Source organism: Streptococcus sp. HMSC064H09 (assembly GCF_001812625.1).
Classification (GTDB): domain Bacteria; phylum Bacillota; class Bacilli; order Lactobacillales; family Streptococcaceae; genus Streptococcus.
The window spans coordinates 150,357-207,070 of the sequence record NZ_KV809550.1; the positions used below are offsets into that span (position 1 = coordinate 150,357).

The following is a 56,714-nucleotide window of genomic DNA, read 5'->3' on the forward strand; positions in this document are numbered from 1 at the left end:
GGCGATTTTTCAACCTTGCTTCCTGGTATTACTGGACTAGGGGGAGCTGGTTTCCAAGCTAAGCCTGGTTTTATTCTTGAAAATGGAACCTACACGCCAGTGCAATTCATTTCAGACTTGGGACCAACCTTTGATTATAGCAACTACAATGCTTTCCCATTCTCATTAACAAAATAATAGGAAGAGGCTATCTGAAGAGGTAGCTTCTTTTTTGCCTCAACTCTTATCATTCATGGTCTCATTTCTGCTTAAAAAATGGTAGAATAGTTACATGCAAACAAAACCAACGTCAGCCTATGTGCATATTCCATTTTGCACACAAATTTGTTATTATTGTGACTTTTCCAAGGTCTTTATTAAAAATCAGCCCGTTGATGACTACCTACGGGCTTTGATTCGTGAGTGGGAGCTTTTAGATATCAAGGAGCTTCGCACCCTTTATATTGGTGGAGGGACCCCAACAGCTATTTCTGCCGAGCAATTGGACTACCTTTTAAGTCATCTTCAGAAAAACTTGGATTTGTCAAAGCTGGAGGAGTTCACCATTGAGGCCAATCCTGGTGATTTGACGGTTGATAAAATTGAAGTACTCAAAAAATCTGCTGTTAATCGGGTGTCTTTAGGGGTTCAGACTTTTGATGACAAGCACTTGCGTCAAATTGGTCGTAGTCACAATCAAGCACAGATTTACGAAAGTATTGATAGCTTAAAGGCTGCTGGTTACCATAATATTTCCATTGACCTCATTTATGCACTACCTGGTCAAACCATGGATCAGGTCAAGGAAAATGTGAGAAAGGCACTGGAACTGGATATTCCACACCTAAGTCTCTACAGTTTGATCTTGGAACATCACACGGTCTTTATGAATAAGATGCGTCGGGGTAAGCTCAATCTGCCAACTGAGGATTTGGAAGCAGAGATGTTTGACTATATTATCCAAGAGTTGGAAAAAAATGGTTTTGAGCATTATGAGATTTCCAACTTTACCAAACCTGGGATGGAGAGTCGTCACAATCTCATGTACTGGAATAATGATGAGTATTATGGTGTTGGTGCTGGAGCCTCTGGTTATGTCAATGGTGTTCGTTATCGCAATAGAGGACCTATCCAGCATTATCTAAAGGCTATAGCTGAGGATGGTCATGCTAGACTTCACGAGGAGTATCTGACTAAGGCGGAGATGATGGAGGAGGAGTTCTTCCTTGGTTTGCGTAAAAAGTCAGGTGTGTCTATTAAACGGTTTGAAGAGAAGTTTGGTTTGTCATTTTCGGATACTTATGGGGATATCGTGAAAAAACTACAGGAAGATGGGCTCTTGGTTAAGAATCCTGAGGTGGTTCGTATGACAAAACGAGGACTCTTTTTGGGAGATAGTGTCGCTGAGCAATTTATCTTGGAGGATTAGATGGGATTAAAATTTAGTATTCCTTATCAGATTCCGTTTTATGAGACGGATATCACGCATCAGGTGAAGTTACCACATTTATTGGCTTTTTCATTGCAAGTATCAGGTATGCAGTCAGAGTCTCTGGGTAATACGGATAAGGAAGTTTTTGATAAATATGGTCTAGTTTGGATTGTGACAGACTATGCGATTGAGATTGACCGTTTGCCTCGTTACAATGAAAAGGTGACCATTACAACGGAAGCCGTTTCCTATAATAAGATTTTTTGTTACCGTAATTTTTACATCACGGATGAGACTGGTCAACAAATCATGCTCTTTAAGACTACCTTTGCCCTTATGGATTATGAAACGCGTAAGGTAGCCGAAGTGCCAGATGAGGTGGTAGCACCTTATGGGGCTGATAAGATTAAAAAGTTGATTCGAGGGCCTCGCTATAAGGCTTTGGAAAATCCAATTGAGACGCTTTATCGTGTGCGTTATTTTGACCTAGACATGAATGGTCACGTTAATAATAGCAAGTACTTGGAGTGGATGTTGGATGTTTTCGATTTGGACTTTTTGACCAAGTATACACCAGCCCATATTGACCTCAAGTATGTTAAGGAAATTCATCATGGATCAGAAATTTATTCAGGTTACGAGTTTGACCAAGAAAGTTTGAGCAGTCAACACCAGATTTGTGTGGATGGCAATATTCATGCTCAGGCTATTATCCAATGGAAAGAAATAGGAGACGAGTAGGATGACATATAAAGGTTATTTGATTGATTTAGATGGAACTATTTACAAGGGGAAGGACCGCATTCCTGAGGGAGAAGCCTTCGTTAAGGAGTTGCAGAAGCGTCAGATTCCCTATCTTTTTGTGACGAATAACAGTATGCGTACACCAGAAATGGTCCAAGAACTTTTGCGTAATCAGTGCGAGTTGGAAACGCCTCTTGAGACCATTTACACAGCTACTTTGGCGACAGTTGACTACATGAACGATATGAATCGTGGCAAGACGGTTTATGTTATCGGTGAGACTGGGCTTAAATCTGCAATTGCGGAAGCGGGATATACGGTAGATGAGGAAAATCCTGCCTATGTTGTGGTGGGCTTGGATCGTGAAGTCACTTATGAAATGTTGGTAAAAGCAACGCTTGCTATCCACAAAGGGGCTATATTTATTGGAACTAACCCAGATTTGAATATCCCAACAGAACGTGGTCTTCTTCCAGGTGCTGGTTCCCTCTTGGCCCTTATTGAGGCGGCTACCCGTGTGAAACCAATCATTATTGGTAAGCCTAAAGCTATTATCATGAATAAGGCTCTTGAAATCCTTGGGACAGAACGTAGCCAAACTATTGTGGTTGGTGACAATTACTTGACTGATATTACAGCTGGCATTAAAAATGACTTTCCAACACTACTTGTGACAACTGGCTTCACCAAGGCGGAAGAGGTTGCAGGTCTACCTGTCAAACCAGACCACGTACTTGCTAGTCTATCGGAGTGGGATTTTGATGCGAACTAAGATTGAAGCTGTACTGACTCCGATTTGGCTCCTGGCCCTGTCTATCCTAGTGACGATTTATCTGGCATGGGGATTCTATTATTTTGATATTGATTGGATGCATCTTATGGATTATGTCATTATCGGAAAGACGGAGCTTTGGCATAATTTCAATGTCCTCATGCAGTACCTGACCTTTCCTTGGGTTGGTCATCTGGCCATGCCTGATTTTCCATCATCGGAGAGTGGGCTAAAGCATTTTCATGATGTGAAGTGGCTCTTTCATTTGGTACAGGGGCTTGTTATTCTACTGGCTTATCCCGCAGCAACTTCTCTCTGGCGAAATGTGAAGAAGGGCACCTTTGGTCTTTATCGTAGGCTTTATATGAGTCTAGTAATCTTGCCAGTCCTTATTGGGGTTGTGGGAGTTTTTCTCGGATTTGATGAGTTTTTTACGCTCTTTCATGAAGCCCTCTTTCCTGGAGATAGCAGTTGGCTCTTTAATCCAATCTTGGATCCGATTATCAATGTTTTACCAGAAGAGTATTTCCTTCAATGTTTTGTGATTTTCTTTATTATTTATGAGGGGTTGATGGTGAGTTTGACCTGGTTGGCCCATAAGCAGCTTACAATGTATTTGAAAAATAAGGAGTAGTTATGTCTATTCGTGATAACCATTTGCATACCCATCATTCCTATGATTCGGAAGCGAATTTTACTGATTATTTGACACATTTTGATGGTGAGATAGTAACGACTGAGCATTATGATCTCTCTAATCCTTATACCAAACAGGACGATGTGCCCGAGTACGAGGCTTATAGTCACGAAATCGAAAGTCTTAACCTCAAGTATGGCAATCGTATTAAACGTGGCATCGAGATTGGTTATTATCAGCCTAGGGAAAAGGATATTTTGGCCTTTTTGGATGGGAAGGACTATGATCTCAAGCTTCTTTCTGTTCATCATAATGGCGTCAATGATTATCTTGATGATGAGGTGGCTGATATGGACAAGGCTAGCATTATTCAAGAGTATCTGGACAAGTTGGAGTACGCTATTGGTCGTGTGGACGCAGATGTTCTGGCCCATTTTGACTATGGTTTCCGACTTTTTGACGTGACTGTTGATGAGTTAAAAGCCTATGAGGAGCAGCTCAAACGCATTTTCCAGAAAATGCTTGCTAATGATTTGGCTTTTGAACTGAATGCAAAGAGTATGTATCTCTATCATCACGAAGATCTTTATCGTTATGCCTTGGGCCTTGTTAAGGATTTGGGATGTTGCAAGTATTCTATCGGCTCTGATGGGCATAAGTTAGAGCATTTTCGTCTGAACTTTGATAAGATTCAGGTGCTCTTGAGAGAATTTGATATTACTGAAGATATGATTATATAGCGAAGATGGCTTCAACTGAAGCTGTCTTTTCTTAAGCTAACCTTAAAGAAAAGGCTTGGTTGTGGGATTTATAGAAGATTTTAAGCTTTGCTTGTTATGCTAATTTCAAGCAAAAGAAACTTATGGTTTCTATCTTATCTTTCAAAATTGGAGGTTTTCTATGAAATTTCTCAAAAGGCATGCCTATGCCTTACTCTTTACCCTTTTTCTGATGGGGGCAAATGTCTACTCTCTCTTAAAGGTCTTTGTCATTCCCTCAGCAGTCTCAACGGTTTCAGCCAATACGACTAGCTCAAGCACATCTTCGTCGACAGCATCTACCAGCACTGGTAAGGTAACTAAGACAGATACGACCTATAAAGATGACAATATGGATATCAAAATCACAACGGGTAAAACCAGTGATACTACCTACTATGTGGCAGATATCAAGCTATCAAGTGCTGATTACCTTAAAACAGCTTTGGCGCAAAATACCTACGGGACTAACATCACCGACACGACATCTAGTATTGCCCAGCAAAATAATGCTATCTTTGCCATCAATGGTGATTACTATGGGGCTAATCAGTCAGGTTATGTGATTAAGAATGGGCAAGTCTATCGTGATACTGATCGAAACAGTGACTATGAAGACCTTGCCGTTTACTCAGATGGTAGCTTCAAGACCTTTAAGGAAAGCGATACAACGGCTCAAAAATTGGTTGATTCAGGTGTGGTGAATACCTTTGCCTTTGGTCCAACCTTGGTTGAAAATGGCAAGATAGCTGTATCGGAAAATGAAGAGGTTGGTCAAGCCATGGCTGACAATCCACGGACAGCCATCGGAGTCATCGAAGAGAGTGATGGCAGTGTGCACTATATTGTCATTGTCTCTGATGGTCGTACCAGTGAGTCGTCAGGATTGACTCTCTATGAAATGGCAGGGTTGATGAAATCCTATGGTGTGACGACAGCCTACAACCTTGATGGTGGTGGCTCATCAACCATGTATTTCAATGGTCAAGTCATTAACAAGCCAACCACAAACGGAAATAAAATCTCAGAAAGGGCGGTGAGCGATATTGTTTACATCGGTTACTAAAAAATCAGCCAGCAAACACTTTTTCACCTACATCGGTTTAACTATTTTTAGCCTAGTCTTTACCTTTGTCTATGAACGCTTTTCTTATGGCGAATCATCCATGTTTATGCGCATGATGTTCTTCGCACCATTGGCTGGAGCTTTGATTTATCTGCTAACAGGGATGGGAATGTCTTGGGTGAGAAATCGTGCCTCAAAACTTCTCTTTAATTCAGCCATCGCTGTTGTCGCTAGTGCTTGTTTAGTTAAAGGTATTGTTGAAGTCTCAGGACGTACAACTAGCGTGGACATGCCTTATTGGTATGTTGCTGCAGTGCTACTTTGTTTGAGTATTATGACAGGATTTATCAGACCTAGAAAATTGGCTTAACCATGAGAGCTTGGAGCTGTGCTTCAAGCTTTTTGTCTTGCTTTGAAAAATTATTTAGGATAAATATACAAATTATAGTATGAAGAAATGATTTCAATTTGGGAAATAGTAGAAAGAAATTGTCATAAAAAATAACTGAGCAAGATTTTTTGTGATAGGAATTTAGATAGAACGAGATCTTCTGTAGTGATGAAAGTACTTGAAAGAAGTGGTGTTTCCCAGTTAAGCTATCACACTCAGAAGTCTCTTTAGGGATCCACTTGGTTTGTAAAAAGATACCTCATCAACTTTTTATTTATTTGAACTCAATTTCACAGCAGTTTGTTTTGGCTATTAAATATACAATGATTTCAAGTTTTTATAAAAATATACAAAAAAGACTTGCTTTGTTCTAAATTTTCAGGTAAAATAAACTAAAATCAAAATCGTTGATAGAAAAAGTCAGATCGTTTCACAGAGAATGCGGGAAGCTGAGAACGCATGAGATCAAAGACGACACATTCTTGAGAGCGTATGCGAACTCTGGATGACAGTAGTGTACGACGGGTGGTTCCGTTAGAGACTGAGAGTTACAAGTGATACTTTGTGACTTCATGAGGAAGAGGGGGCGACCCCTGTTCGAATTAAGGTGGAACCACGTGCCAACGTCCTTGCAAAAGTTATTTTTGCGAGGACGTTTTTTGTTACACTTTTTTTAGAGTGTGTAGCGAGAAGTACACTTGGTTAGAGTCGAACAGAAAGGATAAACTATGGAAATCAAGGGATTACGAAAGATTGAACCCTATGTAGCGGGTAGTCAGCCTGCTGAGAAAAATATCATTAAGTTGAATACTAATGAAAATGCTTATGGACCAAGTCCAGCAGTTCATCAAGCTTTAGCATCCTTTGATGCCCATCAGTTACGAAAGTATTCGACTTTGGATCAAGCAGCTTTACGTCAGGCTTTGTCTGAACAGTTGGGTGTGCCTGCCGATCAAGTGATTATCGGAAATGGCTCAGACGATATCCTGTCAATGGCTTTCCTAGCTTTCTTTAATAGCGAGGAAGAAGTTTTGTTTCCAGATTTGACCTATGGTTTTTACAAGGTTTGGGCAGATTTGTACCATGTCCCTTTTAGAGAAGTGCCCTTGACTTCTTCATTTGAGGTTAATACTCAAGATTATCTGGTTGAAAATGGTGGGATTGTCATTACCAATCCTAATGCGCCAACAGGTATTTATAAACCGCTTGATCAAATTGAGGAGATTGTAAAAGCCAACCAGTCGGTAGTTGTGATTATTGACGAAGCCTATATTAACTTCGGTGGGGAGACGGCCTTACCGCTCCTAGAAAAGTATGACAATGTGTTTATCACTAGGACCTTTTCTAAGGATGCCTCCCTTGCTGGTTTGCGTGTCGGTTACGGCATAGGAAGTCCTAAACTAATGGCTGTGATCAATGCTGTCAAGAATTCAGTCAACCCCTATAATGTGGATAGCATTGCGGAAGTCTTGGCGACTGAAGCGGTTAAGTCCTGGGACTACTATGAGGACACTTGCGCAAAGATTATGGCAACACGTGACTGGTTTAGCCAAGAATTGCAGGCGATTGGTTTTGATATCCTACCTTCAAAAACAAATTTTGTTTTGGTCAAACCTCACGGAGTGACTGCAGGTCAATTGTTTGACTACCTCCAAAGTAAGAAAATTTATGTCCGTTATTTTCCAAAAGTGGAGCGTATTTCAGACAGACTACGCATTTCTATTGGGACGCAGGATGAGATGGAGCGCGTATTAATGACAATACAGGAGTTACAAGCATGAAAAAAACGACATTAGCCTTAGGAATGCACGATAAACTTTTCAAACGTGCCCGTACCATGTATCAGATTGAACACCGTATCTGTGACTTGTTGATGACAAAGGGCTTTCTTCGGATTGAGACACCAACCTTGGAGCATTTCGAAGTCTTTAGTGATCTTGTGGACAATGGAAACTATAATTTCTTTGACAAAAATGGAGATCTTGTTAGCTTACGTCCTGATATTACCAGCCAAATTGGGCGTGTGATTGCTTCGACACAAGTTCATACACCAATTAAATTTTCTTACTCTGGAAAAGTCTTTAACTACAATGAGGAGATGCGTGGCTTGTCTAATGAGCATACGCAGGCTGGTGTGGAAATCATTGGTTTTCCAGTTCATCAAGCATTGGAAGAAGCAATAGCTTCTGCTAAAGAGGCTCTAGATGTTGCAGGGGTCAAAAATTACAAGTTTGAATTTTCACATGCCCGCCTCCTACAACTCATTTTTGAAGAATTAAACCTTCCAGCTGTAAAAGAAGCAGAGTTGGCGGCCTATATCCGTGATAAATCGATCACCGGTCTTAAGGAGTTTACCAAAGAAAATCCAAGTCAATATGACAAGGTCTTGGAGCAGTTACCCTTCTTGTTTGGTGAGACAAATGCTGTCCTGGCCAAGGCTAGACAGTTAACAGATAGTGAAGCCTTTTTGACGGCCTTGGATAGTTTGGAAGTTTTAACTAATCGTTTATCAGATAGTCTCCCAGAGACGACGCTTGATTTGGCTCAGTTGCCAGCAGTGCCTTACTACACGGGCATGATGTTTAAGGTCTTCGGTGACAAGGTACCAGATGCCTTTGTATCAGGTGGCCGTTACGATAAACTATTTGAACGCTTTGGAGCCACCGAGTTAACAGCGGTTGGCTGGGCCATTGATATCGACTCAGTTTATCAAGCAGTACATGACGATGTAGAATTTGGAGGTGACTTGGATGACTAGCAATCAAATCACAATTGCCTTGACCAAGGGACGTATTGAGAAAGATACGGTTAAATTACTGGAAAAAGCTGGCTTTGATATGTCTTTCATGGCCGATAAAGGACGTAATTTGATTTTCGAGAGTCCTGACAACCGGTTCCGTTTTCTCTTGGTCAAAGCTCCAGATGTGACTACCTATGTTAGACACGGCGTCGCAGATATTGGGATTGTCGGTAAGGATGTTTTGGTCGAACATCCGACAGGCTATTTGGAAATGTTAGACCTTAATTTTGGTCTTTGTAAATTCTCTGTAGCATCAACAGAAGACTATAACCCTGATGACCATAAGCGTAAACGTATTGCGACCAAGTATCCAACCATTGCGACAGATTATTTTAATCAAAAGGGTGAGGATGTCGAGATAATTTCGATTCAAGGGAGCGTTGAGATTGCCCCCGTCATTGGTCTAGCAGATGCCATTGTTGATATTGTAGAAACAGGGAATACCCTTGTTGCAAATGGCCTAAAAGTTTATGAAGATATTTGCCGTATTTCAGCACGAATGATTGTGAACAAGGCTTCTTTGAAAAATAACAAGGAAGTCCTGCCATTCATTCGCAAGATTGAATCACTTGTAGGGAACGAGGAGGTACCGTTCGAATGAAACGATTAACTGGAACAAATAAAGAAATTGCTGAGCTTCTTTATCAGGAGCAATTGGAACTTTCAAAAGAAAATAGAGACGTTGAAAGCACGGTTCAAGCCATTATTGAGGATGTCAAAAAACGAGGAGACGAGGCCCTTCGTGACTATTCAGCTAAATTTGATAAGGTTGACTTGACTGATTTTGAAGTAGGACAGGACTTGATTGATCAAGCCTTTAAAGAAATTGATCCAGAGGTTTACCAAGCCCTAGTTAATGCCAAAGAAAACATTGAATCTTACCACAAGCATCAGTTGGAGGCTGGTTTTGAGGACCAACCAAGTGAGGGTGTTATTCGTGGTCAATTGATTCGTCCCATCAATCGTGTAGGTGTTTATGTGCCTGGAGGAACTGCGGCTTATCCATCATCAGTTCTTATGAATGTCATCCCTGCTAAAATTGCTGGGGTTAAAGAGATTATTATGATTACGCCGCCACAAGAACACTTTGTTCCTGCAATTCTAGTAGCCGCAAAATTGGCTGGTGTGGATAGCATTTATCAAGTTGGTGGGGCTCAAGGGGTTGCGGCCTTGGCTTTTGGTACAGAAACGATTCCAAAGGTTGACAAGATTACAGGTCCCGGAAATATTTTCGTGGCAACTGCTAAGAAGCAAGTTTACGGTATTGTCGGTATTGATATGATTGCAGGACCATCAGAAATCGGTGTTATTGCTGATAGTAGCGCTAATCCAACCTATGTGGCAGCCGATCTCTTGTCTCAAGCAGAGCACGATACACGTGCACGCGCCATTTTGGTAACAGATTCTCAAGCCTTGGCTGATGCAGTTGAAAGTGAAATTGAACGTCAACTCAAGCTTTTGCCACGTGAGGCGATTGCTCGTCCATCTATCGAAAATAACGGCCGAATTATTATTGCCAATGATACAGATGCTATGTTTGAACTCATGAACTTGGTTGCGCCAGAACATTTGGAAATTGCTATGGACAAGGCCTATGATTATCTCGAAAAAGTGGAGAATGCTGGTTCCGTCTTTCTTGGTCACTTTACCAGTGAACCAATTGGTGACTACTATGCTGGTGCCAATCACGTTCTTCCAACGACAGCAACCAGCCGATTTTCATCAGCTTTAGGTGTGCACGATTTTGTCAAACGTATCCAATACACGCAGTATGACAAAGCAGCAGTCAATAAGGCTCAACATGATATCACAACCTTGGCTTACGCGGAAGGTTTGCAGGCCCACGCTAAGGCTATTGAAATCAGAAACGACAATAATTGAGAGAGTAGAGGAAGAAGTTATGAGACAAGCAGAAATTGAACGTAATACCTTTGAAACCAAAATTAAGTTAAGCCTCAATTTGGATGCTCAAGAACCAGTAGATATTCAAACAGGTGTCGGATTTTTTGACCACATGTTGACCTTGTTTGCCCGTCACGGCCGTATGTCTTTGGTGGTAAAGGCTGATGGCGACCTTTGGGTTGATAGTCACCACACCGTTGAAGATGTCGGTATTGTCCTTGGTCAAGCTCTTAAAGAGGCCTTGGGCGATAAAGCAGGTATTAACCGTTATGGAACGGCTTTTGTACCTATGGATGAAACCCTCGGAATGGCAAGTTTAGACTTGTCTGGACGTAGCTACTTGGTCTTTGATGCTAGTTTTGATAATCCAAAATTGGGTAATTTTGACACAGAATTGGTAGAAGAATTTTTCCAAGCCTTGGCTTTCAATGTTCAGATGAATCTCCATCTCAAGATTCTCCACGGAAAAAACAATCACCACAAGTCAGAAAGTCTCTTCAAGGCAACAGGACGTGCCTTGCGTGAGGCAATCACAGTCAATCCTGACATTCACGGCGTAAACTCGACAAAGGGGATGCTATGATTATCGTCATTGATTACGATGCGGGCAATACCGCCAATGTTCTGCGGGCCCTTGAAAAGATCGGTGTGACTGCAGAATTGTCTGCCGATAAAGAAAAAATCTTAGCTGCAGATGGTCTGATTTTACCTGGTGTGGGTGCTTATCCAACAGCCATGGCAGAGCTTGAGCGAAGAGGCTTGGTAGCTGTTATCAAAGAGGCCGTAGCAAAGGGAGTTCCACTTTTAGGAATCTGCTTAGGCATGCAGATTTTAACGGAAAAAGGGCTGGAACATGAGGAAACAAATGGTCTTGGTTTTATTCCAGGTGTTTGCCGTGCTATTCCTGCTAGCAAGGAGCAGCCTGTCCCACATATGGGGTGGAATGATTTGGCTGTTAAGCAAGCCAGCCCTTTGACAGATGGTTTAGACGGCCAAGCTGTCTACTTCGTTCACAGTTATTTCACGGATGTCCCTAGCCAATATATTGATGTTACCGCAGATTATAGTATCGAGGTGCCAGCCATGATCCATAAAGACAATGTTTATGGTGCCCAATTTCATCCTGAAAAATCAGGGGATATTGGCTTAGGTATTCTTGAAAAATTTGCAGGTTTATGTAAAGCCTAGAAGCTAGTGAGAGCAAAGACTTTTTAGTTAGAAAGGATGGTAGGGGAGATGCAAATTCTACCAGCAATTGATATTAAGGATGGACAGGCTGTTCGTCTCTTCAAAGGAGATTTCAACCAACAAACCGTTGTCAATCCAGATGTTATTGAGCAGGCAAAGACCTTTAAGAATGCTGGCATTCAATTTATTCACGTTGTCGACTTGGATGGTGCCCTTGATGGTCGTGCCACTAATCGTGACTTGATTGCAGAGGTCAAGAAGGTTTCTGGACTTGGCATCGAAGTTGGTGGCGGTATCCGTACCTTGGAGCAGATTCGTGATTATTTGGCAGTCGGCATCGACCGTATCATTATCGGTTCAATGGCCGTTAAGAATCCTGATTTCGTTCGAGCAGCTTTAGAGGAATTTGGTGCCGATAAAATTGTCGTAGGTATTGATGCCAAGGCAGGGTTTGTCGCTACTGAAGGCTGGTTGGAAACCAGCAATGTGGACTATATTATCTTGGCCAAGGAAATGGAAAAGATGGGCGTAACCCTCTTTGTCTATACTGATGTTGATCGAGATGGCACACTGACAGGACCCAATCTTGATCACTACAAACGTTTGGTATCTGAACTCACAACCGCCAAAGTCATCGCTTCCGGTGGGATTGCAGAAGTAGCCGACTTAGATCACCTACAAGAGATTGGTGTGGCAGGAACCATTGTCGGTAAAGCCTACTATAACGGCAATATCACTTTAGACCAGCTCAAGTCTTTCGGAGGTTAATATGCTTAAAAAACGTATTATTCCTTGTTTGGATGTCAAGGACGGTCGTGTTGTTAAGGGGGTTAATTTTGTGAATCTGACAGATGTTGGTGATCCTGTTGATTCTGCACATGCTTACTATGAGGCTGGCTGTGACGAACTCGTTTTCCTAGATATCACAGCGACTTCAGACAATCGTGAAACAACGGTTGACATGGTGCGACGCGTTGCCGATCAGGTCTTTATTCCTTTCACGGTTGGTGGTGGTATCCGTTCAGTTGAAGACATGAACAAGATGCTTAAAGCCGGTGCTGACAAGGTTGCGGTCAATTCCTCAGCCCTTGCCAACCCGCAACTAATCGCTGATTGTGCTCAAAAATTTGGCAACCAGTGTGTAGTCGCTGCGATTGATGCCAAAAAGATGGCTGATGGGAGCTGGCATGTTTTTGTGGCGGGTGGCCGTAAGGATACAGGTAGGGACCTCATCCAATGGGCTCAAGAAGTCGTCGCCTTGGGGGCTGGAGAAATTCTCTTAACCAGCATGGACAAGGACGGCACTAAGTCTGGTTTTGATTTGGAAATGCTAAATCGTGTGGCGGAAGTCGTTGATGTTCCTATCATCGCTTCTGGTGGTGCGGGAAATATTGAGGACATTGTAGAGGTCTTTGAAAAGACAACAGCGACGGGTGCACTGGCAGCCTCTATCTTCCACTTTGGTGAGGTAAATATAGGCGAAACCAAACAAGTCTTGGCAAATGCAGGAATTGAGGTGAGACGATGACAGAGGTTAAACTTGATTTTGATAAACAAGGGGGACTTGTACCAGTCATTGTGACCGATTACAAGACGGGGCAGGTGCTCATGTTGGCCTATATGAATGAGGTGTCCTATCAGTTGACCCTAGAGACCAAACAAATGCATTACTGGAGCCGTTCTAGAAATGAGCTTTGGCATAAGGGAGCCACATCTGGTCATTTCCAACATGTTAAAAGCATCAAGACTGACTGTGATCAGGACACCTTGCTTATCGCCGTTGAACAAGAAGGAGCAGCCTGTCATACAGGAGCCTACAGCTGTTTCTTTACGGATATATATGATGACAATCAAGATAGATAGGAGTAGCTATGTTAGAAACACTTTATAAGGAAGCCTTAGATCGTAAAAAGAATCCCAAAGAAGGGTCTTATACCAATTACCTTTTTGACAAGGGGCTAGACAAGATTCTTAAAAAGGTTGGCGAAGAAGCAACAGAAGTTGTGATCGGAGCCAAAAATGCTGATAAAGAAGAAATTGCCAACGAGACAGCAGACGTCCTCTATCACCTAGCAGTCATGCTCGTTGAAACAGGGGTCAGCCCTGAAGACGTTGAAGCCGTACTTAAAGCACGTCAGGGCAAGCAAAGCAATGTCCATGACCGAAAAGAAGTAACGGATTATTGAGGATTATCTCAACTGATTGAGACTAAAAAGAAAAGCCTGAAGTGATGATTCAGACTTTTTTGCTAGAGGAATTCTAATGATTTTGTCCCTCTAACTACCATGAGAAAGCGCTTTAAAATGCTATAATAAAAGTGAAGAAAGCTCGTTTTATTTGAAGGATTTGGTGTGCTTATTTATACAAATCATTGAGGAAAGGAAGGATGTCTTATGAAGAAACTAAGTCCTTATATCATAACTCTTTCTCGTTTAGCTATTCTCCTCCTCTGTTCTAGTCTTTTAGTTGGTTGTACAGGAGCACTGCCAAATTCTTACTCAAAAGCCAGGGAAAAAACGCAAAAAATCTTGGCTCATAATGGTTTTAAGGGGAAGGTCCAAGTTAAGAATATCAAAAAGGTGTTTCTAGATTCAGATGGTATTTATGTCGATTATACCTATTCAGAGGAAACCTACGATAATCAAACTATATCATTAGATTCAAAAATTACTTTTAACCTGGACTGGACAGTTAATGGTGAAGAATATAAGACTCCTGGTCTATACTCGGAAACCTATTTACAACAAAAATCTGTAAAAAAAGAAGAGCAAAAACTCTTCAAGGAACTTAAAAAGCAATCTTTAGACCTTGATATTGAAGAATTCTCCTTCAGTGATAATACTTTGATAGATCAAGAAGCTAATAATCGTAAAGCTCATTTAGCTGAAGAAAACCGTAAAAATGGGAAGAATGATTTTTATGGGTATTATCAAATTCCCTACCAAACAATGATTGATGAACACCTTGTCACTATGAGAATAGAAGTAGGCGATACAGAAAATACTAGTAAGAAAGATTTAGAAGAGGCAGTAACTAAACTGGATGCTAGCAAGCTGCCAGACGGAGAGTACGAATTTTATTTTTTCTCAACTCATGAAGATAGTAGTGATTATAACAAGGACAAGTACATCCACTACACTTTTATCGTACAAGATGGTAAGGTTATCCCATATGAATATGATTAGCAGATATTTTACTTTCTGCCGATAATCTCGCACTCCATACTGGCGGCATAGAAGTATAGGCTATAGCTAAGTGAAAATGTTAACCTCAAAACATACAAAAACATCTCCGAAAATCAGTTGGAGATGTTTTTTTGTATTACAAATTCTTTTTCTTTTTAGCTTTTTTGGTTAGAGCCAGGTCACAATTTTCAATATTTGAGATAAGGTGATTAGTCAATTGGAAGTCATCCACTTGGGGATTCAAGTCCACTTCATAGACCAGTTGCATGCTTTCGCCTCCACCTGTGGTGTTAAGGGAAATCAAGTCACACTCGCTAGTGAAATTGAGCAAGGCTTTAGTGATTTTTTGATCAATCAAGTCTTGGTAGGAGACGTTAATGGTCAGGAGTCTACGACGTTGGTTGTCGGTACGACTTTGACGATTTTCCAAAAGGAGCCAAACAGCCAATAGAAAGGCGGTGAAGAGGACGGCCAGTAGCAAATAGCCTGTTCCAGATGCCAGACCGATAATCATGGCCATGAAGACGGCGATTAGCTCCCTGGAACCACTAGTCGCTGATCGAAAACGAATCAGACTAAAGGTCCCCGCCACGGCGATAGAGGTCCCCAAACTACCATTGACAAGGAAGATAACTAGGGTCATCAAGCATGGCAGTAGGGTCAAACTAATGACAAATTCTCTGGTGTAGAGGGTTCGATATTTGTAAGTCCAGGTCAAGGCCAAGCCTAAAACAAGGCTGACCAGTAAGGCCAGCATGAGTTGAAGGGGACTTGCAGTTGCGGTTGCATCATTAAAGATAGAATTGAAGAGATTAGACATAGGCAGCAGCTCCTTTTTCTTGAACTGGATGTGGCCTGTAATCTAGACCTTGAGACTTATGATAGGCACAGCTGTATTTTGAGAATTTCTGCTCTTCCAAACCATGTTTGTCTAAGATAGCTTGAAGCCAGTCTGGCTTTTGACCAGGTGCCTTGATTTCCATGATAATCGTATCTTCATCAAGAAGGGGAAACCCATGATTTCCCTTGAAGAGACTGACGTCTTCATCACGGTAAGTCAGATTTTGGTCTAGGGTCACACGAACTTTATTGTAGGCATAGCCTTGGATAGTCTCTTTTTCTTTCATTGAAAAACGGTCGTAGTAGATATACATACGAGGTTTGAGACCTTCATCATAACGCTGACGTAAGTGGTGAATATCCTGTAACAGCTGACGATCGGTGATTTGACCATCATTTTTACCCTCTGTCATCAAGTTAGTGATGGAAAGGGGTGTTGAAACGAGACGAAACTTATGACCGATTCCCTCCTCATCTTTAGCTTTGACCTCTAGAAAGACCTTGCTATCACTTTTGGGATTGGCTAGGTAGGTACGCATGCGGATTTTCTCTTGACGATGATTACCATCAAGGGCATCTTGGATGACATCAAAATTATCCGTATCAAAGTAAATATTTGAAATGGTAGATGTCGGATAATCATCCTCTACCAAATACTCCTTAAGATCAGCGAGCAGGTCTTCAAGATTTTCCTTTGAGACCACATATTTTGTTTCAATACGTTTAAAACGTGTTTCCAATTGTTTAACCATGAAAAAACTCCTTTTATAGATAAGATACAAAGCCGTAAAACAACTCTCAGGAAAATAGGGAGACCAGCCGCAGGAGTTTATCTCCAAGCAGGGCCCATCTTTTCCCCCGAGTTGTAGGCGAGTTCAATTAGATAAGATTCAAAGCCTTCACTTTAAGATTTGGCTTTTATTTTTGTAGTAGAAAATTAAGTTGAGGGCAAATGTACTATTTTATATAGTACTTACTTGCTCGCCTATTAGTCTATGGAACTTTTCTGAAAGAAGGCCTAAGCCAAACTTTCACCAAACTTAACTTAAGAAAAGTTTTAGCTAACCTTCAGAAATGTTTTAGCTAAGTCCCGTAAACTGTAATCATCAAAACGAACCCGAGAGGAAAAAAAGATATGAAATCAAAAAAACTAAAAAATTGGACGACTTTAGTAACCTGTGCGACAGCCCTAACAGTCATGACAGCTTGTAGCCAATCAAACAGTCAAGCAACGGGGACGACGTCAAGCACGACATCAAAAACAAGTGCTGTAACCGCAACAACTAGTAAGAAAACGACTAATAACAACAGCAACTATTTCACTTCAAAAGACTCGGACACATCTTATGATGAAAGTTCTGCCTCTAAGATTAAGTTATCAGGCTCATCTGCGGATGTTTCAGGTGATGGCGTAACGGTATCAGATTCAACCGTAACCATCTCCAAAGCTGGGACTTACGTCATTTCTGGAAAATCTGATGGTGTGCAAATCAAGGTGGATGCTGGGGATTCAGATGATGTCCATATTGTTCTAGATGGTGCTACCATGACAAATACAAAGGCACCAATCAACGCTACAAAAGCTGGGCATGTCTACCTAACGCTTAAAGATGGAACCACTAGCACCCTCTCTGATTCAAGTTCTAATAGTGATGAAGATGCGGATGCCGTGATTTTCTCTAAGGGAGATTTGACCATTAATGGGTCAGGTACTCTTAACATTGATGCCAAGAAAAACAACGGTATTAAAGCAAACGACAGTCTTCATATAACAGGCGGTACCTACAAGATTACTTCAGTTGGTGATGCCTTCAATGTCAATGATGAACTTAATATCACAGGAACAACCATGACCATTGAAGCGGAAGAAGATGGCGTTAAGGTCGACAATGATGACGACACATCGGTAGGGACCATGTATCTGTCTGACAATACCATGACTATCAAGGCTGGTGACGATGGTATTCATGCCTCTGGTGACCTGATTATTGATAGCGGTACTTACAAAGTTGAAAAATCAACCGAAGGTATTGAAGGTAAATCTGTGACTATTAATGGCGGAAATATCGATGTCTATGCGACAGATGACGGTATCAATGCTGCTAATAGTAATGCCAGTCAAAGTGAGATTTTCTTCAAGATGACAGGTGGAACTCTTAATGTCGAGGTTGGTCAAGGTGACACAGACCCAATTGATTCAAATGGTGATATTACCGTTACGGGTGGAACGATTAACTTAACCGGTCAATCTGGCTTTGACTTTGACGGTTCAGCGACCTATACCGGTGGTGACATTACTATCAATGGTGAAAAACAAACTAAGATTGAAAACTCAATGCCTGGTGGGGGTGGCCCTCAAGGTGGTGGTCCCCAAGGTGGTGGGCAACCAGGTGGCTTTAGCGGAGGTCACTAAAGAATCATAGGATGAAACAGAAAGGAAGTGCCTATGTATATTATTATTCCAGCTTATGAACCAGACACTCGCCTGATTCAGGTGGTTCAAGATATTACCATAAAACTCCCTAAAGCCCGTATTATTGTTGTCAATGATGGGAGTGGACCACGCTATAACGACTATTACGACGAAACAGCCCTTTTTGGAGCTACGGTCCTTAAACACCCGATTAATAAAGGAAAAGGAGCCGCTCTAAAGACTGCTTTCGCTTATATCCAAGAAGAAGTGGTCAGCCAACATCTGTCTGCTCAACCTATAGTAACAGTTGACAGCGATGGTCAGCATCTGATTAAGGATATTGTCCGTGTAGCCAAGGCGACCGAGGAAAATCCAAGTCATCTTATCTTGGGTGCGCGTGCCTTTGTTGGTAAAGTGCCAGCACGAAGTCGCTTTGGAAATAAAGTGACTGCGGGGCTTTTCCGTCTAGTAACAGGTCAGAAGGTAACGGATACCCAGACGGGGCTTAGAGGCATGTCAACGGACCTGATTCCATGGTTGCTTAATCTAGATGGCAATCGTTTTGAGTACGAGTTTAACATGTTGCTTGAAGCCAAAAAGTCAGGTCACCAAATCTCTGAAGTCCCAATCGAGACCGTTTATCTGGAGGAGAATAAAAGCTCGCACTTTCGGCCCATTCGTGATTCCATCCGTATTTACAGCCCTTTTTTAAAGTTCTCTGGCACGGCTGTCTTGGCCTCAGTCATTGATGCAACCGCCTTATTTGTGCTCTTTGCCTTAACGAAAAATCTCCTCCTTTCGGTCGTGCTAGCTCGAGTGATTTCGGCTTCCAGCCAGTGTCTACTAAACGCTAATGTGGTCTTCAATCCGACAAGCTCCCTCTTTAGATCAAGTGTTCGCTACTTTATGTTGGTCTTGGTTCTCTTAGCTTGTAACTATTTCTTACTTAGCAGCTTAGTGGCTATTGGTTTGGGACTGGTTCTGGCAAAATTGGTCACAGAAACCTTGCTCTTTTTAGTCAGTTACAGGGTTCAACATAACGTGGTTTTTGCTTAATAGCTGGCTTGAAAATTGCCAACTGATTGCATAGAGATAGCTTAATCAGTGACTTCTAAAAACTTTCCTAAAAAATAGAAAAAGACTACCGTTTTCTAGATTCGGTATTTTTTAATATTTGTCAAAATATTTTTCAATTTACATTATGATTAAAAAGTTAAAAGGTCTGATAAAGTTTCCAAATACTTGAAAAAAATATGCTATAATGAAATTGTTTGAATTATGTAGATTTCATTCAAACTAGGAAAATGAAAAGAGGACCTAAAATGGGAAAAAAGGTACATTATAAGCTTCACAAAGTTAAGAAGCAGTGGGTGACGATTGCCGTCACTTCGGCAGCACTTGCCACTATCGTAGGTGGTGCTACAGTTGCCAATCAAAAGGTTTCAGCCGATGAAACAACTCAACCAGTTGCCTCTACGACAGCTGAAAGCGATGTTGTCGTTGAAACGCATGAAGTAGCTGCTCCTGCAGCGACTGCTACGACAGATGCGACAGCAACAACAACTGACAAGGCTGCTGATACTGCAACGGTCGAAACTCCTGCGGCAGTAACCACTGCAGCAGATACAAGTGCTAATACGGTGGCACCAGCAACAAGTGATCGTGCAGCAGTAGCAAATGGTGCGACAACAGAAGCACCAGCTGCAACTGCGACTGCGACAGATACAACGCTTACAGTAGCTGAAAAACCAAAATCTGGCGTTACTGAAAAAGAAGAAACAGCAGCACTCTCTTTGGACAACATCAAACAAGTTGATGGTAAATACTATTATGTCAAAGAAGATGGTTCATACAAAACAAACTTTGCTGTTTCAGTTAATGGCCAGTTGCTTTACTTTGGTAAAGATGGTGCTTTGACAAGCACATCAACACACTCGTTCACACCAGGTACAACTAATCTAGTTGATGCTTTCTCTTCACATAACCGTGCTTACGATTCTAAGAAAGAAAGCTTTGAGTTGGTAGATGGTTATTTGACACCTAATAGCTGGTACCGTCCAGTCACTATTTTGGAAAATGGTGAAAAATGGCGTGTATCAACTGAGAAAGACTTCCGTCCACTTTTGATGGCATGGTGGCCTGATGTAGATACACAAGTTGCCTACCTCAATACTTTCTCTAAACACTTTAACCTTAACGCAACTTATTCAACCAGCCAAAGTCAATCTGAATTGAATGCAGCTGCTAAGACAATTCAAATTAAGATTGAACAAGAAATTTCAGCTAAAAAATCAACTGAATGGCTTCGTCAAGCAATTGAGTCTTTTGTAAAAGAACAAGACCAGTGGAATACTACAACTGAAAACTATACCCTTGCTGACCACCTTCAAGGGGGAGCTCTTCTTTATGTCAATAATGACAAGACACCTTGGGCAAATTCTGATTACCGTTTGCTTAACCGTACACCAAGTAACCAAGATGGTTCTCTAAATGGTACAGGAAGATACTTGGGTGGTTATGAATTCCTACTTGCCAATGACGTTGATAACTCAAATCCAGTTGTGCAAGCTGAGCAGTTGAACCAAATTCACTATCTTGTGAACTGGGGATCAATTGTTATGGGTGATAAGGATGCTAACTTTGATGGTATCCGTGTTGATGCAGTTGACAATGTCGATGCTGACCTTCTCCAAGTTTATACAAACTACTTCCGAGCAGCCTTTGGTGTGGATAAATCTGAAGCCAATGCACTCGCTCACATTTCTATCCTTGAAGCTTGGGATTTAAATGATAATGCTTATAATCAAAAACATGATGGTGCAGCCCTTGCCATGGATAATAACCTTCGTTATGCAATTATGGGTGCACTTTATGGATCGGGCTCTTCATTGAAAGATTTGATTACTAGCAGTTTGACAGACCGTACAAATAATAGTAAGTATGGAGATACACAAGCTAACTATATCTTTGCGCGTGCTCATGATAACCTTGTTCAAGATATCATTCGTGATATTGTTCAAAAAGAGATCAATCCAAAATCAGATGGTTATACCATGACTGATGCTGAATTGAAACGTGCCTTTGAAATCTATAATGAAGATATGAAGAAGGCAGAAAAACGTTATACTATTAACAATATTCCAGCTGCCTATGCTTTGATTCTTCAAAATATGGAGCAGGTAACTCGTGTTTATTATGGAGATCTTTATACGGATAACGGCCAATATATGGCTACCAAGTCTCCTTACTACGATGCTATCACAACGCTCTTGAAGAACCGTATGAAATATGTTTCAGGTGGACAATCGATGAAAGTCGACACGTTCAATGGAAAAGAAATCTTGTCATCTGTTCGTTACGGTAAAGATATTATGACTGCTGACCAAACTACGGGTGTAGCAGAAACAAGTAAACATTCTGGTATGTTGACCCTTATTGCCAATAATCAGGATTTCTCATTGGGTGATGGTACTTTGAAAGTTAACATGGGTAAACTTCATGCTAACCAAGCTTACCGACCATTACTTCTTGGTACTGATAAGGGAATTGTCACTTACGAGAATGATGCGGCAGCAGCTGGAAAAATTAAATACACTGATGCTGAAGGGAACTTGACTTTTAGTGGAGATGAAATTAAGGGGTATCGTACTGTTGATATGAGAGGTTATCTTGGTGTATGGGTACCAGTAGGTGCACCTGATAACCAAGATATCCGTGTTAAAGGTTCAGATAAGAAACTTGACAAGACATTTTCTGCTACTGAAGCATTGGACTCACAAGTTATCTATGAAGGTTTCTCAAACTTCCAAGATTTTGTTGAAAAAGATAGCCAATATACTAATAAATTGATTGCAGAAAATGCAGAACTCTTCAAGTCATGGGGAATCACATCATTCGAGATGGCTCCTCAATTTGTATCGGCTGATGACCGTACCTTCCTTGATTCTGTTATCCAAAATGGTTATGCCTTTACTGACCGATATGACCTTGCCATGAGCAAGAATAACAAATACGGTTCTAAAGAAGATCTTCGTGATGCCCTTAAGGCGCTTCACAAGCAAGGTATTCAAGCAATTGCTGACTGGGTTCCAGATCAACTTTACCAATTGCCAGGACAAGAAGTTGTAACAGCAACACGTGCTAATAGTTATGGTACTCCAAAGGCCAATGCCTATATCAATAACACTTTATATGTTGCAAATTCTAAATCATCAGGTAAGGACTTCCAAGCTCAATATGGTGGTGAGTTCCTTGATGAGCTCCAAAAGAAATATCCACAGTTGTTTGAAGATGTGATGATATCAACTGGTAAGAAGATTGATCCATCTGTTAAAATCAAGCAATGGTCTGCTAAGTACATGAATGGTACTAATATCCTTGGTCGTGGTAGTCGTTATGTTCTCAGTAACGATGCTACTGGTCGCTACTATCAAGTTACTGAGAATGGCATCTTCTTGCCAAAACCTTTGACAGATCAAGGTGGTAAGACAGGTTTCTACTATGATGGTAAGGGTATGGCCTACTTTGATAATAGTGGTTTCCAAGCTAAGAATGCTTTCATTAAATATGCTGGAAATTACTATTACTTCGATAAAGAAGGTTATATGTTAACTGGTCGTCAAGATATCGATGGTAAGACTTATTTCTTCTTGCCAAACGGTATCCAGCTTCGTGATTCTATTTATCAACAGGATGGTAAATATTATTACTTTGGTAGCTTTGGTGAGCAGTACAAAGATGGTTACTTTGTATTCGATGTACCGAAAGAAGGTACTTCAGAAACAGAAGCTAAATTCCGTTATTTCTCACCAACTGGAGAAATGGCTGTTGGCTTGACTCATGCTGGTGGAGGATTGCAATACTTTGATGAAAATGGCTTCCAAGCTAAAGGTACTAAGTATGTTACTCCAGACGGAAAACTCTACTTCTTCGATAAAAATTCAGGTAATGCCTACACAAATCGTTGGGCTGAAATCGATGGTATCTGGTATGAATTCAATGATCAAGGCTATGCACAAGCTAAGAAGGGTGAATTCTACACAACAGATGGCTCAACATGGTTCTACCGTGATGCAGCTGGTAAAAATGTGACAGGTGCTCTTACTTTGGATGGTCACGAATACTACTTCCGTGCAAATGGTGCCCAAGTTAAAGGTGAATTTGTTACTGAAAATGGCAAGATTAGCTACTACACTGTAGATAATGGTTACAAGGTTAAAGACAAGTTCTTCGAAGTAAACGGCAAATGGTACCATGCTGATAAGGATGGTAACCTCGCCACAGGTCGTCAAACAATTGACCACCTTAACTATTACTTCAATGCTGATGGAAGCCAAGTCAAATCTGATTTCTTCACTCTTGATGGTGGTAAGACATGGTACTATGCCAAAGATAATGGTGAAATCGTGACAGGTGCCTATAGCATTGGCGGTAAAAACTATTACTTCAAAGAAGATGGTAGCCAAGTTAAAGGTGACTTTGTTAAGAATGCTGATGGTTCACTTTCTTACTATGATAAAGATTCAGGGGAGCGTCTCAATAACCGTTTCTTGACAACTGGTAACAATGTTTGGTACTACTTCAAAGATGGTAAGGCTGTAACAGGACGCCAAAATATCGATGGTAAAGAATATTACTTTGATCATTTGGGACGTCAAGTTAAAGGTAGCCCAATCAGTACACCAAAAGGAGTGGAATACTACGAATCAGTTCTTGGAGAACGTGTGACAAACACATGGATCACTTTCCAAGACGGTAAGACTGTCTTCTTCGATGAAAATGGTTATGCTGATTTTGATAAATAATCAATCAATCTAATCTTAATCTGAGAGATTAAGTGAAAAACGATATGATTTGACATGAATTTATAGGTGAAATTTCTTGAAAACGAGAATCGTTTAAAGAAATTTTGCCTTTTTTTGCTCCTTAAAGAAAAAAATCTGACAAATATCAATTTTGAGTCAGAATCGTTGTAAAAGCCATTGTATCAAGGGGTTTGACGATTTTTATAGAAAATAGTTTCACTTATCAAATGATATGAAAATGAGAATTGAAAACATATGAAATAGGTGTGTTACAAAACTTTTCTAATATTACTGTTATGTTACATATATTTTATAAAAAAACAATTAATTCGAGAAATAGTTAGAAAATAATGATATAATGTAATTGTTTGAAATCGGATAGATTTCAGTCTGATTTTGACAAATAAAATCACGGGGAAAATTATAATGGAAAATAAGGTACACTATAAGCTTCATAAAGTTAAGAAGCAATGGGTCACAATTGCAGTTGCCTCTGCAGCACTTGCTACTGTCGTAGGAGGATTGTCTGCAACAACATCTTCAGTTTCAGCGGATGAAACTCAAGATAAGATAGTAACTCAACCAAATTTAGATACAACAGCCGATTTAGTTACTTCTACAGAAGCAACCAAAGAAGTCGATAAACGTACAAATACAAAAGAAGCAGATGTTTTAACGCCTGCTAAAGAAACAAATGCCGTCGAAACAGCAACTACAACGAACACACAAGCAACAGCTGAAGCAGCTACAACAGCAACAACTTCTGATGTAGCGGTGGCAGCTGTTCCAAATAAAGAAGCAGTTGTGACAACAGATGCACCAGCTGTTACAACTGAAAAAGCAGAAGAACAACCAGCAACAGTGAAGGCTGAAGTTGTAAACACAGAAGTTAAAGCGCCAGAAGCTGCTTTGAAAGATTCAGAAGTAGAAGCTGCGCTTTCCTTGAAAAACATCAAAAACATTGATGGTAAATATTACTATGTTAATGAAGATGGTTCACACAAAGAAAACTTTGCCATTACTGTAAATGGTCAATTGCTTTACTTCGGTAAAGATGGTGCCCTTACAAGCTCATCAACATACTCTTTCACACCAGGAACAACAAATATTGTTGATGGTTTCTCAATAAATAACCGTGCCTACGATTCATCTGAAGCTAGCTTTGAATTGATTGATGGTTATTTGACTGCAGATAGCTGGTACCGTCCAGCTTCTATCATCAAAGATGGTGTAACTTGGCAAGCATCAACTGCAGAAGATTTCCGTCCACTTTTGATGGCTTGGTGGCCAAATGTAGATACACAAGTTAACTACTTGAACTACATGTCTAAAGTATTTAACTTGGATGCTAAATACACTAGCACAGATAAGCAAGAAACTTTGAATGTTGCTGCTAAGGATATCCAAGTTAAGATTGAACAGAAGATTCAGGCTGAAAAATCAACACAATGGTTGCGTGAAACTATTTCTGCTTTTGTTAAGACACAACCACAATGGAACAAAGAAACTGAAAACTACTCTAAAGGTGGCGGCGAAGATCACCTTCAAGGTGGTGCCCTTCTCTATGTAAATGATTCACGTACACCATGGGCTAACTCTAACTATCGTCTTTTGAACCATACGGCTACTAATCAAAAGGGTACAATTGATAAGTCAGTTCTTGATGAGCAGTCAGATCCAAACCACATGGGCGGTTTCGACTTCTTGCTAGCTAATGACGTAGATTTGTCAAACCCAGTTGTTCAAGCGGAACAATTGAACCAAATCCACTACCTTATGAACTGGGGTTCAATCGTTATGGGTGACAAGGATGCTAACTTCGATGGTATCCGTGTCGACGCGGTAGATAATGTCGATGCAGACATGCTTCAACTCTACACAAACTACTTCCGTGAGTACTATGGTGTTAACAAATCTGAAGCAAACGCTCTTGCTCACATCTCAGTCCTTGAAGCATGGAGTCTTAATGACAACCACTACAATGACAAGACAGATGGCGCTGCGCTTGCTATGGAAAACAAACAACGTTTGGCTCTCCTCTTCTCATTGGCTAAACCAATCAAAGAACGTACACCGGCTGTAAGTCCTTTGTATAACAATACTTTTAACACGACACAACGTGATGAAAAGACTGATTGGATTAACAAAGATGGAAGCAAGGCCTATAACGAAGACGGAACAGTTAAACAGTCTACAATCGGTAAATACAACGAGAAATACGGAGATGCGTCAGGAAACTACGTCTTTATCCGTGCCCATGATAACAACGTTCAAGATATTATTGCTGAAATCATCAAGAAAGAAATCAATCCAAAATCAGATGGTTTCACAATCACTGATGCTGAAATGAAGAAAGCCTTTGAGATTTATAACAAAGACATGCTCAGCAGCGACAAAAAATATACCTTGAACAACATCCCAGCAGCATACGCTGTTATGTTGCAAAACATGGAAACAATCACTCGTGTCTACTATGGAGACCTTTATACAGATAATGGTAATTACATGGAAACTAAGTCTCCATATTACGATACCATTGTTAACTTGATGAAGAATCGTATCAAGTATGTATCTGGTGGACAAGCTCAACGTTCATACTGGTTGCCAACTGATGGTAAGATGGACAATTCAGATGTTGAACTCTACCGTACAAATGAAGTCTATGCTTCAGTACGTTATGGTAAAGACATCATGACAGCTGATGATACAGCAGGTTCTAAATACAGCCGTACATCTGGTCAGGTAACACTTGTAGCTAACAATCCAAAATTGACTTTGGATCAATCAGCTAAATTAAAAGTTGAAATGGGTAAAATCCATGCCAACCAAAAATACCGTGCTTTGATTGTTGGTACAGCTGATGGTATCAAGAACTTTACATCTGATGCAGATGCAATCGCAGCAGGTTACGTGAAAGAAACAGACAGCAACGGTGTCTTGACTTTCGGTGCGAATGACATTAAGGGTTATGAAACATTTGATATGTCTGGTTTCGTAGCAGTTTGGGTTCCAGTTGGAGCTTCAGATGGTCAAGATATTCGAGTAGCGCCTTCAACAGAAGCTAAAAAAGAAGGAGAGTTGACTCTTAAAGCGACTGAAGCTTATGATTCACAATTGATCTACGAAGGATTCTCTAACTTCCAAACTATTCCAGATGGTTCAGATCCTTCAGTTTATACTAACCGTAAGATTGCTGAAAATGTTGATTTGTTCAAGTCATGGGGCGTAACATCATTTGAAATGGCACCTCAATTTGTATCTGCTGACGATGGTACTTTCCTTGACTCAGTTATCCAAAATGGTTATGCCTTTGCGGACCGTTATGACCTTGCTATGAGTAAGAACAATAAATACGGTTCTAAAGAAGACCTTCGTGATGCTCTTAAGGCACTTCACAAAGCTGGTATCCAAGCAATCGCTGACTGGGTTCCAGACCAAATTTACCAATTGCCAGGTAAGGAAGTCGTAACAGCGACTCGTACTGATGGTGCTGGACGTAAGATTGCGGATGCCATCATTGATCACTCGCTTTATGTAGCTAATACTAAGTCATCAGGTAAAGATTACCAAGCTAAATACGGTGGTGAATTCTTGGCTGAGCTTAAAGCTAAATACCCTGAAATGTTCAAGGTAAACATGATCTCAACTGGTAAACCAATTGATGATTCTGTTAAATTGAAACAATGGAAGGCTGAATACTTCAACGGAACAAACGTTCTTGAACGTGGTGTTGGCTATGTACTTAGCGATGAAGCAACTGGTAAATACTTCACAGTCACTAAAGATGGTAACTTCATTCCTCTTCAATTGACAGGCAATGAAAAGGTTGTTACTGGATTCTCAAATGACGGTAAAGGAATTACTTACTTCGGTACAAGTGGTACTCAAGCTAAGTCTGCCTTTGTAACCTTCAATGGTAATACTTATTACTTTGATGCGCGTGGTCACATGGTTACCAATGGTGAATATTCACCAAATGGTAAAGACGTTTATCGTTTCTTGCCAAATGGTATCATGTTGAGCAATGCCTTCTACGTTGATGCTAATGGTAATACATACCTTTATAACTCTAAAGGTCAAATGTACAAGGGTGGTTACACTAAATTTGACGTTACTGAAACTGATAAAGACGGTAAAGAGTCTAAGGTTGTGAAATTTCGTTACTTCACTAATGAAGGTGTCATGGCCAAAGGTGTTACGGTTATTGATGGCTTCACACAATACTTTGGAGAAGACGGTTTCCAAGCTAAAGATAAGTTAGTAACCTTTAAAGGTAAAACTTATTACTTTGACGCACACACTGGTAATGCTATCAAGAATACTTGGAGAAATATCGATGGTAAGTGGTACCACTTTGATGCAAACGGTGTTGCTGCTACAGGTGCCCAAGTGATTAACGGCCAAAAACTTTACTTTAATGAAGATGGAAGTCAAGTTAAAGGCGGCGTTGTTAAGAATGCAGATGGTACTTATAGCAAGTACAAAGAAGGTTCTGGAGAGCTAGTGACTAACGAATTCTTCACAACTGATGGCAATGTTTGGTACTATGCAGGTGCAAACGGTAAGACTGTTACTGGTGCCCAAGTTATCAATGGACAACACCTCTACTTTAATGCAGACGGAAGCCAAGTTAAGGGTGGTGTTGTTAAGAATGCAGATGGTACTTATAGCAAGTACGATGCTGCAACAGGTGAACGCTTGGCTAATGAATTCTTCACAACAGGCGACAACAATTGGTACTACATTGGTGCTAATGGTAAGACAGTAACTGGTGAAGTTAAAATTGGTGACGATACTTATTACTTTGCTAAAGATGGTAAACAAGTAAAAGGGCAAACAGTAAGTGCTGGCAATGGTCGAATCAGCTATTACTATGGTGATAGTGGTAAGAGAGCTGTCAGCACATGGGTAGAAATCCAGCCAGGAGTTTACGTTTACTTTGATAAGAATGGTCTTGCTTACCCACCTAGAGTGCTAAACTAATAGACATGAAAAGGAGAACTTCGGTTCTCTTTTTTATATTTTCTGAGAAAAAGTTCTTTTTGAAAAATACCCTTTCAAGTCGCTTACATGACGGATTTTTAATTTAATATTAAGATGGTAAAAAAGTCATTAAAATAAGTTGTATTAAGTTCTTTTGATAGTGAAAAATGATATAATAAGTAAGTCTTTAAGGTGTAGATTTTAAGACAAAAAATATATTGGGGAAAAATTGAATATGGAAAATAAAGTACGCTATAAACTGCATAAAGTGAAGAAGCAGTGGGTTACTTTAGCTGTCGCTTCAGCAGCTTTGGCTACCATTGTAGGTGGTAGTGTTGCCACATCTTCACTCGCCTCTGCAGAAGAAATAAATAATACTAATGGATCACCTTCAACAACTACAGTCGGGGAGAATACAAATCCTGTGGTTGAAAAAGAGGTAGGCACAACAACTGAGGGAGCAAATACTTCAAATGCCACAACAACAGACCGAGCAACAGTTACTGCTGACAAACCAGCTGAAACGACAGTTCAACCACATTCAGGAGCAACTAGTGATAGAGCTGCAGCAGTAGAGGTTGAAGCCAAACCTGAAACGACTGCTAAGCCAGAAGTAGCCGCTAAACCAGAAACTGCTACAACATCGGAAGTAGCTGCAAATGCTGGTGTAGCCGCTCCAACGGCTGACAAGTCTAAAGAGCTTTCTGAAGCTGAAATTAAAGCTGCAGTCTCGCTCGATAATATTAAAAAAGAAAAAGATGGTAAATATTACTATCTTTTAGAAGATGGATCACATAAGAAAAACTTTGCCATTACTGTAAATGGTCAGGTCCTTTATTTTGATGAAAATGGTGTCCTTTCAAGCACATCAACTTATTCATTCACACAAGAAACAACAAATCTTGTCACTGATTTTACTAAAAACAATGCTGCTTACGATTCAACAAAAGCAAACTTTGAACTTGTTGATGGTTATTTGACAGCTGATAGTTGGTACCGTCCAAAAGAAATCCTTGAAGCAGGAACAACTTGGAAAGCGTCAACTGAAAAAGATTTTCGTCCACTTTTGATGTCTTGGTGGCCTGATAAGGATACTCAAGTAGCTTACTTGAACTACATGACTAAGGCTCTTAGCAATGGTGAAGAAACAAAAGATGTCTTTACGATTGAAAATTCTCAAACTAGCTTGAATGCCGCTGCTCAAATCATTCAACGTAAGATTGAGGTTAAGATTGCTGCTAATAAGTCAACAGACTGGTTGCGTCAGTCAATCGAGGCCTTTGTTAAAGACCAAGATAAATGGAACATTAACTCTGAATCACCAGGTAAAGAACACTTCCAAAAAGGGGCTCTCCTCTTTGTTAATAGTGATTTAACGAAGTGGGCTAACTCAGACTACCGTAAACTTGATCAAACAGCGACAAGCCGTTTGCCAAAAGACAAGATTAAGAGTGGTAGCGATGCTGGTTATGAGTTCTTGCTTTCAAGCGATATCGATAACTCAAATCCAATTGTACAAGCTGAAATGCTTAACCAATTGTATTACTTCATGAACTGGGGACAAATCGTCTTTGGTGATAAGGATAAAGATGCCCACTTTGATGGTATCCGTGTCGATGCCGTGGATAATGTTAGCATCGATATGCTTCAATTGGTGTCTTCATACATGAAGGCTGCTTACAAGGTTAATGAGTCTGAAGCGCGTGCCCTTGCTAATATCTCAATTCTTGAAGCTTGGTCACAAAATGACCCATATTATGTTGACGAACACAATACAGCTGCCCTTTCTATGGATAATGGTCTCCGTTTGTCTATTGTTCATGGATTGACTCGTCCGGTAACGAATAAGGGTACAGGTGCACGTAATGCATCAATGAAGGACCTTATTAACGGTGGTTATTTTGGTCTTTCAAACCGTGCGGAAGTTACCTCATATGATCAACTTGGTTTTGCAACCTACCTCTTTGTTCGTGCACACGACTCAGAAGTTCAAACGGTTATCGCAGACATTATCAGTAAGAAAATTGATCCTACAACAGATGGTTTCACATTCACATTAGACCAATTGAAACAGGCTTTCGACATTTATAATGCGGATATGTTGAAAGTTGATAAGGAATATACACACTCAAATATCCCTGCTGCCTATGCTTTGATGCTTCAAACAATGGGTGCAGCAACTCGTGTATATTACGGAGACTTGTATACTGATAACGGTCAATACATGGCTAAGAAATCACCATACTTTGACCAAATCACGACACTTCTTAAAGCTCGTTCTAAATATGTAGCCGGTGGACAAACATCTTATATCCATAACCTTGCTGGTGATGGCGTGTCATCTGCTAAAGACAACAAAGAAGTTCTTGTCTCTGTCCGTTACGGTCAAGATTTGATGTCTAAGACAGATACAGAAGGTGGAAAATACGGCCGCAATTCTGGTATGTTGACCCTTATTGCTAATAACCCAGATTTGAAATTAGCAGATGGTGAAACGATTACTGTAAATATGGGTGCAGCCCACAAGAACCAAGCCTACCGTCCACTCTTGCTTGGTACGGATAAAGGTATCGTGTCATCATTGAATGATTCAGATACTAAGATTGTTAAATATACAGATGCACAAGGAAATCTTGTCTTCACAGCTGATGAAATCAAAGGCTTTAAGACTGTTGATATGAGTGGTTACCTTTCAGTTTGGGTACCAGTAGGTGCGACTGAAGATCAAAACGTTCTTGCTAAACCATCAACAAAAGCCTACAAAGAAGGGGATAAGGTTTATAGCTCTTCTGCAGCCCTTGAAGCACAAGTGATTTACGAAGGTTTCTCAAACTTCCAAGACTTTGTTAAAGAAGACAGTCAATATACTAATAAATTGATTGCAGCTAATGCAGACCTCTTCAAGTCATGGGGCATTACGTCATTTGAAATTGCACCTCAATATGTCTCATCTAAAGATGGCACTTTCCTTGATTCTATTATTGAAAATGGTTATGCCTTCACAGACCGTTATGACTTTGCCATGAGCAAAAACAATAAATACGGTTCAAAAGAAGACCTTCGTGATGCCCTCAAGGCTCTTCACAAACAAGGTATTCAAGTCATTGCTGACTGGGTTCCAGACCAATTGTATACTCTCCCAGGTAAAGAAGTAGTGACAGCTACTCGTACAGATACACATGGTAAGGTGCTTGATGATACTAGCTTGGTTAATAAACTCTATGTGACAAATACTAAGTCATCAGGAAATGATTTCCAAGCACAGTATGGTGGTGCCTTCCTCGACAAACTTCAAAAACTTTATCCAGAAATCTTCAAAGAAGTTATGGAAGCGTCAGGTAAGACAATTGATCCATCTGTGAAGATTAAACAATGGGAAGCTAAGTACTTTAACGGTACAAATATCCAAAAACATGGTTCTGACTACGTTCTCAGCGATGGTAAATTGTACTTCACCGTTAACGATAAAGGTACCTTCCTTCCAGCAGCCTTGACTGGTGATACAAAAGCTAAAACTGGATTTGCTTATGATGGTACAGGGGTAACTTATTACACAACATCTGGTACTCAAGCTAAGAGTCAATTTGTGACATATAATGGCAAACAGTACTACTTTAACGATAAGGGTTACCTTGTAACTGGTGAACAAGCTATCGACGGTTCAAACTATTTCTTCTTGCCAAATGGTGTTATGTTTACTGATGGTGTTATTAAAAATGCCAAAGGTCAATCATTGGTTTATGGTAAGTCAGGTAAATTGACGACTCAAACTGGTTGGAAAGAAGTTACCGTTAAAGATGACAGTGGTAAGGAAGAGAAATTCTACCAATACTTCTTCAAGGGTGGCATCATGGCTACTGGTTTGACTGAAGTAGAAGGTAAGGAAAAATACTTCTATGACAATGGTTACCAAGCTAAAGGTATCTTCATTCCTACAAAAGATGGACATTTGATGTTCTTCTGTGGCGATTCAGGTGAACGTAAGTACTCAGGCTTCTTTGAACAAGATGGTAACTGGTACTACGCTAATGATAAGGGCTATGTTGCCACTGGATTTACTAAGGTAGGCAAACAAAACCTTTACTTCAATGAAAAAGGTGTTCAAGTTAAGAACCGCTTCTTCCAAGTTGGTGATGCTACATACTATGCAAATAACGAAGGTGATGTTCTTCGTGGTGCGCAAACCATCAATGGTGACGAGCTCTACTTTGATGAGTCAGGTAAACAAGTTAAAGGTGAGTTCGTGAACAATCCTGATGGAACGACTTCATACTACGATGCCATTACAGGTGTGAAACTTGTGGATACATCACTAGTAGTTAATGGTCAAACCTTTAATATCGATGCTAAGGGTGTTGTGACTAAGGCACATACACCAGGCTTCTATACTACAGGGGACAACAACTGGTTCTATGCAGATTCACATGGACGTAATGTCACAGGTGCTCAGATTATCAATGGTCAACATCTCTACTTTGATGCAAATGGTCGTCAAGTTAAGGGTGGCTTCGTAACGAACACTGACGGTAGTCGTTCATTCTACCATTGGAATACTGGTGATAAATTGGTATCAACCTTCTTCACTACCGGTCATGATAGATGGTATTATGCTGATGATAAGGGAAATGTCGTTACAGGAGCTCAAGTGATTAACGGTCAAAAACTCTTCTTTGCTACTGATGGTAAACAGGTTAAAGGTGACTTTGCAACAAATGCGAATGGCAGCCGTTCATACTACCATGGAGCTACTGGTAATAAGTTAGTCTCAACCTTCTTCACTACTGGAGACAACAACTGGTACTATGCTGATGCCAAAGGTGAACTTGTTGTTGGCGAACAGACAATCAACGGCCAAAACCTTTACTTTGACCAAACTGGTAAGCAAGTGAAAGGTGCAACAGCTGCGAATCCTGATGGCTCAATCTCTTACTATGATGTTCATACAGGGGAAAAGGCTATTAATCGTTGGGTTAAAATTCCTTCAGGGCAATGGGTATACTTCAATGCTCAAGGAAAAGGCTACGTGTCAAATTAAGATTAATGAATGAAAGAAGTCAATCACTTTTGTGGTTGCTTTTTTCGTAAAAAATTGTCTCTTTTTTATACATTCAGGTCATTTGTCTGGCCAAAAAAGTGGTATAATAACTCTTGCTAAATCTTTATTTTGGAGTACACATGGCTAAGTCAAAAAATACTATTGAAAGTCGGATAGATTACTCGATTCTCCTGCCAGTTCTCATATTACTACTGGTTGGCCTGGTTTCGATATTTATCGCGACAAATTTTGATTACCCAAAGAATCTTGTGCAAGTCATGTCCCAGCAAGTACTATGGATTTTTCTAGGTTCAGTACTTGCTTTTGTTGTCATGTTATTTAATACAGAGTTTCTTTGGAAGGCAACCCCCTGGCTCTATATTTTTGGCCTGGGGCTTATGGTTCTGCCTCTTGTTTTTTATTCACCTGCTTTGGTTGCCTCGACAGGGGCAAAAAACTGGGTCAGCATTGGATCAGTCACCCTTTTTCAACCATCAGAATTTATGAAGATATCCTACATCCTTTTTCTTTCGAGAATAGGTGTTTGGGCTAAACAAGGAAAGGAAGTAACTGAACTTCAAGATGACTGGTTGCTACTTTTCCAATATGTAGCGGTCACGCTTCCTGTCTTAGGTCTACTGGTTCTTCAAGGTGATATGGGGACAGCCTTAGTCTTCCTCGCTATTTTAGCAGGTATAATAGTTGTTTCGGGAATATCCTGGCGTATTATCTTGCCGGTAGTTCTAGCTTTTGCAGTGGGGTTAGGCTTGTTTGTAATGGTATTTACCACAGATTGGGGTAAGGAAGCTATGCTCAAGATGGGGGTACAAACCTACCAGATTAACCGTATCTCAGCTTGGTTGGATCCCTTCACTTATGCAGATGGTATCGCCTTTCAACAGACACAGGGGATGATTTCGATTGGTACTGGAGGAATCTATGGTAAAGGCTTTAATCATCTGGAGTTGAACGTACCGGTTCGTGAGAGTGACATGATTTTCACAGTTATTGCGGAAGACTTTGGTTTGGTAGGTGGTGGATTGGTTCTTCTAACCTATCTCTTCCTTATTTATCGCATGTTGCGGGTGACATTCAGGTCTAACAATCGTTTCTATACCTTTATTTCGACAGGTTTTATCATGATGATTGTCTTCCATATTTTTGAAAATATTGGGGCAGCAGTGGGAATTCTTCCTTTGACAGGTATTCCTTTACCTTTCATTTCCCAAGGGGGATCATCACTCATCTCTAACTTGATTGGTGTTGGTTTGGTGCTTTCGATGGCTTATCAAACCAATCTCAACGAGGAAAATAAAATTCTCTTAGCAATGTCTCGTCGGATGCGTACGTCTGGAACTAGTCAAGTGAAACCTGTTTCTAAGAGTAAGTCTAAGAAGAACAAGTCTTCGAAGAGTGTTACTAAGGCCACTCAAGAATTGGGCAAGGCTAAAGATAAGGTTGATAAGGCCACTGAGAAAATGCGTCAAACCATTTCTCAAAATACGCCAAGCATTCATCAAGGCAAGCGTCGTAAGGGTTCAAAAAAGAAACCGACACGTAAACATTAAGAAGAAGCAAGTTGGTTAATCCAACTTGTTTTTCTTTGAAAAAAATTAAGGTCTGTGACCTTTTCTTTGCCCCTGCCTATGGTATAATAGAAGTCGACTATTTCGAAAAGGGGTTTGCTATGATAGAGACAGCCAAACAGCAAGAACGTGCTATTTTAGTAGGTGTTGAATTGCAAGAGACAGAGCATTTTGACATGTCAATGGAGGAACTTGCCAGTCTTGCCAAAACTGCAGGGGCAGAGGTTGTAGCTAGCTATACCCAAAAACGTGAACGCTATGATAGTAAGTCTTTCGTGGGTTCAGGAAAATTAGAAGAAATCAAGGCCATGGTGGATGCGGATGAGATTAGCACTGTCATCGTCAATAACCGTTTAACGCCTCGTCAAAATACCAATCTTGAAGCTGCATTTGGCGTAAAAGTTATTGATCGCATGCAATTAATTCTGGATATCTTCGCCATGAGGGCTAGAAGCCATGAAGGTAAACTTCAGGTTCACCTAGCTCAGCTTAAGTACATGTTGCCTCGTTTGGCTGGTCAAGGGATTATGCTCAGCCGTCAAGCAGGGGGCATTGGTAGTCGTGGACCTGGTGAAAGTCAGTTGGAGCTCAATCGTCGTTCGATTCGTAACCAGATAGCCGATATTGAACGCCAGTTAAAGATTGTTGAGAAGAACCGAGAAACCATTCGCGAAAAGCGTGTTGATTCAAGTACCTTTAAAATTGGCTTGATAGGTTACACCAATGCTGGGAAGTCAACAATCATGAACCTTATGACGGATGATAAGCAGTATGAGGCCAATGAACTTTTCGCGACCTTGGATGCAACGACTAAGAAAATTTACTTAAAAGATCAGTTTCAAGTGACCTTGACAGATACGGTTGGTTTTATCCAGGATTTGCCAACAGAATTGGTTGCTGCCTTTAAGTCAACGCTTGAAGAAAGTCGTAATGTGGACCTCCTTTTGCATGTCATTGATGCGAGTGATCCTAATCACGAAGAGCATGAAAAGGTGGTCTTAGACATTCTCAAAGACTTAGACATGACTGATATTCCTCGCCTAGCAATCTACAATAAGATGGATGTAGCTGATAATCTAGTAGCAACAGTCTTTCCTAATGTTCGCCTCTCAGCACGTGACAAGGGAAGTCGTGAGGCCCTCAGAAGACTCTTGATTGATGAAATTCAACAGATTTTTGAACCCTTTAGTATTAAGGTACATCAGGATCAAGCTTATAAACTTTATCAGTTGAGTCAATTGGCCTTGCTAAATAGCTACACTTTTGAGACAGAAGTGGAAGAAATTACAGGCTATATTTCACCGAAAAATAAATGGAAATTGGAAGAATTTTATGACTGATTATATGGATTTAGCTTTAAAATATGGTGGTTTTACAAGTTTAGATAAGGTCTATCTGGAAAATACCTTATCAGACCTTTCGGACAGTCAAAAATTGGCCTTCATTACACCACCACCAAGCGTGATTAATGCTTATTTTGCAGAGATCTACCAGAAACAATCTCCTGAAGCAGCGACGGATTACTACTTGGAACTTTCAAAAGAGTTGAACCTCTTTAACCCTGCTCCATCTTTTGATGAGCACAAGCCTTTTATTCGTCTCAATCTTTCAGGAAAATCTTACGGTTTTTGCTTTGAAAATGCCGATGAAGTGGCCCTAGTCTTTGCAGAGCATTCAGAGGTTCCAACGGCTAGTATTTTGTTTGAGCTTGCTCAAGTTTTCCCACAGTATAAGGTTTATCTTGAAGGAACTCAAATTAAAATGGCCAAGGTTTACTTTGATGAAGAAGTGTTGGAAGAGTTGACACCAGAGACTCAGTTACTAAGTCGTGTAACTAAGCTGAAGGGAAACGTCATTAAGTTGGCTAGCTTTAATCAAGATGAATTAGTAGAACTTTTAGCTCAATATAAAGGGCAAACTGTTTATTATGGCTTTGCTCAGCGTGAATGCCTGGCTTATATTGTCCAGAAATAAAAAGAACGATAGATAGAAAGTATAGGAAGTCATGGAATTACAATTTTTAGGGACGGGTGCCGGGCAGCCCTCCAAGGCCCGTAATGTGTCGAGTCTGGTTTTGAAGTTACTCGATGAAATCAATGAAGTCTGGATGTTTGACTGTGGGGAAGGTACTCAACGTCAGATTTTAGAAACAACAATCAAACCTCGTAAAGTTAAGAAAATCTTTATCACACATATGCATGGGGACCATATCTTTGGTCTACCTGGTTTCTTGGCTAGCCGTTCCTTCCAATCTAGTGAAGAACAAACTGACCTTGAAGTTTATGGTCCAGTTGGTATTAAACAATACGTCATGACTAGCCTTCGTACCTCTGGGACACGCCTACCTTACCATGTGCATTTTAAGGAAATTGATGAGCATAAGCTAGGTTTGGTTATGGAAAATGACAAGTTCGCTGTTTATGCAGATAAGTTGGATCACACCATTTTTTGTATTGGTTATCGAGTGGTTCAAAAAGACCTCGAAGGAACCTTGGATGCTGAGGCTCTTAAAGCAGCAGGTGTGCCATTTGGACCACTTTTTGGTCAAATTAAGAATGGTCAAGATGTGGTTCTTGAAGATGGAACGAAAATCATTGCTAAGGACTTTATTTCCGCACCTAAGAAAGGTAAGGTTATCACTATCTTAGGTGATACCCGTAAGACAAATGCCAGTGTTCGTCTTGGATTGGGTGCAGATGTCTTGGTTCATGAGTCTACTTATGGTAAGGGCGATGAAAAAATTGCCAAGAGCCATGGGCATTCAACCAATATGCAAGCAGCACAGGTCGCTAAAGATGCTTCAGCTAAGCGCCTTCTTCTAAATCATGTATCAGCACGATTCTTGGGACGTGATATCGGTAAGATGGCAGCAGATGCTAAAACAATTTTCGAAAACACCCACATCGTTCGTGACTTGGAAGAGGTAGAAATCTAATGGCTAAACAACGTATTATTGCTATTACTGGTGCCTCAGGAGGCCTTGCTCAAGAAATTGTCAAGCAGCTCTCACCTAGTGATGGTATTATCCTCTTAGGACGAGATAAGGACAAACTTGAGAAATGTTATCGTCATGTGGAAAATAAAACCTGTCTTGCCATTGACCTAAGAGACGACAAGGCCATTAAAGAGATGGTCGATTATCTCTATCAACGATTTGGACGTATTGATGTCTTTATCAATAATGCTGGTTACGGTGAATTCAAGTCTTATGATAACTACACTAGCCAAGAAGTACGTGATATGTTTGATATCAATACCTTTGCAACGTTGACCTTTTCACGTTTGATGGCTGAGAAAATGGTGGAACAGGGCAATGGGCATATCGTTAATATTGCTAGTATGGCGGGAAAAATTGCGGCAGCCAACTCAAGTGTTTATGCAGCGACAAAGTTTGCGGTAATTGGCTTCTCAGATGCCCTGCGTCTAGAGCTTGCTGATAAAGGAGTCTATGTGACAACAGTCAATCCTGGTCCAATTGAGACAGGTTTCTTTGATCAAGCTGATCCCTCTGGAGTCTATCTTGAGAGTGTTAAAAAGTTTGTCCTCAGTCCTAAATACGTGGCTAAAAAGATTGTCCGTATTCTGGGCAAAAATAAACGTGAAGTTAATCTACCACGACTCTTATCAGTTGCCCACAAAGGCTACACGCTATTTCCACGAATCTCGGACAAACTAGCTACCAATGTGTTTAACTACAAATAGGAGGATACTAGATGGTCGCAAATATTCAAGCGTATTTAGAGAATCTCAAGCAACCCTGGGGTCAAATCTATTATGATATTCTTTTTGACCAATTACAGGACATCAAGGAGAAGCGAGTTCTTGATTTTGGCAGTGGCTTTGGCCCTGTGTCCAACCACCTAGCGTAAGAAAATAGAGTCCTAGCTGTGAAACCCAATGAGGAAATGGTGGCCTTGCGGTCCCAGAATCACCCCTATCAGCAACTAGTCGGAAGTTTGGAAAGGAGTTAAGATGTTAGAGTACAAACAAGAGATTCCAGAGATGACAGACCTACTCGCACTGTACAGTTCAGTCGGTTGGACCAATTATACCAACAACCCAGCTATGCTAGAAGAAGCTGTCAAAGCCAGTCTCTGGCAATTGGCAGTCTATGATGAGGAAGAGTTAGTAGCCTACATTCGCTTGGTAGGAGATGGCCACTCTGTCATTTTTGTACAGGACCTCTTGGTGCGACCAGATCACCAACGCCAAGGCATCGGAACGAAACTCTTAGAAGAGGCTTTAGGGACTTTCCCCAATGTCTATCAAAAGCTCCTTGCAACTGATCGTAGCGAGAAAAATCTAGCCTTTTACCAATCTCTGGGCTTTGTCGAACTTTCAGAGCAAGCTTGTACAGGGATGATTTATAAATATTGATGTAAAGGATTTCCAAATAGGGAATCTTTTTCTTGCTTTTCCTTATGTTGCTTGAAAGTGATAGTAGAATAGAGTTAGTTAACGTAAAGAGGAGAAGGGAATATCTGAGAGCAAACAAGTCAAATAAGGGAGCAATATCCAGACTATTATTTTGTCTAGAAAAGCAGATCTTGATTGGAAATGTACCACAAGTCTAAGCAACTTACGATGTTTGACATTCTCTTTTTAGGAAACTTAGCTTTCTATCCACTATGATAAATTTTTTCATGTTATAATAGATAGACTAGATGACAGGGAGAAAAGATAAAGACATGATTACATCAACGTATGATTGGAAAATAAACACAAAAGAGCCAGATGCTGGCTTTTTTAAACTTGCCAAAGAACATGGACTGGCAGAAACAGCAGCCAAGATTGCCTATGAACGTGGCATTACGACAGAAGATGCTCTTGAAGACTTTCTAAAGGCTGATTTATCACACCTTCATGACCCTTATCTTCTTCATGATATGGATAAGGCAGTGGCTAGAATTCGTCAGGCCATTGAAAATTATGAACAAATCTTAGTCTATGGAGACTATGATGCAGATGGTATGACATCAGCATCGATTGTCAAGGAAGCTCTTGAAATGATGGGAGCTGAGGCTCGAGTTTATTTGCCTAACCGTTTCACAGATGGTTATGGGCCAAATGAAAGTGTCTACAAGTACTTTATTGAGCAGGAAGGCATTTCACTCATTGTTACAGTGGATAATGGGGTAGCGGGGAATGAGGCTATCGCTTATGCGCAAGAGCAAGGTGTGGACGTTATCGTTACAGACCATCACAGTATGCCGGCCCAGCTTCCAGATGCCTATGCCATTGTCCATCCAGAGCATCCAGATGCCGATTACCCTTTTAAGTATTTGGCAGGTTGTGGTGTAGCCTTCAAATTGGCAACTGCCCTCCTTGAAACTATTCCTACTGAGATGTTGGACTTGGTAGCCATTGGTACCATTGCCGATATGGTTAGCCTAAGGGATGAAAATCGTATTATGGTCAAGGTTGGCCTGGAAATTCTAAAGACTACTGAGCGTATTGGACTGCAAGAGTTACTCCGTATTTCAGATGTAGACCCAACAACGATTTCTGAAGAAACGGTAGGATTTAAACTGGCCCCTCAACTCAATGCCTTGGGGCGCTTAGATGATCCAAATCCAGCCATTGAACTGCTGACCGGATTTGACGATGAAGAAGCCCAAGCCATTGCTCTGGAAATCAATGCTAAAAATGAAGAACGTAAGGAAGTTGTTCAAAACATCTTTGATGAAGCCATAACCATGGTAGACCGGGACAAACCTGTTCAGGTTCTGGCCAAGGAAGGCTGGCATCCTGGCGTTCTAGGTATTGTGGCGGGGCGTATCATGGAACAAATCAGTCAGACAGTAGTGGTTTTGAATATTGAAGATGGCTTGGCTAAGGGTTCCGCTCGTAGTTTGGAATCTATCAATATCTTCCATGCCCTTGATGACCACCGAGACATCTTTACTGCATTTGGAGGACATGCTGGAGCGGCGGGGATGACACTTCCTGAAGAAAATCTTGTACGACTATCAGAGATTTTGTGTCGTTATGTCTACGATAATGATATTGATACGAGTGCCAAAAATACGTTAAATTTAGACGAGGAGCTCCAACTCAGTGAGCTTAGCTTGGATACCATTAAGAGCCTAGAAAAACTAGCACCTTTTGGTATGGATAATAAAAAGCCAGTCTTTTGGCTACATGATATTACCGTTACTCAAGCTAGGACTATGGGACAAAACGGAGCCCATCTTAAGTTTAAGGTTAAGCAAGGAAAGGATAGTTTTGATGTTTTGGCCTTTAATAAAGGTCATTTGCTTCAAGAATTTCAACAGGCTCAGGGGTTGGAATTAGCAGTGACCCTGTCCGTTAATGTATGGAATGGTCAGACAACGCTCCAGCTCATGTTAGAAGATGCGCGTGTAGATGGTGTTCAATTATTTGATTTTCGCTCAAAAAATATGACACTGCCTGAAGGCCTACCAACGGTAGAAGAAGCAGCAGACACAGAGCCTGAGGTTGTCCTCAACACCCTACCGAATTCAGCGACGGAATTAAAAGAGTGGTTTGACGGTAAGGAATTCCAGGCTATTTATTTTAAGAATAGCATTAAGGAAGCCTATTATCTGACAGGTTATGGAACAAGAGAGCAATTTGCAAGGCTCTATAAAACCATTTACCAATTCCCAGAATTCGATGTTCGCTATAAATTGGATGAACTCAGTCATTACCTTAAAATCGACAAGATTCTCCTGATTAAGATGATTCAAATCTTTGAGGAATTGGATTTTGTGGCTATTGATAATGGTGTTATGACAGTCAATAAAGAAGCTGAGAAACGTGAGATTGAGGACAGTCAAATTTTCCAAGATCTGAAACGACTAGTTAAGTTCCAAGAACTCATGGCTCTGGGAACACCACAGGAAATTTATGATTGGCTGTATAAGTAGGGGAGTCTTAATCCAAAGGATTCGTCTCGAAATGAGGGTTAGCATTTTCTAAATTTACTATTTCATGCTATAATGGTATGTAAATATTTTTTTGGCGAAAAGCCTATAGGAAGAACAAATGAAATTAGAAGATTATATTGCATCTATTGAAAACTACCCGAAAGAAGGGGTTACTTTCCGTGATATTAGTCCTTTGATGGCTGATGGAAATGCTTATAGCTATGCTATCCGTGAAATCGTTCAGTATGCGACTGATAAGAAGATTGACATGATTGTTGGTCCTGAAGCACGTGGTTTCATCGTTGGTTGTCCAGTTGCTTTTGAACTTGGTATTGGTTTTGCTCCTGTTCGTAAACCTGGTAAATTGCCACGTGAAGTGATTTCAGCCAATTACGAAAAAGAGTATGGTGTTGATACACTTTGTATGCATGCCGATGCAATCAAGCCAGGCCAACGTGTACTTATCGTTGATGACCTCTTGGCAACTGGTGGTACCGTCAAAGCTACAATTGAAATGATTGAGCGCCTAGGTGGTGTCGTTGCTGGTTGTGCCTTCTTGATTGAGCTTGATGGTCTTAATGGACGTGAAGCTATTGAAGGTTACGATACTAAAGTATTGATGAACTTCCCAGGGTAAATCTACCTATGAATTAACAAAAGGCCTTAGGGCCTTTTTAACTCTTTTAAAACAAAGGTGGCCTCTAAATATAGTTTAAAGCTATAGCTAACTAGAGAAAATATATATTTGATAACAATACCTCCCCGGTTTATAATATGAAGATAGAATAAATAAGGATGGAGATATTGTTATGCCTATAAAACTTGATAATAAGTTACCAGCTCTTGATGTATTGCGTTCGGAAAATGTCTTCATCATGGATGAGAACAGAGCTAGTAGCCAAGATATTCGACCAATGGAGGTCTTAATCCTTAATCTTATGCCTACTAAAGAAGTTACGGAAACTCAATTGCTACGTCTTTTGGCCAATACGCCACTTCAAATTAACGTCGAGTTTCTTTATATGGCTAGTCATAAGTCAAAAAATACCCATGCCGAACATATGGAAACCTTTTATAAGACTTTTGATGAAATTAAGCATAAGTATTATGATGGTCTCATCGTAACAGGTGCTCCTGTTGAGCAAATGCCTTTTGAAGAAGTTGATTATTGGCAAGAATTGACACAGGTTTTTGACTGGTCTAAAAAGCATGTCTATTCAACCCTTCATCTGTGTTGGGGAGCTCAAGCAGGTCTCTATTATAAGCATGGAGTCGACAAGGTCCCATTGTCAGAGAAACTATCTGGTATCTATAAACAAACGGTTGACATGCCTGAAAACTTCCTTATGAATGGCTTTGATGATAGCTTTGTGTCACCACACTCTCGCTATACTGAGGTTACGCTCGAGGATATTAAAAACAAGACGGATTTAGATATTGTTGTGTCAGGACCAGAGGTTGGTTTATCTATTTTAGCAAGTAAGAATCTTCGTGAAGTATATAGTTTCGGTCATTTTGAATATGACCGTGATACTCTGGCAAGAGAATACCGAAGAGATTTGGATGCAGGGATCGATCCAGACGTACCAGCAAACTATTTCCCAGGAGATGATCCAAATCAGGAGCCTAAACTTCGTTGGAATCTCGCGGCATCTGCCTTCTTTAGCAATTGGATTAACTATGCGGTATATCAAGAAACACCTTATCGTTTAGAAGAGTTGGAAGACGATTTTTCATTCTACGGTTATTTGTAGTAGACAGTCTCAAAAGACTTATGTGAGCGCATAAAGACTTTTGGGGTGTCTAGCTACTCTGAAAGGTAAATATGAGTTTTTTTGAACAGTATCGATCAGGCAATCTGGTCCTTCCTAATGCTTTATTTTTCCACTTTAAGGATATTTTCCCATCTGCGGATGACTTTCTCGTTTGGCAGTTTCTCTATCTACAAACAACAACTCAGATTGGAGAAGTGGCTTCTAGTCAGATAGCGCAAGCAACTGGAAAGACACCAACTGAGGTTAATAAAAGTATTACGACATTGACTGAGGCTGGGCTCCTTGATTTCACGACTATTAAGGTTAATAATGAAATTGAGATGGTTGTAGATGCTTCACCTGCCTTGGCAGTTTTGGACAAGTTAGTGAGCAATGAAAAGACAACGACCGGGCCTGTAGTTGGTCAGCCAACAAATACACAACTCATCAAGCAGTTAACAGATGAGTTAGAACAAGCTTTGGGAATCTTGAATCCTATGGTTATCGAAGATTTAAACAAGGAAATCCAAGAAGAACATACTGATCCCGAACTTATCCGTGAGGCTTTGAAAGAAGCAGTATTTAACCGCAAGACAAATTGGAATTACATCAAAGGGGTTCTGCGTAACTGGAAATTGAGTGGTATTACGACGAAAATTCAAGTTGAAGAGCGTCGTTTGGAGCATCAAGGTAAGAAGCACCATCACCAAGTTTCGGATGACTTCAAAACAGGTATGGATGCAGCCCGTCAATTATGGGGTGGCCAATAATGTTAGGAAGAAAACGTGTTAATGAGGCTCTAGCTCTCATGGGGGAGATGTTTCCCAATGCTCATGGAGAGTTGGAGTGGGAAACTCCTTTCCAACTATTAGTTGCTGTTATTTTATCGGCCCAGACAACTGATAAGGCTGTTAATAAGATTACACCAGGCTTGTGGGCGCGTTATCCAGAAATTGAGGATTTGGCTTCTGCTAATCTCGATGATGTTGAGATGTGTTTGCGAACAATCGGTCTTTATAAGAATAAGGCAAAGAACATCATCAAGACTGCTAGAGCTGTTTTGATGAATTTTGATGGACAGGTTCCGAAAACGCATAAGGAATTGGAAAGTCTACCTGGTGTGGGACGAAAAACAGCTAACGTAGTATTGGCTGAAGTCTATGGTATTCCTTCTATTGCTGTAGATACGCATGTCTCACGTGTATCTAAAAGGCTAAATATCGTGCCAGAGGATGCTAGTGTAGAGGAAATCGAAGCGGAACTGATGAAGAAAATCCCAAAGAGGGATTGGATTATCAGTCATCACCGTATGATTTTCTTTGGACGTTATCATTGTTTGGCTAAGAATCCTAAGTGTCAGACATGTCCTCTTCAAAGTTATTGTAAGTACTATAAAGAAACAACTAAGAAATAAGCTGGAGAATGTGACTTTCTTCGGCTTTTTACAGCTGTAAGAATTTGTTACAAACTAGTAACTTGACAAAAGTCTCAGGCTTTAAGAAAATAGAAGAAACGATTTAGAAGCAGGAGCGATATAGTGAATGGCTGAATTCAGTAATGAAGAGTATCTGAGAGCCTTAGCTGATAATGGTGATAGAGAAGCAGCCAAAGAATATGAGCAAGCTTTGGATAATCGTATTTTTCAGTTGCAGATTTCATTGGCTCAAACGAGTGATCCGCAGGGTCGTAGGGAAGTGCAAAAACTCTTGGAACAAGAGGAAAAGAAAAAAAGGGACTACTTTCAAGAAAAAGAGGAAAAAGCTGTGAGCGAATTTAGACGTCGTAAAAATGAAACTACAAAGGGAAGAAAAGTTTCGAGTTTTGATAAACTCAAAGATCCTAAAAACATTAGATGGGTAATTGGAGTTGTTGCGGTACTTGCAGTGGTTATTCCTGTTGTTACCTTGATGTGGTATAGTAATAACCAAAAAGAGAGTGAAACAAATCCATGGAAAAACGGTCAGTTGGCAAAAAGTAAGGAAGCAGCTGCAGCAGCATCTGATAATCAATCCTCTCAAGTTGATACCTCATCTTTGTCTGATCAACAGTTAGAAGACTGGGTTGTTTCTACCTATGCTAAAGAACAAGGTTCAACTGGAGAAAATTATAAAAATCTAGGTTGGAATGTTTATTCATGGACGGATGATGATGATAACCTAGTTTATGCTCAACTTTATGATGCCTATGGTAATGATGTTCTTCTTTTCCGTGTAGATAAGAAGGGACAACTCGAAGCCTATGGTGGTATTGACGGTTCAAGCGATTCTTGGGACGTCGTTTCAAAAACTTATACAACCGATTAATGAAACTATATAAAACACCTGACTATGGTGGTTGAGACTGTCTTTTGACAGTCTTTTTTGGTATAATTTAAGGTAATCGTGTATACAATTAGAAAGCTGACTGAGAAGATTTGGGGATGATGGTTCTACAGAACTTTTTTAATGTCTTCAGGTTTTCGAGGATAGGTTAAATAAAGGAGAGTTGTCGTGTCAGACTATTTATCGGTCACATCCTTAACCAAATATTTGAAAATGAAATTTGACCGTGATCCTTATTTAGAGAGGGTATATTTGACGGGACAGGTTTCCAATTTTCGTCGCCGCCCGAGTCATCAATATTTTTCGCTTAAGGATGAAGGAGCTGTTATTCAGGCGACGATTTGGGCTGGAGTTTTCAAAAAACTTGGTTTTGAACTCGAAGAAGGTATGAAGATCAATGTCGTAGGTCGTGTCCAGATTTATGAGCCTAGTGGCTCTTATTCCATTATTATAGAGAAGGCTGAGCCGGATGGTATTGGAGCTTTGGCTATCCAGTTTGAACAGCTTCGTAAAAAATTGACTGCAGAAGGCTACTTTGATGATCGTCATAAGCAAGCGCTGCCTAATTTTGTTAAAAAAATAGGGGTTGTCACAAGTCCTAGTGGTGCGGTTATTCGAGATATTATTACGACCGTTAGCCGTCGTTTTCCAGGGGTAGAAATCTTACTTTTCCCTACCAAGGTTCAAGGTGAAGGAGCTGCGCAGGAAATTGCTGAAAATATTCAAAAAGCCAATCAAAGGGATGACTTAGATTTACTTATCGTAGGTCGTGGTGGAGGTTCTATTGAAGACCTCTGGGCTTTTAACGAGGAAATTGTTGTTCAGTCAATTTTTGAGAGTCGTCTACCTGTGATTTCAAGTGTTGGTCACGAAACAGATACGACTTTGGCTGACTTTGTTGCAGATCGTAGGGCTGCTACACCTACAGCAGCGGCAGAACTTGCTACTCCAGTATCAAAGGCCGATACCTTGGTTTGGATTCGTGAAAGACAAAATAGAGCTTATCAAGCCTGTTTGAGAAGTATACAGTACAATCAAGAACGTTTAGCTAAACTGTCACAATCTGTTGTCTTTAGGCAACCTGAGCGCCTATATGATGGTTATTTACAAAAGTTGGATCGACTAACAATAAGGCTTGAAACCTTCGTGAGTCAAGATTTCGAGCGAAAGCAAAAAAAAGCGGAACTTTTGAAACAACGGTTACAAGGCTTAAATCTTCTGACCAGTGTTCAGAACTATCAAGACCGTCGAGAGTCTTTGCAACGTTTATTGGTGACCACAACCAAGAACACCATTAATGGTAACCGTGTGAGATTAGAAAAGGCACAGGATGCTTTATTGTCTCTAGATACTAGCCGTATTGTTGCAAGGGGCTATGCCATTGTCAAAAAAGATGATAAACCTTTAACCAGTACCAAGAATATTACCGAAGGTGATCAATTAACCGTCCAAATGAGAGATGGTGAACTAGAAGTAGAGGTGAAAAATGTCAACTAAAAAAACATTTGAGGAAAATTTACAGGACTTAGAAGCCATTGTCACTAAGCTCGAAACAGGTGATGTTGCTCTTGAGGATGCTATTGCTGAGTTCCAAAAAGGTATGGCCTTGTCTAAGGATTTGCAGAAGACCTTGGAAGATGCTGAAAAAACACTAGTTAAGGTTATGCAAGCAGATGGTACAGAAACGGAAATGGATGCCTAATGAGCAAGCTAAATAAAATTGATGCGTCTATCCGTGATTACTACCAAAAAAAGAATCTTCCTGTATCAAGTGATTTAATCACTGCTATTCTTTATTCAGTTGATAGTGGCGGTAAGCGTATTCGTCCACTGATTTTCTTAGATTTACTTGAAGGATTTGGTTTAGAGCTAACTCCTAGTCATTTCGATGTTGCAGCGAGTCTTGAAATGATTCATACTGGAAGTCTGATTCACGATGATCTGCCGGCTATGGATGATGATGATTACCGTCGAGGACGTTTAACCAACCATAAGAAATTTGATGAAGCAACGGCGATATTGGCTGGCGATTCTCTCTTTTTGGATCCCTTTGATCTCCTGGCCCAAACAGAGCTATCAGCAGAAATTCGAGTTCAATTGATTCAAGCATTGTCTCATTCCTCAGGTACCTTCGGTATGGTTGGTGGCCAGATGTTGGATATGAAGGGTGAAGGTCAGAAACTTGATTTATCGCAACTAGCTAAAATTCATGAGCATAAGACAGGTATGCTTTTAACCTTTCCTTTTGTGGCGGCTGGTATTGTTGCTCAAAAAAATCTAGAGGTTTTGGAAAATCTGAAAGAAGCTGGTCGCCTGATTGGTCTTGCCTTTCAAGTCCGTGATGATATTTTGGATGTGACTGCTGATTTCGAAGAACTTGGAAAGACACCTGGAAAAGATGTAGTAGCTGGGAAATCAACCTATCCGGCTCTTCTTGGTCTGAAAAAATCACATGCTATCCTCGAAGAATCACTTAGTAAAGCTGAGGCTATTTTCCAAAATCTAGCTGAGACTCAAGGTTTCAAGAAAGACAGTATTATAGAAATCATAGAAAGGTTACGACTCCATGCCTAAGGAAAGAGTAGACGTCTTGGCTTATAAACAGGACCTTTTTGAAACACGAGAACAAGCAAAACGTGGCGTAATGGCAGGTTTAGTTGTTAATGTTATCAATGGTGAGCGTTACGATAAACCTGGTGAAAAAATAGACGACGGTACAGAGTTGAAGCTTAAAGGTGAAAAACTTAAGTATGTGAGTCGTGGAGGACTCAAACTTGAAAAAGCTTTGGAAGTTTTCAATCTGTCAGTAGAAGGTATGACGACCATTGATATCGGAGCCTCAACAGGTGGGTTTACTGATGTTATGCTTCAAAATGGGGCCAAACTGGTTTATGCTGTTGATGTCGGTACCAATCAGTTGGTTTGGAAATTGCGTCAAGATGAGCGTGTTCGTTCCATGGAGCAATGTAATTTTCGTTATGCTGAACCTGTCGATTTCACAGAAGGACTACCGTCTTTTGCATCAATCGATGTCAGCTTCATTTCTCTTAATCTGATTCTACCGGCTTTGGCTAAGATATTGGTTGATGGGGGGCAAGTTGTTGCTCTTGTGAAACCACAATTTGAGGCGGGCCGTGAACAAATTGGGAAAAACGGGATTGTCCGTGAGAGCAGTGTCCATGAAAAAGTGTTAGAAACAGTGATAGCTTTTGCGGTTGACTATGGCTTTTCAGTTAAAGGACTGGACTTTTCACCTATCCAAGGTGGTCATGGTAACATTGAGTTTCTCGCACACTTGGAGAAGACAAATTCTCCTCAAAATGATGCTCAAACCTCTATTAAGGACGTTGTAGCACAAGCACACAAGGAGTTTAAAAAGAATGAAGAAGAATGATCGTTTGGAGTTAATCCGAAAGATTGTCCAAGAAAATAAAATTACGACTCAGGGAGAATTGGTAAAATTACTCCAAAATGAGGGATTAAAGGCTACTCAAGCGACTGTATCGCGTGATATCAATGAAATTGGTATTACCAAAGTGCCAACTGAAGACGGTTCTTACATCTATGGGCTCTCAACTGTTCCTAGACGAGTAGGTGGAACCTCTGTTGCGACTCGTCGCTTATTGCGTGTTGATCGTCAACATGCCTTTATGAATATCGTTGTTCAACCCGGGACTAGCCGTCTCATCAAGAAGATTCTTTTGGATGAGTACAAGCATTTGATTTTTAGTGTCATTGCTGACGATGATACCCTCTTTTTAGTGGCTCAGTCAGAGTTGGCAGCTATTGAACTGCAGGGGCAAATCATTAAGTGGGTTGAAGAATAGGAGGGCCTATGCTTCTCGAAATTACGATAAAGAATTTCGCAATTATTGAAGAGATTTCTCTAAACTTTGAGAATGGTATGACCGTCCTTACTGGTGAAACAGGTGCAGGAAAGTCCATTATTATAGATGCTATGAATCTTATGTTGGGTGCTAGGGCTTCTAGTGAGGTCGTCCGTCATTCAGCATCTAAGGCTGAAATTCAGGGCTTCTTTTCAATCGAACAAAATCCTGCTTTGGTTAGTATCTTGGAAGATAATGGGATTCCTGTTGAGGATGAATTGATTATCCGTCGTGAAATCTTCCAAAATGGTAGAAGTGTTAGTCGCATCAATGGGCAGATGGTCAATTTAACGACGCTTAAGGCTGTTGGGCACTTCTTGGTAGATATCCATGGACAACATGACCAGGAAGAGCTTATGAAACCTGTTCTGCATATTACCATGCTTGATGCCTTTGGTGACAAGGAATTTTTCCAGACTAAGAAAGATTACCAGGAGTATTTTGACCGCTATCGTGAGTTAAGAAAAGCTGTTCTTGAAAAGCAGAAAAATGAGCAGGATCATAAGGCTCGAATTGAAATGTTAGCATTTCAGATTGCAGAAATTGAAGCAGTCTCTCTAAAATCAGGAGAAGATTTGGCTTTGATGCAGGAGCGAGACAAGCTTCTTAATCATAAGCAGATTGCTGATACCTTAACAAATGCCTATGTTATGCTGGATAATGAAGATTTTTCAAGCCTTTCAAATGTCCGTTCTGCCATGAATGACCTCCAGTCTCTTGAAGAGTATGACTCTGATTACAAAGAACTCTCTGGAAATCTATCAGAAGCCTATTATGTTCTGGAAGATGTCACTAAGCAACTAGGTGATTTTTTGGATAATCTGGACTTTGATGCTGGGCGTTTACAAGAGATTGAACACCGCTTAGATACCATTAATGCCACTACTCGTAAATATGGTGGGACTGTCGATGACGTCTTGGATTATCTGGAAAATTCAAGTAAAGAATACAATCTTCTGACAGGAAACTCTAGCTCGTCAGATGCTATGGAACAAGAGCTTAAGCAACTTGAAAAGGACCTGCTTGCGTCTGCGGAGACCCTACAAACAGCACGCCATCAAATTGCTACGGCTCTTGAAGCTGAGATTAAGAACGAGTTATGCGACCTCTATATGGATAAGGCTGATTTTAAAGTCACCTTTACTAAGGGGAAATTTAATCGAGATGGTAATGAGCAGGTTGAGTTTTACATCTCAACCAATCCAGGTGAAGGCTTTAAACCGCTTGTTAAGGTAGCTTCAGGTGGTGAATTATCTCGACTCATGTTAGCGATTAAGTCAGCCTTTGCCCGCAAAGAAGATAAAACAAGTATCGTCTTTGATGAGGTTGACACTGGCGTTTCAGGACGTGTTGCCCAGGCCATCGCTCAGAAGATTCATAAGATTGGGAGTCATGGTCAGGTCTTGGCCATCAGTCACCTTCCGCAAGTTATTGCTATTGCTGATTATCAGTTCTTTATTTCTAAGGAAAGCGATAACGAGACAACTGTCTCTCGTGTTCGTCTTTTGACACCTGAGGAAAGGGTGCAAGAAATCGCTAAGATGTTAGCAGGTGATAACGTGACGGAGGCTGCCTTGAGCCAAGCAAGAGCTTTGTTAAAGGTGGACGACTCTCTTTAGGAAAAGACTTGGGAAAAACTTTCCAGTCATGCTATAATAGAATAAAAATTTGTGTTAAGCGAGAAAAATATGAGTAAAATCAGAATTGTAACCGATTCGTCAATCACGATTGAACCAGAATTGGTTAAAAAATTTAATATCACTGTTGTCCCATTGTCGGTAATGGTGGACGGTGTCATCTATTCAGATAGTGACCTTCGAGAAGAAGGCCGTTTCTTGGAAATGATGAAGCATAGTAAAGAGTTACCAAAGACAAGCCAACCACCTGTAGGTTTGTTTGCTGAGACATATGAAAATCTTGTCAAAGAAGGTGCAGAACAAATTGTGGCAATCCACATTATGCACACACTCTCTGGGACATGTGAAGCCTCACGTCAAGGAGCTAGTCTTTCAGGAGCAGATGTAACTGTCATCGATTCAGGCTTTACGGATCAATGCCTCAAGTTTCAAGTTGTTGAGGCAGCTAAATTAGCCGAAGCAGGAGCTAGTCTTGATGAGATTGTAGCCCATGTTGAAGAAGTGAAAAATAAATCAGAACTTCATATTGGTGTTTCTACCCTTGAGAATCTGGTTAAAGGTGGTCGTATTGGACGTGTAACAGGTCTACTGTCTTCATTACTCAATATCCGTGTCATCATGGAGTTGAAAGACTATCAGTTGAATACGGTTGCTAAGGGGCGAGGAGCTAAGACTTTCACGAAATGGTTAGATTCTTATATTAATGGTATCAAGGATAAGGACCTCAAAGTGGCAGAGATTGGTATTTCTTATGCAGGGACACCTGATCTAGCACATGAACTGGCTGAAAAACTTGAGGTTTTGGGTGCTCCAATTTCAATCCTTGAGACTGGTTCCATCATTCAAACGCACACTGGTGAAGGCGCCTTTGCCGTAATGGTTCGTTATGAATAAGTGGAAAGAATCAGAATTAGTTAGAAGCCTCGTAGGCTTCTTCTTGCTTTTTCTCTTATTTGTCGGACTCTTCATTTTTATCGTTCCTAGTACGCATCAGTCATCAAAAATTGCAGAAAAGATTAAATCTATCAAAAATGAAAATGTGACCTATGTTGCTATTGGTGATTCCCTTACTCAAGGGGTAGGTGATAGTAGTAATCAAGGAGGATTCGTTCCTGTGCTATCACAGGCATTAGAGTCAGATTTTGACTGGCAAGTGACTTCTCGTAACTACGGTATTGCGGGGAATACGAGTAATCAAATTCTCAAAAGAATGCAAGAAAAGAAGGATATTCAAAGAGATCTCAAAAAGGCTAAAGTGATGACTCTGACAGTTGGTGGTAATGATGTGATCCATGTCATTAAGGACAATATCACGAATCTTAATGTAGCTACCTTCACTAAGCCTGCCCAGGCCTATCAAAAGAGATTAGGACAGATTATTGAGCTAGCTCGCAAGGAAAATAAAACATTACCAATTTATATTGTTGGTATTTACAATCCTTTTTATCTAAATTTTCCAGAGATGACAGAAATGCAAACTATTGTAGATAATTGGAACCAGTCTACTGAAGAGGTGTGCAAAGAGTACGATAATGTGTATTTTGTTCCTGTAAATGATTTGCTTTATAAGGGAATTGATGGTAAGGGCGGTGTTACAAGTTCTGATGATACCTATCAGTCTAGTAAATCTTCTCAAGATAGCCTGAACGATGCTCTTTTTGAGGATGATCATTTTCATCCAAATAATACAGGTTATCAAATTATGTCAGATGCCATTTTGAAACGTATTAACCAAACAAAGAAGGAGTGGTCAGGTGAGTAAGATATGGAAGTGGCTATTTTTAGGACTCTTGGCCTTAAATCTAGCCCTAGTAAGTGTTGTGACATATAGAATCATGACTCCAGTGGAGACGACAAGTTCTGTATCCCTACCCAAGGGAGCAACTAAAATTGGAAAATATAGTATGACTAAGGATGAGCTTGACGCTGCTCTTACAGGCTTTGCCCAGGATTATTCGACTGATAAGATGCGTTTCAAGGTCAAGGTTACCAATTCTAAAATCGTTTTTGAAAGTAGCTATAAGGTTTTAGGTCATCCTGTTCCTCTATATGTCTATTTTACGCCGGTTGTTAGTGAATCAGGAGCAATTGTACTGCATGTTTCTGAGCTTTCAGCTGGAACCTTGAAACTGCCTGTTTCGGATGCCCTTAAGATGATTAAACGTTCGACTAACCTTCCTGATTACATCGCAATCGATAGTAAGAAGGGAAAGGTCACCCTAAATATTCAGTCTATGAAGAATGAGAAGGGGATAATAGCACGTGCTCAAAGCCTAGATTTGGTTAATGACCGTATCGAATTTGACATCTATAAGACAATAAATTAAAAAGCCTTTACTTTTTGCAAAAAAGCGATTAAATTAGCGTTTATTACTTGACCTCATAGGTCTTTTAGGATAAGATAATACTTGTTCAAGCGCTAAAAAAACTATTCGCTTAGAAATAAATTGGAGGATTGTTACAATGGCTAACAAACAAGATTTGATCGCTAAAGTTGCAGAAGCAACTGAGCTTACTAAAAAAGATTCAGCAGCAGCTGTAGATGCAGTTTTCGCTTCTATCGAAGAATTTCTTGCTGCAGGTGAAAAAGTACAATTGATTGGTTTCGGTAACTTTGAAGTACGCGAACGCGCTGCTCGTCAAGGTCGTAACCCACAAACTGGTGAAGCTATCTCAATCGCAGCTTCTAAAGTTCCTGCATTTAAAGCTGGTAAAGCTCTTAAAGACGCAGTTAAATAATGTAAAAACCCCTAAGATTTTAGGGGTTTTGATTTATACGAAATAAGTTAAGGAAATCTATGAAAACCATAACAGTGGTATTGATTTTTCTTTTGGTTTTTACTGTTATTAAACTATCAGGTATTGTTGCTATTAGCAAACTGATGAAGCCAAGTGAAGAACAAATTGAAGAAGCGCGTCAGAAACGTCTTCAAGCTGAAAAAGAGGGCAAGGACCCTTTTGAAGACTGGGATGAACGCGATGATGATGGTCTTGTCTAATAAGAGAATCATCATCAAATAACAAAAAAGTTTGGAAAATCTTCCAAACTTTTTTTATAGACTAGTCGATGTAGTGAAGTTTTCCTCGGAAGTCTTCAAGAGTTTCGTAACCTTTTTCTTCCATGATTTCTTTAAGTTCTTTAGTAATACGGTCAAAAATAGCGACACCTTCTTTTTGAAGGGCAGTACCAACTTGTACCATACTTGCGCCACAAAGGATGTGTTCAAAAGCATCACGACCAGATTTTACACCACCAGTACCAATAATTTGGATTTCAGGTTTCAAACGTTGGTAGAAAGCATGAACGTTTGCCAAGGCAGTAGGTTTGATGTAGTCACCACCTATACCACCAAAACCATTCTTAGGTTTGATGACAACAGACTCATCTTCAATGTAAAGGCCATTACCAATTGAGTTCACACAGTTAACAAAGACAAGTGGGAATTGGTTGAAAACGGCAGCAGCTTGATCAAAGTGCACAATATCAAAGTATGGTGGTAATTTCACACCAAGTGGTTTCGTAAAGTAAGAAAAGACTTCAGTTAGGATCTCGGTTGTTGTTTCAAAATCGTAAGCGATTTGAGGTTTACCCGGAACGTTAGGACATGAAAGGTTGAGTTCAACCAGCCCTTCATAGTCACTTTCTTGAACTTTTTTAAGAATGGTGTGTGTTTCCTCAGGTGAAAGACCAACGAGAGAAAGAAAATGATTTTTTGTATTGGGTTGCTTTTGTAATTCAATGACATAGTCAAGGTAGTATTCGAAACCGTTATTTGGCAATCCCATTGAGTTGATTGACCCAAGAGGTACATTCACATAACGTGGTTCAGGATTGCCGGGACGGGCCTCAAGTGTTCCTGTTTTTGTGACAAATGAACCTGCAGCTGAAGCCTCAACCTCTGCCAATTCTTCCTTAGTCATACAATGAACACCAGCGGCATTCATAAGACAGTTATCAAACGTAAACTGACCAACTTTTGTAGCAGTAGAAACCATAAGATCCTCCTTAAAGATCACAAAGTAAAATGTTACTATTTCATCTCATTTTAGCATGAAAAGGGGCCTAAAACAAGGAAATATTGGACGGGCTAAAGCCTCTAAAACGAAATTCTGATATCGTCTCTTTTTGCCAAGACAAGAAGCAATAGAATTTTACAGAATTTTTTGGATTTTGCTAGCTTTTTCAAGGTTTTTTGGGTAGAATAGATACAGTAAATGGGTTTAACCCAAAATAAAAAGGAGACATAACTAATGGTAAAATTGGTTTTCGCTCGCCACGGTGAGTCTGAATGGAACAAAGCTAACCTTTTCACAGGTTGGGCTGACGTAGATCTTTCTGAAAAAGGTACTCAACAAGCTATCGACGCTGGTAAATTGATTAAAGAAGCTGGTATCGAATTTGACCAAGCATACACTTCAGTATTGAAACGTGCGATCAAAACAACTAACTTGGCTCTTGAAGCATCTGACCAACTTTGGGTTCCAGTTGAAAAATCATGGCGCTTGAACGAACGTCACTACGGTGGTTTGACTGGTAAAAACAAAGCAGAAGCTGCTGAGCAATTTGGTGATGAGCAAGTTCACATCTGGCGTCGTTCATACGATGTATTGCCTCCAAACATGGATCGTGATGATGAGCACTCAGCACACACTGACCGTCGTTACGCTTCACTTGATGACTCAGTAATTCCAGATGCTGAAAACTTGAAA

49 protein-coding genes and 2 pseudogenes are annotated in these 56,714 nt (G+C 40.4%); 48 read left to right on the plus strand and 3 right to left on the minus strand.

Going from position 1 to position 56,714, the window contains the following annotated elements:
• Window positions 1-271 precede the first annotated feature (271 nt).
• The 18 genes from hemW to HMPREF2867_RS00840 all read left to right on the plus strand — a co-directional run bounded on the left by hemW (window position 272) and on the right by HMPREF2867_RS00840 (window position 14,854).
• A complete protein-coding gene (hemW, locus tag HMPREF2867_RS00755) occupies window positions 272-1,408 on the plus strand; it encodes a radical SAM family heme chaperone HemW (protein ID WP_070575022.1) in 1,137 nt (378 codons plus the stop codon).
• Complete coding sequence (locus HMPREF2867_RS00760; protein WP_070575025.1) at window positions 1,409-2,152, plus strand: acyl-ACP thioesterase domain-containing protein; 744 nt, start codon at window positions 1,409-1,411, stop codon at window positions 2,150-2,152.
• A 1-nt stretch (window position 2,153) separates the two neighbouring features.
• Window positions 2,154-2,927, plus strand: coding sequence for a TIGR01457 family HAD-type hydrolase (locus HMPREF2867_RS00765; RefSeq protein ID WP_070575028.1), 774 nt, complete (start codon window positions 2,154-2,156; stop codon window positions 2,925-2,927).
• The gene (locus tag HMPREF2867_RS00770) at window positions 2,917-3,561 is read left to right on the plus strand and encodes a TIGR01906 family membrane protein (RefSeq protein ID WP_070575029.1); all 645 of its coding nucleotides are present in this window, start codon (window positions 2,917-2,919) and stop codon (window positions 3,559-3,561) included. The genes HMPREF2867_RS00765 and HMPREF2867_RS00770 overlap by 11 nt, the downstream gene beginning before the upstream one ends.
• Window positions 3,562-3,569: 8 nt before the next feature.
• Entirely contained in the window at window positions 3,570-4,304 is a 735-nt protein-coding gene (locus HMPREF2867_RS00775; protein ID WP_070575123.1) for a PHP domain-containing protein, read from the plus strand.
• Between the two features lie 160 nt (window positions 4,305-4,464).
• A complete protein-coding gene (locus tag HMPREF2867_RS00780; protein WP_070575032.1) occupies window positions 4,465-5,388 on the plus strand; it encodes a phosphodiester glycosidase family protein in 924 nt (307 codons plus the stop codon).
• Window positions 5,369-5,758 (plus strand): hypothetical protein, encoded by a 390-nt coding sequence (locus HMPREF2867_RS00785; protein WP_070575035.1) that lies wholly within the window; start codon window positions 5,369-5,371, stop codon window positions 5,756-5,758. Before HMPREF2867_RS00780 ends, HMPREF2867_RS00785 begins: the two co-directional genes overlap by 20 nt.
• Before the next feature lie 749 nt (window positions 5,759-6,507).
• Window positions 6,508-7,560, plus strand: coding sequence for a histidinol-phosphate transaminase (gene hisC / locus HMPREF2867_RS00790; protein ID WP_070575038.1), 1,053 nt, complete (start codon window positions 6,508-6,510; stop codon window positions 7,558-7,560).
• Entirely contained in the window at window positions 7,557-8,537 is a 981-nt protein-coding gene (locus HMPREF2867_RS00795; protein ID WP_070575041.1) for an ATP phosphoribosyltransferase regulatory subunit, read from the plus strand. The genes hisC and HMPREF2867_RS00795 overlap by 4 nt, the downstream gene beginning before the upstream one ends.
• Window positions 8,530-9,180, plus strand: coding sequence for an ATP phosphoribosyltransferase (hisG, locus tag HMPREF2867_RS00800; protein ID WP_021144333.1), 651 nt, complete (start codon window positions 8,530-8,532; stop codon window positions 9,178-9,180). The genes HMPREF2867_RS00795 and hisG overlap by 8 nt, the downstream gene beginning before the upstream one ends.
• Window positions 9,177-10,460 (plus strand): histidinol dehydrogenase, encoded by a 1,284-nt coding sequence (gene hisD, locus HMPREF2867_RS00805; protein WP_070575043.1) that lies wholly within the window; start codon window positions 9,177-9,179, stop codon window positions 10,458-10,460. The genes hisG and hisD overlap by 4 nt, the downstream gene beginning before the upstream one ends.
• 19 nt (window positions 10,461-10,479) lie before the next feature.
• Entirely contained in the window at window positions 10,480-11,064 is a 585-nt protein-coding gene (gene hisB / locus HMPREF2867_RS00810) for an imidazoleglycerol-phosphate dehydratase HisB (protein WP_008534357.1), read from the plus strand.
• Window positions 11,061-11,669, plus strand: coding sequence for an imidazole glycerol phosphate synthase subunit HisH (gene hisH / locus HMPREF2867_RS00815; RefSeq protein WP_070575044.1), 609 nt, complete (start codon window positions 11,061-11,063; stop codon window positions 11,667-11,669). Before hisB ends, hisH begins: the two co-directional genes overlap by 4 nt.
• Before the next feature lie 48 nt (window positions 11,670-11,717).
• Entirely contained in the window at window positions 11,718-12,437 is a 720-nt protein-coding gene (gene hisA / locus HMPREF2867_RS00820; protein WP_070575046.1) for a 1-(5-phosphoribosyl)-5-[(5-phosphoribosylamino)methylideneamino]imidazole-4-carboxamide isomerase, read from the plus strand.
• A gap of 1 nt (window position 12,438) precedes the next feature.
• Window positions 12,439-13,197: an imidazole glycerol phosphate synthase subunit HisF gene (hisF, locus tag HMPREF2867_RS00825; RefSeq protein WP_070575048.1), complete on the plus strand. Its 759-nt coding sequence runs from the start codon at window positions 12,439-12,441 to the stop codon at window positions 13,195-13,197.
• Window positions 13,194-13,532: a phosphoribosyl-AMP cyclohydrolase gene (gene hisI, locus HMPREF2867_RS00830; protein ID WP_008534361.1), complete on the plus strand. Its 339-nt coding sequence runs from the start codon at window positions 13,194-13,196 to the stop codon at window positions 13,530-13,532. Before hisF ends, hisI begins: the two co-directional genes overlap by 4 nt.
• Before the next feature lie 8 nt (window positions 13,533-13,540).
• Window positions 13,541-13,855 carry a phosphoribosyl-ATP diphosphatase gene (gene hisE / locus HMPREF2867_RS00835; protein ID WP_002884043.1) on the plus strand — a complete coding sequence of 105 codons (315 nt, stop codon included), beginning with the start codon at window positions 13,541-13,543 and terminating at the stop codon, window positions 13,853-13,855.
• Window positions 13,856-14,062: 207 nt separating this feature from the next.
• Window positions 14,063-14,854, plus strand: a complete 792-nt coding sequence (locus HMPREF2867_RS00840; protein ID WP_070575050.1) for a hypothetical protein — start codon at window positions 14,063-14,065, stop codon at window positions 14,852-14,854.
• Window positions 14,855-14,990: 136 nt separating this feature from the next.
• Here the strand turns inward: HMPREF2867_RS00840 and HMPREF2867_RS00845 are convergent, their stop codons facing one another.
• Together HMPREF2867_RS00845 and HMPREF2867_RS00850 are read right to left on the minus strand one after the other, a co-directional pair.
• The gene (locus HMPREF2867_RS00845) at window positions 14,991-15,674 is read right to left on the minus strand and encodes a DUF4956 domain-containing protein (protein ID WP_070575053.1); all 684 of its coding nucleotides are present in this window, start codon (window positions 15,672-15,674) and stop codon (window positions 14,991-14,993) included.
• Entirely contained in the window at window positions 15,667-16,446 is a 780-nt protein-coding gene (locus HMPREF2867_RS00850; RefSeq protein ID WP_070575054.1) for a polyphosphate polymerase domain-containing protein, read from the minus strand. The genes HMPREF2867_RS00845 and HMPREF2867_RS00850 overlap by 8 nt, the downstream gene beginning before the upstream one ends.
• A gap of 383 nt (window positions 16,447-16,829) precedes the next feature.
• On the opposite strand from HMPREF2867_RS00850, the gene HMPREF2867_RS00855 reads away from it, so the two are divergent.
• The 29 genes and pseudogenes from HMPREF2867_RS00855 (at window position 16,830) to HMPREF2867_RS00995 (ending at window position 55,003) form a co-directional block, all read left to right on the plus strand.
• On the plus strand, window positions 16,830-18,107 hold the full coding sequence (locus HMPREF2867_RS00855) for a carbohydrate-binding domain-containing protein (RefSeq protein WP_070575057.1): 1,278 nt from the start codon (window positions 16,830-16,832) through the stop codon (window positions 18,105-18,107).
• A 33-nt stretch (window positions 18,108-18,140) separates the two neighbouring features.
• Window positions 18,141-19,163: a glycosyltransferase gene (locus HMPREF2867_RS00860; RefSeq protein WP_070575059.1), complete on the plus strand. Its 1,023-nt coding sequence runs from the start codon at window positions 18,141-18,143 to the stop codon at window positions 19,161-19,163.
• A 266-nt stretch (window positions 19,164-19,429) separates the two neighbouring features.
• The gene (locus tag HMPREF2867_RS00865) at window positions 19,430-23,911 is read left to right on the plus strand and encodes a glycoside hydrolase family 70 protein (protein ID WP_070575062.1); all 4,482 of its coding nucleotides are present in this window, start codon (window positions 19,430-19,432) and stop codon (window positions 23,909-23,911) included.
• A gap of 426 nt (window positions 23,912-24,337) precedes the next feature.
• Window positions 24,338-28,894 carry a glycoside hydrolase family 70 protein gene (locus tag HMPREF2867_RS00870; protein ID WP_070575065.1) on the plus strand — a complete coding sequence of 1,519 codons (4,557 nt, stop codon included), beginning with the start codon at window positions 24,338-24,340 and terminating at the stop codon, window positions 28,892-28,894.
• 235 nt (window positions 28,895-29,129) lie between these two features.
• Window positions 29,130-33,929 carry a glycoside hydrolase family 70 protein gene (locus tag HMPREF2867_RS00875; RefSeq protein ID WP_070575069.1) on the plus strand — a complete coding sequence of 1,600 codons (4,800 nt, stop codon included), beginning with the start codon at window positions 29,130-29,132 and terminating at the stop codon, window positions 33,927-33,929.
• Window positions 33,930-34,069: 140 nt separating this feature from the next.
• Window positions 34,070-35,239, plus strand: a pseudogene (locus tag HMPREF2867_RS00880) (FtsW/RodA/SpoVE family cell cycle protein); the annotation flags it as partial.
• 377 nt (window positions 35,240-35,616) lie between these two features.
• Window positions 35,617-36,855 (plus strand): GTPase HflX, encoded by a 1,239-nt coding sequence (hflX, locus tag HMPREF2867_RS00885; protein WP_070575126.1) that lies wholly within the window; start codon window positions 35,617-35,619, stop codon window positions 36,853-36,855.
• Window positions 36,848-37,489, plus strand: a complete 642-nt coding sequence (locus HMPREF2867_RS00890) for a cystathionine beta-lyase (protein WP_070575074.1) — start codon at window positions 36,848-36,850, stop codon at window positions 37,487-37,489. Before hflX ends, HMPREF2867_RS00890 begins: the two co-directional genes overlap by 8 nt.
• 31 nt (window positions 37,490-37,520) lie before the next feature.
• Complete coding sequence (rnz, locus tag HMPREF2867_RS00895) at window positions 37,521-38,450, plus strand: ribonuclease Z (protein WP_002884122.1); 930 nt, start codon at window positions 37,521-37,523, stop codon at window positions 38,448-38,450.
• Window positions 38,450-39,217, plus strand: coding sequence for an SDR family NAD(P)-dependent oxidoreductase (locus tag HMPREF2867_RS00900; RefSeq protein WP_070575077.1), 768 nt, complete (start codon window positions 38,450-38,452; stop codon window positions 39,215-39,217). The genes rnz and HMPREF2867_RS00900 overlap by 1 nt, the downstream gene beginning before the upstream one ends.
• An 11-nt stretch (window positions 39,218-39,228) precedes the next feature.
• Window positions 39,229-39,480, plus strand: a pseudogene (locus HMPREF2867_RS11730) (class I SAM-dependent methyltransferase); the annotation flags it as partial.
• A 7-nt stretch (window positions 39,481-39,487) separates the two neighbouring features.
• Window positions 39,488-39,892 (plus strand): GNAT family N-acetyltransferase, encoded by a 405-nt coding sequence (locus HMPREF2867_RS00910; protein WP_014634313.1) that lies wholly within the window; start codon window positions 39,488-39,490, stop codon window positions 39,890-39,892.
• A 311-nt stretch (window positions 39,893-40,203) separates the two neighbouring features.
• Window positions 40,204-42,405: a single-stranded-DNA-specific exonuclease RecJ gene (recJ, locus tag HMPREF2867_RS00915; RefSeq protein ID WP_070575080.1), complete on the plus strand. Its 2,202-nt coding sequence runs from the start codon at window positions 40,204-40,206 to the stop codon at window positions 42,403-42,405.
• A 118-nt stretch (window positions 42,406-42,523) separates the two neighbouring features.
• Window positions 42,524-43,042, plus strand: a complete 519-nt coding sequence (locus tag HMPREF2867_RS00920; protein ID WP_070439027.1) for an adenine phosphoribosyltransferase — start codon at window positions 42,524-42,526, stop codon at window positions 43,040-43,042.
• Window positions 43,043-43,214: 172 nt separating this feature from the next.
• Window positions 43,215-44,159: a homoserine O-acetyltransferase MetA gene (gene metA / locus HMPREF2867_RS00925; RefSeq protein WP_070575083.1), complete on the plus strand. Its 945-nt coding sequence runs from the start codon at window positions 43,215-43,217 to the stop codon at window positions 44,157-44,159.
• Between the two features lie 71 nt (window positions 44,160-44,230).
• Entirely contained in the window at window positions 44,231-44,929 is a 699-nt protein-coding gene (locus tag HMPREF2867_RS00930) for a DnaD domain-containing protein (RefSeq protein WP_004182658.1), read from the plus strand.
• A complete protein-coding gene (gene nth / locus HMPREF2867_RS00935) occupies window positions 44,929-45,573 on the plus strand; it encodes an endonuclease III (RefSeq protein ID WP_002884001.1) in 645 nt (214 codons plus the stop codon). The genes HMPREF2867_RS00930 and nth overlap by 1 nt, the downstream gene beginning before the upstream one ends.
• 127 nt (window positions 45,574-45,700) lie before the next feature.
• Entirely contained in the window at window positions 45,701-46,462 is a 762-nt protein-coding gene (locus tag HMPREF2867_RS00940) for a hypothetical protein (RefSeq protein WP_070575087.1), read from the plus strand.
• Window positions 46,463-46,648: 186 nt separating this feature from the next.
• A complete protein-coding gene (gene xseA, locus HMPREF2867_RS00945; protein ID WP_070575089.1) occupies window positions 46,649-47,977 on the plus strand; it encodes an exodeoxyribonuclease VII large subunit in 1,329 nt (442 codons plus the stop codon).
• A complete protein-coding gene (locus HMPREF2867_RS00950; RefSeq protein WP_002884058.1) occupies window positions 47,967-48,182 on the plus strand; it encodes an exodeoxyribonuclease VII small subunit in 216 nt (71 codons plus the stop codon). The genes xseA and HMPREF2867_RS00950 overlap by 11 nt, the downstream gene beginning before the upstream one ends.
• Window positions 48,182-49,054, plus strand: a complete 873-nt coding sequence (locus HMPREF2867_RS00955) for a polyprenyl synthetase family protein (protein WP_070575093.1) — start codon at window positions 48,182-48,184, stop codon at window positions 49,052-49,054. The genes HMPREF2867_RS00950 and HMPREF2867_RS00955 overlap by 1 nt, the downstream gene beginning before the upstream one ends.
• Window positions 49,047-49,874: a TlyA family RNA methyltransferase gene (locus HMPREF2867_RS00960; protein ID WP_070575096.1), complete on the plus strand. Its 828-nt coding sequence runs from the start codon at window positions 49,047-49,049 to the stop codon at window positions 49,872-49,874. Before HMPREF2867_RS00955 ends, HMPREF2867_RS00960 begins: the two co-directional genes overlap by 8 nt.
• On the plus strand, window positions 49,861-50,307 hold the full coding sequence (locus HMPREF2867_RS00965) for an arginine repressor (RefSeq protein ID WP_070575099.1): 447 nt from the start codon (window positions 49,861-49,863) through the stop codon (window positions 50,305-50,307). Before HMPREF2867_RS00960 ends, HMPREF2867_RS00965 begins: the two co-directional genes overlap by 14 nt.
• An 8-nt stretch (window positions 50,308-50,315) precedes the next feature.
• Window positions 50,316-51,986 (plus strand): DNA repair protein RecN, encoded by a 1,671-nt coding sequence (gene recN / locus HMPREF2867_RS00970; RefSeq protein ID WP_070575102.1) that lies wholly within the window; start codon window positions 50,316-50,318, stop codon window positions 51,984-51,986.
• A gap of 69 nt (window positions 51,987-52,055) precedes the next feature.
• The gene (locus HMPREF2867_RS00975; protein ID WP_070575105.1) at window positions 52,056-52,898 is read left to right on the plus strand and encodes a DegV family protein; all 843 of its coding nucleotides are present in this window, start codon (window positions 52,056-52,058) and stop codon (window positions 52,896-52,898) included.
• Window positions 52,891-53,766, plus strand: a complete 876-nt coding sequence (locus HMPREF2867_RS00980; protein WP_070575108.1) for an SGNH/GDSL hydrolase family protein — start codon at window positions 52,891-52,893, stop codon at window positions 53,764-53,766. Before HMPREF2867_RS00975 ends, HMPREF2867_RS00980 begins: the two co-directional genes overlap by 8 nt.
• Window positions 53,759-54,331: a YpmS family protein gene (locus HMPREF2867_RS00985; protein WP_070575111.1), complete on the plus strand. Its 573-nt coding sequence runs from the start codon at window positions 53,759-53,761 to the stop codon at window positions 54,329-54,331. The genes HMPREF2867_RS00980 and HMPREF2867_RS00985 overlap by 8 nt, the downstream gene beginning before the upstream one ends.
• A gap of 136 nt (window positions 54,332-54,467) precedes the next feature.
• Window positions 54,468-54,743 (plus strand): HU family DNA-binding protein, encoded by a 276-nt coding sequence (locus tag HMPREF2867_RS00990; RefSeq protein ID WP_002884048.1) that lies wholly within the window; start codon window positions 54,468-54,470, stop codon window positions 54,741-54,743.
• Between the two features lie 59 nt (window positions 54,744-54,802).
• The gene (locus HMPREF2867_RS00995) at window positions 54,803-55,003 is read left to right on the plus strand and encodes a hypothetical protein (protein WP_002890779.1); all 201 of its coding nucleotides are present in this window, start codon (window positions 54,803-54,805) and stop codon (window positions 55,001-55,003) included.
• A gap of 61 nt (window positions 55,004-55,064) precedes the next feature.
• Here HMPREF2867_RS00995 and HMPREF2867_RS01000 read toward each other — a convergent pair whose 3' ends face one another.
• Window positions 55,065-56,000: a dihydroorotate oxidase gene (locus HMPREF2867_RS01000; RefSeq protein ID WP_060971492.1), complete on the minus strand. Its 936-nt coding sequence runs from the start codon at window positions 55,998-56,000 to the stop codon at window positions 55,065-55,067.
• A gap of 255 nt (window positions 56,001-56,255) precedes the next feature.
• On the opposite strand from HMPREF2867_RS01000, the gene HMPREF2867_RS01005 reads away from it, so the two are divergent.
• Window positions 56,256-56,714: 2,3-bisphosphoglycerate-dependent phosphoglycerate mutase (locus HMPREF2867_RS01005; protein ID WP_070575117.1), on the plus strand; the 459-nt coding region annotated here is incomplete at its 3' end.

Bases quoted from the DNA above. Each gene is read 5' to 3' on its own strand.
- HMPREF2867_RS00980 (WP_070575108.1), top strand. From the start codon at position 52,891: ATGAATAAGTGGAAAGAATCAGAATTAGTTAGAAGCCTCGTAGGCTTC.
- HMPREF2867_RS00975 (WP_070575105.1), top strand. From the start codon at position 52,056: ATGAGTAAAATCAGAATTGTAACCGATTCGTCAATCACGATTGAACCA.
- hisC (WP_070575038.1), top strand. From the start codon at position 6,508: ATGGAAATCAAGGGATTACGAAAGATTGAACCCTATGTAGCGGGTAGT.
- HMPREF2867_RS00855 (WP_070575057.1), top strand. From the start codon at position 16,830: ATGAAATCAAAAAAACTAAAAAATTGGACGACTTTAGTAACCTGTGCG.
- HMPREF2867_RS00960 (WP_070575096.1), top strand. From the start codon at position 49,047: ATGCCTAAGGAAAGAGTAGACGTCTTGGCTTATAAACAGGACCTTTTT.
- HMPREF2867_RS00965 (WP_070575099.1), top strand. From the start codon at position 49,861: ATGAAGAAGAATGATCGTTTGGAGTTAATCCGAAAGATTGTCCAAGAA.
- hflX (WP_070575126.1), top strand. From the start codon at position 35,617: ATGATAGAGACAGCCAAACAGCAAGAACGTGCTATTTTAGTAGGTGTT.
- recJ (WP_070575080.1), top strand. From the start codon at position 40,204: ATGATTACATCAACGTATGATTGGAAAATAAACACAAAAGAGCCAGAT.
- HMPREF2867_RS00865 (WP_070575062.1), top strand. From the start codon at position 19,430: ATGGGAAAAAAGGTACATTATAAGCTTCACAAAGTTAAGAAGCAGTGG.
- HMPREF2867_RS00950 (WP_002884058.1), top strand. From the start codon at position 47,967: ATGTCAACTAAAAAAACATTTGAGGAAAATTTACAGGACTTAGAAGCC.
- HMPREF2867_RS00890 (WP_070575074.1), top strand. From the start codon at position 36,848: ATGACTGATTATATGGATTTAGCTTTAAAATATGGTGGTTTTACAAGT.
- HMPREF2867_RS00930 (WP_004182658.1), top strand. From the start codon at position 44,231: ATGAGTTTTTTTGAACAGTATCGATCAGGCAATCTGGTCCTTCCTAAT.
- HMPREF2867_RS00860 (WP_070575059.1), top strand. From the start codon at position 18,141: ATGTATATTATTATTCCAGCTTATGAACCAGACACTCGCCTGATTCAG.
- hisB (WP_008534357.1), top strand. From the start codon at position 10,480: ATGAGACAAGCAGAAATTGAACGTAATACCTTTGAAACCAAAATTAAG.
- HMPREF2867_RS00990 (WP_002884048.1), top strand. From the start codon at position 54,468: ATGGCTAACAAACAAGATTTGATCGCTAAAGTTGCAGAAGCAACTGAG.
- HMPREF2867_RS00770 (WP_070575029.1), top strand. From the start codon at position 2,917: ATGCGAACTAAGATTGAAGCTGTACTGACTCCGATTTGGCTCCTGGCC.
- rnz (WP_002884122.1), top strand. From the start codon at position 37,521: ATGGAATTACAATTTTTAGGGACGGGTGCCGGGCAGCCCTCCAAGGCC.
- HMPREF2867_RS00870 (WP_070575065.1), top strand. From the start codon at position 24,338: ATGGAAAATAAGGTACACTATAAGCTTCATAAAGTTAAGAAGCAATGG.
- nth (WP_002884001.1), top strand. From the start codon at position 44,929: ATGTTAGGAAGAAAACGTGTTAATGAGGCTCTAGCTCTCATGGGGGAG.
- HMPREF2867_RS00910 (WP_014634313.1), top strand. From the start codon at position 39,488: ATGTTAGAGTACAAACAAGAGATTCCAGAGATGACAGACCTACTCGCA.
- HMPREF2867_RS00875 (WP_070575069.1), top strand. From the start codon at position 29,130: ATGGAAAATAAAGTACGCTATAAACTGCATAAAGTGAAGAAGCAGTGG.
- hemW (WP_070575022.1), top strand. From the start codon at position 272: ATGCAAACAAAACCAACGTCAGCCTATGTGCATATTCCATTTTGCACA.
- HMPREF2867_RS00850 (WP_070575054.1), bottom strand. From the start codon at position 16,446: ATGGTTAAACAATTGGAAACACGTTTTAAACGTATTGAAACAAAATAT.
- HMPREF2867_RS00900 (WP_070575077.1), top strand. From the start codon at position 38,450: ATGGCTAAACAACGTATTATTGCTATTACTGGTGCCTCAGGAGGCCTT.
- HMPREF2867_RS00920 (WP_070439027.1), top strand. From the start codon at position 42,524: ATGAAATTAGAAGATTATATTGCATCTATTGAAAACTACCCGAAAGAA.
- HMPREF2867_RS00780 (WP_070575032.1), top strand. From the start codon at position 4,465: ATGAAATTTCTCAAAAGGCATGCCTATGCCTTACTCTTTACCCTTTTT.
- hisG (WP_021144333.1), top strand. From the start codon at position 8,530: ATGACTAGCAATCAAATCACAATTGCCTTGACCAAGGGACGTATTGAG.
- HMPREF2867_RS00760 (WP_070575025.1), top strand. From the start codon at position 1,409: ATGGGATTAAAATTTAGTATTCCTTATCAGATTCCGTTTTATGAGACG.
- recN (WP_070575102.1), top strand. From the start codon at position 50,316: ATGCTTCTCGAAATTACGATAAAGAATTTCGCAATTATTGAAGAGATT.
- hisH (WP_070575044.1), top strand. From the start codon at position 11,061: ATGATTATCGTCATTGATTACGATGCGGGCAATACCGCCAATGTTCTG.
- hisE (WP_002884043.1), top strand. From the start codon at position 13,541: ATGTTAGAAACACTTTATAAGGAAGCCTTAGATCGTAAAAAGAATCCC.
- HMPREF2867_RS00845 (WP_070575053.1), bottom strand. From the start codon at position 15,674: ATGTCTAATCTCTTCAATTCTATCTTTAATGATGCAACCGCAACTGCA.
- hisI (WP_008534361.1), top strand. From the start codon at position 13,194: ATGACAGAGGTTAAACTTGATTTTGATAAACAAGGGGGACTTGTACCA.
- HMPREF2867_RS00955 (WP_070575093.1), top strand. From the start codon at position 48,182: ATGAGCAAGCTAAATAAAATTGATGCGTCTATCCGTGATTACTACCAA.
- HMPREF2867_RS00795 (WP_070575041.1), top strand. From the start codon at position 7,557: ATGAAAAAAACGACATTAGCCTTAGGAATGCACGATAAACTTTTCAAA.
- HMPREF2867_RS01000 (WP_060971492.1), bottom strand. From the start codon at position 56,000: ATGGTTTCTACTGCTACAAAAGTTGGTCAGTTTACGTTTGATAACTGT.
- hisD (WP_070575043.1), top strand. From the start codon at position 9,177: ATGAAACGATTAACTGGAACAAATAAAGAAATTGCTGAGCTTCTTTAT.
- HMPREF2867_RS00765 (WP_070575028.1), top strand. From the start codon at position 2,154: ATGACATATAAAGGTTATTTGATTGATTTAGATGGAACTATTTACAAG.
- hisA (WP_070575046.1), top strand. From the start codon at position 11,718: ATGCAAATTCTACCAGCAATTGATATTAAGGATGGACAGGCTGTTCGT.
- HMPREF2867_RS00940 (WP_070575087.1), top strand. From the start codon at position 45,701: ATGGCTGAATTCAGTAATGAAGAGTATCTGAGAGCCTTAGCTGATAAT.
- hisF (WP_070575048.1), top strand. From the start codon at position 12,439: ATGCTTAAAAAACGTATTATTCCTTGTTTGGATGTCAAGGACGGTCGT.
- HMPREF2867_RS00995 (WP_002890779.1), top strand. From the start codon at position 54,803: ATGAAAACCATAACAGTGGTATTGATTTTTCTTTTGGTTTTTACTGTT.
- metA (WP_070575083.1), top strand. From the start codon at position 43,215: ATGCCTATAAAACTTGATAATAAGTTACCAGCTCTTGATGTATTGCGT.
- HMPREF2867_RS00840 (WP_070575050.1), top strand. From the start codon at position 14,063: ATGAAGAAACTAAGTCCTTATATCATAACTCTTTCTCGTTTAGCTATT.